The 57,671-nt window shown below is 39.7% G+C and carries 44 protein-coding genes and 1 pseudogene (1 of these 45 cut by a window edge); 34 read left to right on the top strand and 11 right to left on the bottom strand.

The genetic code is table 11. The features are described from left to right. Nucleotides 1–161: 161 nt before the first annotated feature. A complete protein-coding gene (locus HT720_RS04080; RefSeq protein ID WP_173274798.1) occupies nucleotides 162–1,244 on the bottom strand; it encodes a DEAD/DEAH box helicase in 1,083 nt (360 codons plus the stop codon). Then, a complete protein-coding gene (locus HT720_RS04085) occupies nucleotides 1,241–2,218 on the bottom strand; it encodes a Gfo/Idh/MocA family oxidoreductase (RefSeq protein ID WP_173274799.1) in 978 nt (325 codons plus the stop codon). Before HT720_RS04085 ends, HT720_RS04080 begins: the two co-directional genes overlap by 4 nt. Nucleotides 2,219–2,415: 197 nt before the next feature. Between HT720_RS04085 and HT720_RS04090 the strand changes: the two genes are divergently transcribed. From HT720_RS04090 to HT720_RS04145, 11 genes and pseudogenes are all read left to right on the top strand, one after another. Further along, complete coding sequence (locus tag HT720_RS04090; RefSeq protein ID WP_173274800.1) at nucleotides 2,416–3,390, top strand: Rpn family recombination-promoting nuclease/putative transposase; 975 nt, start codon at nucleotides 2,416–2,418, stop codon at nucleotides 3,388–3,390. A 1,239-nt stretch (nucleotides 3,391–4,629) separates the two neighbouring features. After that, nucleotides 4,630–16,164, top strand: a complete 11,535-nt coding sequence (locus HT720_RS04095) for a Rib/alpha-like domain-containing protein (protein WP_173274801.1) — start codon at nucleotides 4,630–4,632, stop codon at nucleotides 16,162–16,164. Nucleotides 16,165–16,180: 16 nt separating this feature from the next. Continuing rightward, nucleotides 16,181–17,248, top strand: a pseudogene (locus tag HT720_RS10185) (hypothetical protein); the annotation flags it as partial. 365 nt (nucleotides 17,249–17,613) lie between these two features. After that, nucleotides 17,614–18,516, top strand: a complete 903-nt coding sequence (locus HT720_RS10190) for a hypothetical protein (protein WP_225904826.1) — start codon at nucleotides 17,614–17,616, stop codon at nucleotides 18,514–18,516. 106 nt (nucleotides 18,517–18,622) lie between these two features. Then, complete coding sequence (locus HT720_RS04115) at nucleotides 18,623–19,315, top strand: DUF6088 family protein (RefSeq protein WP_240149579.1); 693 nt, start codon at nucleotides 18,623–18,625, stop codon at nucleotides 19,313–19,315. A gap of 141 nt (nucleotides 19,316–19,456) precedes the next feature. After that, the gene (gene pgdA, locus HT720_RS04120; RefSeq protein WP_173274802.1) at nucleotides 19,457–20,848 is read left to right on the top strand and encodes a peptidoglycan-N-acetylglucosamine deacetylase PgdA; all 1,392 of its coding nucleotides are present in this window, start codon (nucleotides 19,457–19,459) and stop codon (nucleotides 20,846–20,848) included. A 115-nt stretch (nucleotides 20,849–20,963) separates the two neighbouring features. After that, complete coding sequence (locus HT720_RS04125; RefSeq protein ID WP_173213613.1) at nucleotides 20,964–21,806, top strand: aldo/keto reductase; 843 nt, start codon at nucleotides 20,964–20,966, stop codon at nucleotides 21,804–21,806. 272 nt (nucleotides 21,807–22,078) lie between these two features. After that, nucleotides 22,079–22,840 (top strand): elongation factor Tu, encoded by a 762-nt coding sequence (locus HT720_RS04130; RefSeq protein WP_173213615.1) that lies wholly within the window; start codon nucleotides 22,079–22,081, stop codon nucleotides 22,838–22,840. Between the two features lie 192 nt (nucleotides 22,841–23,032). Beyond that, on the top strand, nucleotides 23,033–23,950 hold the full coding sequence (gene glyQ / locus HT720_RS04135) for a glycine--tRNA ligase subunit alpha (protein WP_000038733.1): 918 nt from the start codon (nucleotides 23,033–23,035) through the stop codon (nucleotides 23,948–23,950). Nucleotides 23,951–24,161: 211 nt separating this feature from the next. Next, nucleotides 24,162–26,198, top strand: a complete 2,037-nt coding sequence (gene glyS / locus HT720_RS04140; protein WP_173274803.1) for a glycine--tRNA ligase subunit beta — start codon at nucleotides 24,162–24,164, stop codon at nucleotides 26,196–26,198. Nucleotides 26,199–26,241: 43 nt separating this feature from the next. Further along, a complete protein-coding gene (locus HT720_RS04145) occupies nucleotides 26,242–26,499 on the top strand; it encodes a DUF896 family protein (RefSeq protein WP_173274804.1) in 258 nt (85 codons plus the stop codon). Between the two features lie 115 nt (nucleotides 26,500–26,614). Here HT720_RS04145 and HT720_RS04150 read toward each other — a convergent pair whose 3' ends face one another. From HT720_RS04150 to HT720_RS04160, 3 genes are read right to left on the bottom strand one after another with little or no spacing between them, the layout of a single operon-like run. Next, nucleotides 26,615–27,853, bottom strand: coding sequence for an NAD(P)H-dependent oxidoreductase (locus HT720_RS04150; protein ID WP_164226729.1), 1,239 nt, complete (start codon nucleotides 27,851–27,853; stop codon nucleotides 26,615–26,617). Between the two features lie 18 nt (nucleotides 27,854–27,871). Next, complete coding sequence (locus HT720_RS04155) at nucleotides 27,872–28,477, bottom strand: NADPH-dependent FMN reductase (protein ID WP_033677008.1); 606 nt, start codon at nucleotides 28,475–28,477, stop codon at nucleotides 27,872–27,874. A 59-nt stretch (nucleotides 28,478–28,536) separates the two neighbouring features. Further along, nucleotides 28,537–29,460 (bottom strand): FAD:protein FMN transferase, encoded by a 924-nt coding sequence (locus tag HT720_RS04160; RefSeq protein ID WP_173274805.1) that lies wholly within the window; start codon nucleotides 29,458–29,460, stop codon nucleotides 28,537–28,539. A gap of 295 nt (nucleotides 29,461–29,755) precedes the next feature. Between HT720_RS04160 and HT720_RS04165 the strand changes: the two genes are divergently transcribed. The 3 genes from HT720_RS04165 to pdxT all read left to right on the top strand — a co-directional run bounded on the left by HT720_RS04165 (nucleotide 29,756) and on the right by pdxT (nucleotide 32,746). Then, complete coding sequence (locus HT720_RS04165; protein ID WP_173274806.1) at nucleotides 29,756–31,135, top strand: FAD-dependent oxidoreductase; 1,380 nt, start codon at nucleotides 29,756–29,758, stop codon at nucleotides 31,133–31,135. A 153-nt stretch (nucleotides 31,136–31,288) separates the two neighbouring features. Then, nucleotides 31,289–32,164, top strand: coding sequence for a pyridoxal 5'-phosphate synthase lyase subunit PdxS (pdxS, locus tag HT720_RS04170; protein WP_000138526.1), 876 nt, complete (start codon nucleotides 31,289–31,291; stop codon nucleotides 32,162–32,164). Then, entirely contained in the window at nucleotides 32,165–32,746 is a 582-nt protein-coding gene (pdxT, locus tag HT720_RS04175) for a pyridoxal 5'-phosphate synthase glutaminase subunit PdxT (RefSeq protein ID WP_173274807.1), read from the top strand. 20 nt (nucleotides 32,747–32,766) lie between these two features. On the opposite strand, the gene HT720_RS04180 is transcribed toward pdxT, so the two are convergent. Both HT720_RS04180 and HT720_RS04185 read right to left on the bottom strand, forming a co-directional pair. Beyond that, a complete protein-coding gene (locus HT720_RS04180) occupies nucleotides 32,767–33,414 on the bottom strand; it encodes a hemolysin III family protein (RefSeq protein ID WP_173261918.1) in 648 nt (215 codons plus the stop codon). Continuing rightward, nucleotides 33,411–33,857: a DUF1836 domain-containing protein gene (locus HT720_RS04185; RefSeq protein WP_173274808.1), complete on the bottom strand. Its 447-nt coding sequence runs from the start codon at nucleotides 33,855–33,857 to the stop codon at nucleotides 33,411–33,413. The genes HT720_RS04180 and HT720_RS04185 overlap by 4 nt, the downstream gene beginning before the upstream one ends. A 134-nt stretch (nucleotides 33,858–33,991) precedes the next feature. On the opposite strand from HT720_RS04185, the gene HT720_RS04190 reads away from it, so the two are divergent. From HT720_RS04190 to trxB, 7 genes are all read left to right on the top strand, one after another. After that, nucleotides 33,992–34,486, top strand: coding sequence for a GNAT family N-acetyltransferase (locus HT720_RS04190; protein ID WP_084889303.1), 495 nt, complete (start codon nucleotides 33,992–33,994; stop codon nucleotides 34,484–34,486). Further along, nucleotides 34,486–35,004, top strand: coding sequence for a methylated-DNA--[protein]-cysteine S-methyltransferase (locus HT720_RS04195; protein WP_173274809.1), 519 nt, complete (start codon nucleotides 34,486–34,488; stop codon nucleotides 35,002–35,004). Before HT720_RS04190 ends, HT720_RS04195 begins: the two co-directional genes overlap by 1 nt. A gap of 5 nt (nucleotides 35,005–35,009) precedes the next feature. After that, on the top strand, nucleotides 35,010–35,366 hold the full coding sequence (locus HT720_RS04200; protein ID WP_173274810.1) for an arsenate reductase family protein: 357 nt from the start codon (nucleotides 35,010–35,012) through the stop codon (nucleotides 35,364–35,366). A 157-nt stretch (nucleotides 35,367–35,523) separates the two neighbouring features. Next, nucleotides 35,524–36,324 carry an amino acid ABC transporter permease gene (locus HT720_RS04205; protein ID WP_001103449.1) on the top strand — a complete coding sequence of 267 codons (801 nt, stop codon included), beginning with the start codon at nucleotides 35,524–35,526 and terminating at the stop codon, nucleotides 36,322–36,324. Further along, complete coding sequence (locus tag HT720_RS04210) at nucleotides 36,324–37,067, top strand: amino acid ABC transporter ATP-binding protein (RefSeq protein WP_000590965.1); 744 nt, start codon at nucleotides 36,324–36,326, stop codon at nucleotides 37,065–37,067. The genes HT720_RS04205 and HT720_RS04210 overlap by 1 nt, the downstream gene beginning before the upstream one ends. A gap of 77 nt (nucleotides 37,068–37,144) precedes the next feature. Further along, complete coding sequence (locus HT720_RS04215; protein WP_000926599.1) at nucleotides 37,145–37,369, top strand: DUF4059 family protein; 225 nt, start codon at nucleotides 37,145–37,147, stop codon at nucleotides 37,367–37,369. Between the two features lie 65 nt (nucleotides 37,370–37,434). Beyond that, nucleotides 37,435–38,346, top strand: coding sequence for a thioredoxin-disulfide reductase (trxB, locus tag HT720_RS04220; protein WP_173274811.1), 912 nt, complete (start codon nucleotides 37,435–37,437; stop codon nucleotides 38,344–38,346). A 38-nt stretch (nucleotides 38,347–38,384) separates the two neighbouring features. Here the strand turns inward: trxB and rlmB are convergent, their stop codons facing one another. Further along, the gene (rlmB, locus tag HT720_RS04225) at nucleotides 38,385–39,113 is read right to left on the bottom strand and encodes a 23S rRNA (guanosine(2251)-2'-O)-methyltransferase RlmB (RefSeq protein ID WP_000855758.1); all 729 of its coding nucleotides are present in this window, start codon (nucleotides 39,111–39,113) and stop codon (nucleotides 38,385–38,387) included. Nucleotides 39,114–39,157: 44 nt separating this feature from the next. After that, nucleotides 39,158–39,769, bottom strand: coding sequence for a peptide deformylase (gene def, locus HT720_RS04230; RefSeq protein ID WP_112444173.1), 612 nt, complete (start codon nucleotides 39,767–39,769; stop codon nucleotides 39,158–39,160). A gap of 174 nt (nucleotides 39,770–39,943) precedes the next feature. Here def and HT720_RS04235 point away from each other — a divergent pair, with 174 nt between their 5' ends. The 6 genes from HT720_RS04235 (at nucleotide 39,944) to HT720_RS04260 (ending at nucleotide 45,395) form a co-directional block, all read left to right on the top strand. After that, nucleotides 39,944–41,263: a CapA family protein gene (locus HT720_RS04235; protein WP_173274812.1), complete on the top strand. Its 1,320-nt coding sequence runs from the start codon at nucleotides 39,944–39,946 to the stop codon at nucleotides 41,261–41,263. Between the two features lie 21 nt (nucleotides 41,264–41,284). After that, entirely contained in the window at nucleotides 41,285–42,112 is an 828-nt protein-coding gene (locus HT720_RS04240; protein ID WP_173235040.1) for an HAD family hydrolase, read from the top strand. Between the two features lies 1 nt (nucleotide 42,113). Continuing rightward, nucleotides 42,114–42,749 carry an SGNH/GDSL hydrolase family protein gene (locus HT720_RS04245; protein ID WP_173235038.1) on the top strand — a complete coding sequence of 212 codons (636 nt, stop codon included), beginning with the start codon at nucleotides 42,114–42,116 and terminating at the stop codon, nucleotides 42,747–42,749. Between the two features lie 83 nt (nucleotides 42,750–42,832). After that, complete coding sequence (locus HT720_RS04250) at nucleotides 42,833–43,558, top strand: CppA family protein (protein WP_173274813.1); 726 nt, start codon at nucleotides 42,833–42,835, stop codon at nucleotides 43,556–43,558. Next, entirely contained in the window at nucleotides 43,555–44,490 is a 936-nt protein-coding gene (locus HT720_RS04255; protein WP_173274814.1) for a serine hydrolase domain-containing protein, read from the top strand. The genes HT720_RS04250 and HT720_RS04255 overlap by 4 nt, the downstream gene beginning before the upstream one ends. Nucleotides 44,491–44,498: 8 nt before the next feature. Next, nucleotides 44,499–45,395: a DMT family transporter gene (locus HT720_RS04260; RefSeq protein ID WP_173274815.1), complete on the top strand. Its 897-nt coding sequence runs from the start codon at nucleotides 44,499–44,501 to the stop codon at nucleotides 45,393–45,395. A 42-nt stretch (nucleotides 45,396–45,437) separates the two neighbouring features. Here HT720_RS04260 and HT720_RS04265 read toward each other — a convergent pair whose 3' ends face one another. Next, nucleotides 45,438–46,136 (bottom strand): GntR family transcriptional regulator, encoded by a 699-nt coding sequence (locus HT720_RS04265; protein ID WP_033683857.1) that lies wholly within the window; start codon nucleotides 46,134–46,136, stop codon nucleotides 45,438–45,440. Between the two features lie 141 nt (nucleotides 46,137–46,277). Here HT720_RS04265 and guaA point away from each other — a divergent pair, with 141 nt between their 5' ends. Next, nucleotides 46,278–47,840, top strand: coding sequence for a glutamine-hydrolyzing GMP synthase (gene guaA / locus HT720_RS04270; protein ID WP_012972538.1), 1,563 nt, complete (start codon nucleotides 46,278–46,280; stop codon nucleotides 47,838–47,840). A gap of 91 nt (nucleotides 47,841–47,931) precedes the next feature. Continuing rightward, on the top strand, nucleotides 47,932–48,762 hold the full coding sequence (locus HT720_RS04275; protein ID WP_173213653.1) for a type II restriction endonuclease: 831 nt from the start codon (nucleotides 47,932–47,934) through the stop codon (nucleotides 48,760–48,762). 18 nt (nucleotides 48,763–48,780) lie between these two features. On the opposite strand, the gene HT720_RS04280 is transcribed toward HT720_RS04275, so the two are convergent. Beyond that, nucleotides 48,781–49,695: a Dam family site-specific DNA-(adenine-N6)-methyltransferase gene (locus HT720_RS04280; protein WP_050242102.1), complete on the bottom strand. Its 915-nt coding sequence runs from the start codon at nucleotides 49,693–49,695 to the stop codon at nucleotides 48,781–48,783. Between the two features lie 1,097 nt (nucleotides 49,696–50,792). On the opposite strand from HT720_RS04280, the gene HT720_RS04285 reads away from it, so the two are divergent. The 5 genes from HT720_RS04285 to HT720_RS04305 form a co-directional block, all read left to right on the top strand. Next, entirely contained in the window at nucleotides 50,793–52,079 is a 1,287-nt protein-coding gene (locus HT720_RS04285) for a U32 family peptidase (RefSeq protein WP_050389893.1), read from the top strand. Nucleotides 52,080–52,344: 265 nt separating this feature from the next. Then, entirely contained in the window at nucleotides 52,345–53,805 is a 1,461-nt protein-coding gene (locus HT720_RS04290; protein ID WP_173274816.1) for a nicotinate phosphoribosyltransferase, read from the top strand. Further along, nucleotides 53,802–54,626, top strand: coding sequence for an ammonia-dependent NAD(+) synthetase (gene nadE, locus HT720_RS04295; RefSeq protein WP_173274817.1), 825 nt, complete (start codon nucleotides 53,802–53,804; stop codon nucleotides 54,624–54,626). The genes HT720_RS04290 and nadE overlap by 4 nt, the downstream gene beginning before the upstream one ends. Before the next feature lie 157 nt (nucleotides 54,627–54,783). Next, complete coding sequence (locus HT720_RS04300; protein WP_173274818.1) at nucleotides 54,784–55,335, top strand: GNAT family N-acetyltransferase; 552 nt, start codon at nucleotides 54,784–54,786, stop codon at nucleotides 55,333–55,335. A 598-nt stretch (nucleotides 55,336–55,933) separates the two neighbouring features. Further along, nucleotides 55,934–57,671, top strand: partial view of a PspC-related protein choline-binding protein 1 gene (locus tag HT720_RS04305; protein ID WP_173274819.1) — the 5' portion only. Its footprint extends 113 nt past the window's final position; the window shows 1,738 of its 1,851 coding nt (coding positions 1–1,738); its start codon is at nucleotides 55,934–55,936; the stop codon falls past the right edge of the window.

The following is a 57,671-nucleotide window of genomic DNA, read 5'->3' on the forward strand; positions in this document are numbered from 1 at the left end:
AAAACACCGTTTTGAGGTTATAGATAGAACTGACGAAGTCAGTATCATATACATACAGCAAGGCGAAGCTGACGCGGTTTGAAGAGATTTTCGAAGAGTATAAAATTGAATTGCTTATAAAAAAGCTCCATACACTTGATGTGTATAGAGCAATGGGGGCTTTATTTAATATAGAGTTCTTGATTTTTCAAGACAATTTCACGTACGCTCGCAAATTTCTTGAGTTTTTTAAGTTCTTCTGGATGAGTGACGAGAGTGATAACATAACCTTCCTTACCCATGCGGCCAGTACGGCCAGCACGGTGTGTGTAGGTTTCGCTATCTCTAGGAATATCAAAGTTTACGACACATTCGAGGCTATCGATATCAATTCCACGTGCAAGAAGGTCAGTTGCAAGGAGTAGGGTTAGTTGCTTATCTTTAAACTTTTCTAAGATGACTTTTCTAAATTTGACATTGACATCACTAGCGAGGGAAACAGCCAATATATCACGATATTGTAATTTTTCTTCTGCGCTTCCAAGGTCTGATAGGCTGTTAAAGAAGACTAGACCGCGGAAATCCTCAACATGAGCCAGTTTTCGTAGCATATCCACTTGGTGACGTTGGTCTACCTGCATGTAGAAATGCTGGATATTATCCAGTTTTTGATCAGAGAGATCAATGGTACGTGTGTTAGGCGCAATCTTTTCTTGGTCAAACTTGGTCGTCGCACTCATATAGACGAGTTGGTGGTCACGCGGTGCGTAGTGAGTGATTTTCTCAACAAAGTGAATCTGAGAATCATCTAGTAATTGGTCGAATTCATCCAGGATGATGGTTTCCATATTCATCATCTTGATTTTTTTCAATTTAATCAACTCAAAGATACGGCCAGGAGTTCCAATCAGAATTTCTGGTCCTTTTTTTAGGCGTTCAATCTGGCGTTTCTGGCTCGAACCTGATAAGAAGAGTTGGGGAGTCAAGCCGATAGTCTCAGCCCACGTTTTACATACATCAAAAATCTGTCCAGCAAGTTCTGTATTTGGTGCTAGAATCAAGAGTTGTTGGGCTTTTTTCTTTTGTAGTCTGAGAAGACTTGGTAGGAGGTAAGCTAGGGTCTTACCAGTTCCTGTTGGGCTCACTCCTAGAAGATTTTCTCCCGCAAGAAGGGGCTCAAATAGTTGAGTTTGAATGGGGGTAAATTCCTGGAAACCGAGTTGGTTGCTCAATTCCTGCCATTCAGTCGGTAGTTTGTTTTTCATTTTTCTGCCTCAAATCTAATGCCAGCAGTCTGGCGCATGGTATATAGTAGCTCATGAACAGAGCCTGCATCATCCAGCAAAGTTTGGTAGAGATTCAGATTTGGTTGCTGAATCATCTGTGCAAATGCAGCGACTTCCTCAGTCATCGTATGAGGAGCCTGTTGGATAGGGAGCTGGACTTGATTGCCTTGGTGGTCGGTAAAAATAGCCGAGCGAACATGCTCAATCGTGTTGAGAGTCAAGGTTCCATCTGTTGTGTAAATTTCGCAAGGAAGATTGGAAGTGATGTTTTTCCCAGACTTGATGTGAACTTGAAAGTCTGGGTAGAAGAGAATTCCGTCACCATTTAGGTCAATGCTATTGTCAAGCTGTTGAGCCTGGTAAGTCGCGTCATTAGCTTTTCCAAAAAGGCGAACGGCAGCGTAGAGAGGATAAATCCCCAAATCCATAAGAGCTCCACCAGCAAAACGGGCTGAAAAGACATTTGGTGTCTGTCCAGCTAACAAGTTAGGCATCTTGGAAGAATACTTGGCATAGTTGAAATCTGCTCCCAAAATCTGTTTGTCTGCTAAAAAGTTTTTGATGATAGTGAGAGCTTTTTCATGGTAATTACGAGCTGCTTCAAAGATAAAACAGTGATTTTTTTCAGCTGTTTGAACCAAATCCAGCCATTCTTGTGGTTGAGTGACAGCTGGCTTTTCAAGAATAACATGTTTACCAGCAGACAAGGCAGTTTTTGCCTGAGCAAAATGCAAGGAGTTTGGACTGGCAATATAGACCACATCAAAGGAGCTCTTGAAGAAGTCTTCTAATTGATCGAATAGTTGGATATTCTCATAGTGAGAAGTAAAGGTTGCTGCGGTTTCAAGTTTCCTAGAATAGACTGCGACCAGCTGGTATTTTCCACTAGCATGGGCTGCTTCTATGAAGTGATGGCTGATAGCGCCAGTGCCGATGACACCTAATTTTAGCATAGATACTCCTTTTCCGATTTTAAATCCTTCTTTCATTATAACATAGATAGACGGGACTATCCAACAGAGGGTAAAAATTTTCAAATAAGCGATTAGCTTTCTTCTGAAGAAAAGCTTTCTTTTACGAATAAATAGATAGAAGCATCAAATCTAGTAAATTAGATTAAAAAATGTGCTATAATAGAAGGAGGAAAAGGATGATTCTAAGACATCCGGGCATCAGCCCAACTAATGACTTGGTTGCTAAGAAAATTTTTAGCAACCCAGAAATCACTTGTCAATTTATTCGCGATATGCTGGATTTACCAGCAAAAAATGTGACCATTTTGGAGGGAAGCAATATTCATGTCTTGCCATCTCTGCCCTACTCGGCTCAGGATTTTTACACTAGTATAGACGTCTTGGCGGAGTTGGATAATGGGACACAGGTTATTATTGAAATCCAAGTCCATCATCAGAATTTTTTCATCAATCGTTTGTGGGCTTACCTATGCAGCCAGGTCAATCAAAATCTTGAAAAAATTCGCCAACGTGAAGGTGATACCCACCAGAGCTATAAACACATCGCACCTGTTTACGCAATTGCAATTGTGGATAGTAATTATTTCCAAGATGACTTAGCTTTCCATAGTTTTAGCATGCGAGAGGATACGACAGGTGAGGTTTTAACCATTACCAATAACGGACAAGAAAACCATCTAGTCAAGATGGCGTTCTTGGAATTAAAAAAATACAGAGAAACCAGCAAAGACGAGGTTCGCAAGCCGTGGTTGGAGTTTTTTGGGAATAAACCCTTTACCCAGCGCCCCGAGCGAGCCATCAGCCAAGCAGACCAACTGCTAGACTATAAGAGCTGGTCCGAGGAGGACAGGAAAATGTTTAGCCAACTACGTATGCGAGAAGAACAAGCCTTACTCGCTCATGACTATGCCTTGGAACAAGCTGAAGAAAAAGGGTTGGAGAGAGGTCGTGCAGAAGGTATTGAACAAGGTTTAGAGCGTGGTCTTGAACGTGGACGAGCTGAAGGGATTGAACAAGGTCTAGAGCGTGGAAAACTTTTTGCCTTCCTAGATATGGTCCGTCAAGGACTTCTGACTTCCGAGGTTGCCAGTCAGCAATTAGGCGTGACTGTCTCTGAGTTTGAAGAATTATTGAAAGACCATTATAAATAAGAATTGAAAAATACAGAGAAACCAGCAAAGACGAGGTTCGTAAACCATGGTTGGAGTTTTTCGGGAACAAACCCTTTACCCAGCACCCCGAGCGAGCCATCAGTCAGGCAGACCAACTGCTGGATTAAAAATTAGGAAATATCGTGTAGAAAATAGTAACAGATTTTATCTCTTTGTGGGATGAAGTCTGTTTTTTTGTATGATGGGCAGGTCCTACATCTGAGTGGCAAGTTCTCCGTAGGTATCCGCTATCGGTTAATGCATAGCATATATGAATGAAATAAGAACTGAACAAATCAGTCAGGAAAGTCAAAGTAATTTCTATTAATGTTTTAGAAGTACTAGTGAACTATTCCAAATTCAATATCCTATAAACAAAAATCAAAAAGCAAGCTAGGAGACTTATGTAGGATAGCTAAAAATACTAATCTTAGATTGAGGATAAGAGTAGAATGATAATCGATGGATTTAGAACAAATATAATGAGCTGAAGCTGGGATAGTACAAGGGGCTTTTAAAATATTGTTAGAAATTATTTTAAAATCCCCTTATCAATTTGTTCATATTCTATTTCAATCTATTATATTTCCAAGCTTGATTATCATGAAGTAAGGGCTGAAAGCGGTCTAGGGATAGGAGTGATTTTGGAGATGAGAATCGTCAAAGGAAGGAATAAGGAGATTGTGGCTCTAGGAATAGGGGATAGTGAGATGAAATAAAAGCTGAACAATTCAATTTCTAACCAGCTAACCATTTAATCTTGCTGCAAATAGGTATCGAACAAGTCTAGTATAAGTCTGAGACATTTTTTAGAAACTGATGATAAGCTCTTCCAATAAAAAATAGGGAGGTTTTTCAAACTAAAATCCGGATTCATACTTGGTTTCTAAATTCGATTCAATATATTCATACTGTTAAAAATCAGCCGATTATAACTATTATTATACTAAAAATTTCATAAATAAAGATATAGAAAAGTTATTAGTTTCTAGGAAATAAATCAAAAAAGTGTATACCTATAATCAATATAATAAACACATACTAAAAAATTCTCTAAAAATCAAGATTTTTGGATGATTAGATGGTAAATTCGGGGGGGTATGGTATAATTATTACTAGACTGTACACTGGGTGCAGTGGGTTAAATAGTGCTATCAATACTATTTAATATCATGTGAGTTTGAAGATGATAAGGCTATTTTGTTTTCAAAACAACTTACAAAAAAGGAGAAAGATTTCATGGACTTTGGAAAATATAACAAAGAAAAGGTTTTCCGATATTCGATTCGAAAATACCACTTTGGTGCTGCCAGTGTCGCGGTTGCGGCATTGATGTTCTTTGCTAACGGGGCAGTAGCAGCGCATGAACCCATCACTCAAGCTACGGCAAGTGATGTCGTTACGGCAGGTTCTGATGGCAATGCAGATGGAAATCCGGCGTCCTCGGATGAGGGAGACTCGAACAAGGTTCTAACTGACCAGCCAGCTGAACTCAAAGCACCTGATGAGGTGAAAACGCAAGAAGCTCCAGCTGAGGGAACCAATCAAGGGCAAGCAGGAGCTGAGTCTAACTCTGCTCAGTCCGAGACAAATTCAGCTAACCAAGAACCTTCTCAAGCAGGAGAAGTAAAAGAGCAAGAACAGCCGACCGTCGCTGATACGACAGCAGCCAAATCGACTCAAGGGAATCTGCAAGCTTTGTTGGCAAAACTAACGCTTAGCTCAATGAAGGCTCTCCACGATGAAGTGGAAGCTGGTCTAGCAGCAGCTAATGCAGTTTTGAGCGACCCTAAAGCGACACAAGCGCAGGTTGATGAGCAAGCAAGACTGATGGCTGAGCTTACGAGCCGTGTCAATCAAGCCTTGACACCTAGCTTAGAAACTCCAACAATCTTGGAAAAAGCAGGTCTGACATCTACTGGACTCGCTACTCCAGAGGGAGCTACGACTGCGCAAACAAGTGGAGGAAAAGGTCGTAGAAGAGCTTTGAGCGAGCCTACACCAGATGAAAATCAAGTTACGCCATCTGCTGGAGGAGACTCAACAGGTTCTGGAGCTAGCACTCAAGCTACTCCACAGACGCTCCCAACCTACACAAATACAGAAGGTGAAAATGGTGTTTATGGACTAAAAGATGAGTTAGAGTTTATCACTAATCAACTCCGAGCTAACGGAGCATCGGCAGATAAAATCCAAGCAGCCAAGGCAGCTGCTGATAAGTTCAACGAAGCCTTCTCTAAAGGTGACACTATTAGCCAAGAAGACTTTAGTGCTGCCTTAGCAGACCTGAAAAAATCACGTGAACTGATCGAAGGAGTCCTCTCTGAAAAAGAGGCTAATAGAGGAAAGGTAACAGGACCTGTAAATCCAGCAGAGTCTGCAACTCCAAGTGAAAACAATGTAACCATCCAACCGCGTACCAACGCTACAGGATGGTCAGGTTTCCGCTCGATGCCAGCAGGTGCACAAACACGTACGAGACGTGCACTAAATGAAAATCGTGCAAGTGGTCGAGGTGTAGAAAATGCAGACTATGCTTCTAAGACAGGCTACTTCTTTGAAAGTGGTCAGAATGGTTCGCCTTATCCTAAGTATAGCTATGTATTCTACTCAAAAGGTGGAGTAGGGAATCTTTACTATGAAGGCGGAGAAATAACAGAGGCATATCAGGCATTTCATATTGATGTCAGACCTACTAAAACTGGATTGTCTTGGCAAATTGTGGTCAATAACAATCATAAAACATTAGGAACCAATAAGGTTTACTTCACGCTTCCGCAAGGTCAGCAATTTAAAAGTGGTTCAGCTTCTGTGCAAGCCATTAACAAAAATGGTGGTAGTATTTTAGAACGTCCATCGACAAGTGGTTCTTCAGACGAACTTAGAACTGTTTTAGATACGGCATTTAAAAATCTTTCGGAAGGTCACCCATTCCGTGGGGCTGGATTGATAAATGTAGCTAAAGGGACAAAAGATCAAACAAATGCAGTGTCTTTAGCTCGTCCAGGGAATTCAGCTGCCAAACAGTTTAAAATTGGGACTCTTGAAGAGCTTGCGAGAGAGCATACCTCGGGAACTGGTTATTTAAATAGGGGATTCTATAACAGGGATTCCGTAATTGAAACGGACAAGAATATACAAAGATACTCTGATGAGAAAATCAAAGTTATTAAAAATGATGTTCGTGATGTCTATACTTTTGAATTGAATTCAGGGGACGACAATGCTTATGTTATATCATTTGAGACAACTGGTTCAAATGATATGAAGAATTTAACTTTTGCAGGTGGTCTTAAGCGAGTAGAAGATGCTACTAGGAAACTAATTAACCATTGGTATGCTAGAACTAGCTTAGAGACAGATAATGCGGAAAAAATCAGAGTACAAGCCTATGGAAATGGCTATATGCTTGTAGAACAAGATCGTTATTCTACAGTTAACTATGGTGATCAAGCAGGGATATATGGTGGAAATACGTATGCCCAAGGTTCTGCAGTTAATAACCCCGAAAAAGCTAAAGGTGTTATTACAACAGGAATCTATACGAATTATATTATAGATACGACATCTTACCTGCACTTTTTAGATTATCCTAATACTGAGGATGGTAAAGGTGCTGCTAACAATTTAGCAAAAAATGGTTCAGAGGGTGTTGTCTATACTTGGATTCTTGATGGTAAAGAGTATACTAAAGAACAGGCAGCTAAACTAATTGCCAACCGCCCGGGTGTAACTCGTTATCTTATCAAATCTTGGTATAAGTCAGATGATTCATCCTCTACAACACCGATAAATTTTGTTGTTAAACCTAAAACACCTACTATTAAAACTGATTTAACGAGAGCAGCTGGAGTTGCGACAAATGTAGAAGTTACTAATGGTACAGAAGGATATAAAGTATATCTGTATAAAAAAGATGGTGAAACCTTAACGGCTGTGAGAGGTAGTGATCAACAACCTATTAGTGCTACGGCAGGGGCAAATGGAGTTGCTACATTTAATGCTCTTAAACTGGAACCTGGAACATATGTTGCAAAAACTGTTGTAGACGGTGACTGGATTGATTACAATGGCAAACACCAAGATGAGATATCTTCTGATGGTTCGAATGAAAGAAGGGCAACAGATGGTGTGCCACCTAAAGTTAGAATCGTAAATGGAAGTGAACTTCCTGAAGCGAGAAATGATGCAGATCCGGCTTTATATGAAGTAGTGCAGGGACAACCGTTTAGACCGCGAATTGAAGCATTTGACAATATAGGGAATCTTACTAAATTTCAGATTACTAACCTTCCACCAGGAGTAACGGCTACTAATGCAAATACTGCTTTTAGAGCGAATAATAATGCAACTGTGTCTAATACATTTGAAGCTACCTTTAGTGGGAATGTTCCTAATGATAGGACTCCTGGAACGTATACATCAACGATAACGGTTAGTGATGGTTCAACTGGTGATAAACAATACTTCTTCAAATATCGTGTGATTGCTAGAGATAACGAAGCACCAACAGTAACGATGAATGGTAAGGCATTGACTGAAAATGCTGCTGATAATCGTTTTGTGCTTTATCGTGGAGCAACATTCAATCCTACATTTACTGTTAGCGATAATTCTGGTACAGTATCGTCATTCAAGATGAGTGGAGGACCTGCTGGAGTATGGTTTAATAAAAACGGAAGTAATGATGATGATAAGACAAATCTTACAAGCGGAACATCTTATCAATTAACAGCTAATAATTTGGTTGACACGAACGCAGCTCTTGGGACAAGTGAGGCAAGTGTTGTTGTAAGTGATGCCAACAATAATGCAAAAACATACAAATTCCAATATACAGTTGTAGATATTCAACCAAAAAATTCTCCTAAAGATGTTGCGGTTAATTCAACACTAGGAAAACCACAAGATTACTTAAAAGTGGTTGATAATAGCTCAGGAACTGAAGCGTCTAAGTATCTTCCGGATAATGTTACCTATTCTTGGAAAGAGGGAACAACAACTAAAGCGAATGATACAAAATTAGACACAGTAGGCACTGTTACTAAATACAAAGCAACAGTGAATATACCTAACAGTACGACTCCTGTTAAAAAGACAATTGATGGCAAAGCATATACGATTTATGCCCCAACAAGTGTGGGAACAGCTATTACATTTAATGTTCAAGACACGGTTGCACCGACAGTTAAATTAACAAATAAAGCAAACAACAATACTGAAGTTACATTAACGACTGATTCAGCGGCTACAACAATTGATGTATATCGTGGGGCGACTATTGAATTACCATTGAAGTATTATGATAATGCAAATACTGGTAAAGTTAATATTGGTTACAAAGAAGGACTTCCAAAAGGTGTCTTGTTTAATAGTAATGAAAGTGCAACTACTTCTACGACAATTAACGAAAGTGGCAAAACAGAAACGACACCTGGTACTTATACTGTGAGAGGTAGAGTGGCAACAGATGCAACTCTTGGAGTACATACAGTTACATTAAAAGTATCTGATGCCGCAAGTAGGAATGTTGACCAAGGAAACAAAAAAGAAGTTAAATTTAATATTCGTGTTTTAGATATTGATTTTGAAAGTGGATATTCTCAAGCTACTGGTACTACGAAAATTACGAAAGAAGTAGCTTTAAATCAGCAAACTCCAGATCCGAATGAATATTTAACTGCTACAACAGGAACAGGATTGGGAACAGGGATAAATAGAAATGATAATTTATTCCCTCGAGACATGACATTCCGCTATATTACTGGAGCAAATAATAATGAATTTAGAACAAATTTAACATTCACTGCACCTGGGAAATATCTTGTAAAAGCGGGAGCCTTCTACCCAACAACTTATGTACCGACAAATGGTTTATCAACAACTCCATCTAATGCGATAGGAGATAGAATTGATGAAATTAGAAATCGTACATATACAACTCGTGAAATTGAATTTGACGTTAAACCAACAGCGCCGATTGTTACTGCTGAGGCTAATGGGGATGTAGTAGTATCACATACTAACCAAACAAATGTCAACACCTTAAGCTTTACCTATACAGATAAAGATAATAACCAACGAACAGTAACAGCTACTAAGACTGGTAATACATGGGCATTAACGAATGCTCCTGCAGATGGAGTGACAATAGAAGCAATATCTGGTGCTGTCACAATTAAAGACCGTCAAGTAAGAGATACTACAGCAGTTACAGCTAAGGTAGTAGCCCAAAATGTGGAGAGTACGGTTTCTACTGGGACTTCTTTAGCAGGTGAGAAGACTGCACCGACCTTTACTTTTAGTGATAAATATACATCACTTGAAAATGGAGAGCGTGTTGTTTATGTAACTCCGACAGAGGACTTATCGAATAGTTCTATAATTTTAGGAACTGTGAGGGATGATTCTAACAAGTTAAGAGAGGTTGTGTTATATCACGGTGATGGACGTAATACTAATCTGGACTTTGGTTTAGATTACAACAAAAAAGCTAGTGAAAATAATGTTGAGTTTAGTGCGCCATTTAACATTGAGATTACAGGAAAACTTCCAAGAGAAAATCGTAATACAAGACGTATATGGAGTAACGGTGATAATATTGTAACTCGTTATGTTTATGCCAAAGATGCTGCAGATAATGAGTTTAAAAATGTTACGGACAATAAACAAAATCCGAATCGTGTAGTCATCAAAGTATTGACGCAAGCAGCTAAATATGAACCTACTATCAATACACAAACGCTTAAAAAAGATTTTACGGCAAACGATGTTCGCGTAACTGCTGAAGAATTTAATAAGATGAAACCAAACTTAACATTCTCTACAAATAAAGGAGATGTTAAAGTAGCATACAATTCTCCAGATATGAATATCGCTATGAAAGATGGTGGTGCTATTAAGAGTGAGAATGGTGCATATTACGTAGGAGCAACTATTACATATCCAGATGGTTCAACTAAGGACATTCGAATACCAGTTGAAAATGCAGATAAGGTAGCCCCAACAGTTAAATTAACGAATCGAACAGATGCTGATAGAGTCGTAACATTAAATGATAAAGAGTCTACTTCTCCAGTGGTGACTGTCTATCGTGGAGCTAATCTAAATCTGCCATTAACATTCTTTGATAATGACTCAGATGGTAGAGTAAACCTTAAGTATGTAAGTGGTTTACCAAGTGGAATTCAGTTTAATGGAACTAGTGATACATTAACAGAGACTGGAAAAACACAAGATTCAGTCGGAACGCATACTATCACAGGAAGAATTCCATCGAATGCACAATTAGGACTGACAACTGTAACACTTAAGGTGTCTGATGGAAGCAATGGAGTTGATTCAGGAAACCAAGCAGAAGTTAAATTCCGTCTAAAAGTAGTAGATTTAGATTTTGAGCCATCTCGTTCAGCTCAAGCAAATCAATCCTCAATTACCGTACCGGCAACTGCAGGACAAAGACTGGAAGATGCCAATAACTACTTAACGGTTAACGATGGGACAAATCGTCAAGATGCTGGTAATTTCCCTAGTGGTATGACCTTCCGTATGGTCAATGAAGCTGGAACAGTTATTACAAACTTGCCAGATGCACCAGGACGTCATGTAGTGAAAGCAAGAGCCTACTTCCCAGTTGGATATGCAGGAACTGACGGCATTGGAACTGAAGTGACAGGAAATGCCGATAGAGAGCTTAATGGACGTCGTTACATTGAGAAAACCATTAACTTTGAAGTGAAACCACAAACACCAGTGGTAAGTCCACAAGATAATGGTGATGTGCTTATTACACAAGCAAACGAAACCAATGTCAATCGTCTAAAAGTGACTTACACTACACAGGAAAATCCACGAGAAGTAACCTATACTGCATCTAAAAATGGAGATACATGGTCATTTGGCTCAGGAACTCCAATTACAATTGATGGAGCAACAGGTACTGTTAAAATTAAAGACCGTTTAGTTCAAGATGGTTCAACAGTAAAAGCTATAGCTTTCATGACTACAAGTGGTAGTCTTGAAAGTAGCGAAGCAATTGGAGTTGCTAAAGATGGAGACCCTGACTTCCCTACAGTTGATTTCCAAAATACGGAAACAGATGCTGAAGGAAATCGTGTAGTATACATCACACCAACAGAAACAACGAATTTACCAGTCGCAACGTTTAAAGACAATTCTGGGAAATTATCGCAAGTAGGATTTGTTGAATATAATGGAAACTTTGCTGATTTAGGTGGTGTGGGTATTGATTATGAACGATATCCAGTGAGTGGTGATACGACATATCCAGCACCGAAGACAGTAACAGTAACAGGAACGTTAAATAAATATAGAACAGGTTCAACATTATGGAATAATGATGAAATAATTGTAACTCGTTACGCAAGCGCAATTGATGCAGCAGGAAATGATTTACACACAGTTGATGGAAATAAACGTAATGATAAAACTAGTCCAACACGTGTGTTATTCAAGGTAAGAACACAAGCAAATAAGTATACACCGACGATAACAGCTCAACGTCTTGAAAGAGATATTGCTTTGAGTAATGCTGCAGTGACTCAAACAGAGTTTGATGCTATGAAACAAAACCTTACATTCACTACTACAAAAGGGGATGTAAAAGTAGCCTATAACACTCAAGATATGAGTATCAATCTGAAGGATAATGGAGCGATTACACGTAATTCTACTGACAATACTTATAGTATTGGCGCAAGTATTACATATCCAGATGGTTCTACTGAAGATATTCAAATCCCAGTAACTGCACCTACACAAAAAGAAATTTACGAACCAACAGCAGTAGAGAAAACTGTAGACAAGGGAAGCCAACCAGCAGCTGAAGATAGCATAGCAAATGCGACAAGCTTACCAACAAACACAAGGTTTACATGGAAAGCAGGGACTTTAGACACATCAACACCAGGAGTCAAACAAGCGACAATAACGGTAGCATATCCAGATGGTTCAAGTGAAGATGTAGAGCGTGTTACAGTAAACGTTAAACCAAGTCAACCGACAGTAACTCCTGCGGGTAACGGTGATGTTACAGTAACTCCAGTGACTGAAGCAACTGTCGATAAACTAGAAGTAACTTACACTCCTGCAGATAACAATCAACTACAAGTTAGTGGAGAAGTAAGAAAAACTGCTCAAGCTGCTACAACCATTGTAGCTACTAAGGGTGCTGATAATCAATGGTCGATTACAAGTGGTCAAAAAGACGGCATTAGTATTGATGCAACTACTGGTGCAATCACATTGAAAGACCAAGTTGTCAAAGACCAAGCAGATGTTACAGCAAAAGTCGTAGCTCAAAGTATCGAAAGTAACAAAGCGACGGCTCAAGCTGGAACTGGAGATCAAACAGCGCCTGTTATCGGAGCTTCTTCGAAAATTATAGAAGCAGAAAAAATGGTTGATATCCCTCTTGGATTATCAGATTCTGGGGTTGGTATTGATGAAGGGAATATTATTGTTTCTAGTTTACCATCTGGTCTAATCTACGATGACGATACTCAATCAATTAAAGGAACGTTACGCTCAGTTTCTCAAAATGATATTAAGGTAACTGTCTTAGACAAGAACGGTAATAAAGCAGACAAGACGATTACGATTACTGCTGTTAAACCTAAAGCTGTTTACGCTATCAAAGATGCTACTATTGATAATGTTGCGAATGCAGCTAACTTTGTAGAAGTGCCTGAAGGGGTTACTTTAACTTCTGCAACATGGAAAAATGGCGAGCAACCAACAACAGCGACAGTAGGAACTACAACTAAAACTGTAGAAGTTAGTCTAAATGGTGTGAATACTGAATTGACTATCCCAGTAACAGTATATCCAGGGGTAACGCTTCGTAAGGTTAATAATCAAGAAGTGAATACCTACTATGAGGTTGTTAGTCAACCATTGACCTCAGCTTTATGGGGAACTAAAGGTAGAACACAACCTCCTACAGCAGACTTCTATGTAGCCTTTGAAGGAAACAGACCAGCAGGAACTACGGTTGCATTTGAGAATGGGGTACCTATAAGCACAGTAGCAGGAGAAATAAGACACAAAATAATTGTTACTTATCCAAATGGGGCTGGAACTGTAGAAAAAACAGTTACTTTCAGAACTTATGGAAATAAAGCCAAATTAGAAAATGGTAAAGATTATTCAGCAGAGACCACTGTAGGGAAAGCATTTGCAAAAACAAATGTCAGAGACTATGTTGAGCTAAGTAATCCGAGTGTGCCAAATCCAGGAGGAACAGCGATAGGTTGGGGGAATGGTTATAGTTCACCTAATCCAACAGATAAAGCACAGACAACTATCGGAGTACGAGAAGAAAATGTTAATGTTTGGTATGGTTCTGCTGTGAAAAATGCTCGTGGAGATGATACGGATAATTACAATGATCAAAACATCAAAGTAACGTTAGCGGTTAAACCAAAAGCACCAACACTTCAAGGTCAAGCAGGTACTAAACCAGCTGTTACGGTATCAAACTTACCAGAAACTTCGCAGTTAGCGACAGGATCAACTGTAAAAGTCCAACTTAAAGACGCTCAAGGCACTGTTGTAGCAGAAAAAGACGTTCCAGCTGGAACAACAACAGTAACATTCGCGACAACTGACTACAATAAAGAATTGGCATTAGGAGAACAACTAAACGCTAACGTCCTTGTCGCTGGAACATACAAGAAAACAATTAGAAAAAATACAACAGAAGACACTGCTTATGAAGTATCTTCTGCTAAGAGTGATTCGGTAACTGTTAAAACGTATGCTGACTTCTACAGAAATCAAGTCACTTATCCAACGAATGCTGAAAAAGTGACTTATGGTAATACAGCAATCACCGATGGTAACTTTACAGATGCAGCGAAAGACAGCTTTGCAGCTAAAATTAAAGAAGCGAATGCAAATAATAGTAATTTACCTGCAGATGTAACTTATACTAAGGGAACTACGGACGATAAGGCGAAAGTAGCTGCGATTAACTTCCCAGATGGCTCTACTATTGACATATCTCATTCGCAAGTAGCCAAACCAACAGCGCCGACATTTACTAAGACGGCAGGAACTGAAGAAAATCCGAAATTAAGTGATGTTGATCGTACGATTTCTGGTACAGCTCTTGAAAGTGCTACGAAGGTTGTATTGACCTTACAAACAGGTAAAACTGTTGAAATTGACGCTAATAACGGAAAAGACCCAGCTACTCTTCAACCAGGTGAAGGTGCACTGAAAAATGGTGTCTGGACCTATAAACTTCCAGATAATACCTACTTACGTCAGACAGACCAAACAGCTGAAATTGGCTCGTCAGACCAACCTGTTAAAGTAAAACAGACTGTCTTTACTGCTGATAGTGATGAAAGCACGATTTATGTAGCCAAAGAGCGTAATTTCGCAGGGAAAACCATTACAGCAGCTAAGGGAAGTCAAACTCTGACAGACTTGAGAGCAGATGCTCGAAAAGGTATTAGCTATACTGAAAAGGGAGCTGAAAAAGCCTTCCCAGGTGACTTTACAGCTACATGGAAAGAACAACCTGATGTTGACACAGTTGGAACAAGAACATATAAGGTTCAATTAAGTGAGACTTCTGCAACTGGCACAAATAAAGTCGGCGAATATGATGTAACGATTACAGTGACAAATCCAGCACCAGCAGCGTTGACTTATGAGAATAAACAAAATGGTGAAACTGTTGTAACTATTCCAGAAGATGCAGACGAAGTAGTATTTACTGTTCCTACAACTGATACAAATGTAAATACAATAACTGTAAGTAAAGCGAATGGCTGGACAGCAGATGGTATTGAAAAACGTGGAAATACTTGGGTCTTCCCAGCGAACTCAGTACAAGGAAATCGTCAAGTAACAGCAGTTGCGACAGCAGGAAGTGGTGATACCAAGAGTGCGCAAACACCAACGTCAATTTCAGCTCCTGCACATACAGTGACTACTAACACGATTACAAAAGTGGTCGGTGAAAATCCTACAAATGAAGAGTTACTTGCTGCGGTAAATGTAGATAACAAAGCATCAGCTGCACTGAAAGAAGGAACACAATATCCAACTACAGTAGGTAGTCATAATCTTGACGTTGTTATTACTTATGCAGATCAAAGTACAGAAAAAGTAACAGTTCCGTATGTGGTGAAACCAGCAGACAAGACAGCTCTGACGAATGCGAATAATGCCTTAGGAAGCGAAATCACAAGTGTACCAACAACAGCTGACAAGCCAGCAAGCAAAGTGACTGCCTATAACGACGCTAAGACAAAAGCAGAAGCAGCTAAGCAAGCAGCGGAAGCTGTAATAGCGGACGATAATGCGACACCAGAAGCTGTTCAAGCAGAGCTAGCGAAAGTAAACGCAGCCAAAGACGCGTTGAAGAAAGCAGAAGATGCAGTAACCGCAGCAGCTACAGAAACAGCGAAAGCTAAATTAGCAGAAGACAACGCGAAGTTAGATGAAGCCGTAAGTACAGAAGGTAAGACACCAGAAAGTATTAAAGCTTACGAAGCCGCTAAGAAAGAAGCAGAAGCCGAAGTTACAGCAGCTAAGCAAGCAGCAGAAGCCGCAAAAGCTAAAGGTGCCGATGCGACAGCAGCAGAAGTTCAAGCAGCGCAAGAAAAAGTAACCGCAGCTCAAGGTAAGTTAGACAAAGCGAAAGAGAAGTTAGTCGATAAAGCAGACAAGACAGCTCTGACGAATGCGAATAATGCCTTAGGAAGCAGCCCTTACTCCAGGAGCATCAACATCTGGTAAGACAGAAGCAAGTAAGAAAGCTTATGAAGACGCGAAGGCAAAAGCTCAAGAAGCTGTAACCGAAGCTGAAAAAGTGATTGCGAACGCGAACGCAACGGAACAAGACGTAGCGGATGCGAAAGCGAAAGTGGATGAAGCGAAGAAAGAACTTGATAAAGCCAAAGAAGGCTTGGTAGATAAACCAACTTCTGTACCAAGTAATGATGGTAACACTAACAATAGTGCTAACACCAACAACGGTGATAATACCGACAATAGTAGTAACAGCAATACTAGTGGCGACACTAATAACAGTGCTAACACTAACAACGGCGCTACTACCACCCCTGCTGACAGCAATAGCAACAGTGCGACACCAGGTAACAGTGGCAACACTCCAGCCTCTGGTGTGACGACAGACGATAGTAGTAATAGCAATCCTGCTACTCCATCGTCTACTGTTGGACAGGCTCAAGCAAGTACTCCAGTTCAGGAGACTCCAGTTTCTACATCGACTCCAAACAATTCAGGCGATACAACAACTCCTAGCGAGACTCGTCCTGTTGACAAGTCTGAACTTGCTCGATTGGTTGAAGAACTGGAAACTCGTTTGAAAGACTTGGATGGTATTGATCAATCTGTCATCGACGCTGCGAAGGTCATTCTCGGTGAGGGTCAAGAAGCCCTTAGAAATGCTGACTTGACAGAGGCAGGCTTGAAAGAGATGACTGCCAAGGTCAAAGAAACACTCGAATCCTTGAAGGGCAAGCAAGCGACTAAGGATGAAGAAGAAACGAAAGAAACAAGCAAAGAACAAGCTCATCTTCCGTACGGTACGATGATTGGCAGCCTGCTCGCCCTTCTTGGTCTCCTTCTCTTCCTCATCGCGCGTCGTAAGAAAGAGTCAGAACTCAAGAAATTGACCAAGGAATTAACTAAGGTTCTGCAAGATGGCGACCTTACAAGTGTAGATGCGAAAGTCCTTGACCAAGCACGAGAAGCTCTCGCTCAAGCAGTTGCCTTCCTAGCCAATGAGAAAGAGTCTGAGCACACAGAAGATGAGTTGATTGAGAAACTCAAAGCTATTCTTGCTCAGTTAAGATAAGCGACATGTGAAATATCGCAGGCGACCATAGAAGTTACTACATTGCTGGATAATAACGATAGGAAAAGTTAGTAGCAAACCTGTAGTGGGAATATACCAGTTTCTAGCGGGGAAATGGTTCTGGGGACAGGACACCGTCTTTTGGATGGGAATGCTTCCTCCTTAGTATCAGTAGAAGTCTTCGATGGCAGAGTAAGATAAAGAAGAAACACGAGACAAGTAAGATAGTTCATGAAATGGAACTGAGAATTGCTGGTGTGGACTCTTGAAGGAAGTAATGGATAGAAAGAAGTTGAAAAGCGTCTTTCTATCCATCTTTCTTTAGGAGTATATGTAAACGCTTTAAAAAGAGAAAGGGTAATGGAATGGGAAAACATGAAAGCAGAAAAAATAAACCTATTTTATTAGTAGGGAATGGTATCAATAGATTATTTGCGAGCGAGCCAGAAAATGATGATTTCTTTAATGTCGACAAGTTTAGAGGTGAAAAAGAGGCGGAGAAACGTTCATTACATGCTGAGATAAGCGATTCTTTAAGTTTTCCGATGAGGATTTCAGTAAACTATGAGGGGAAAGAAGAAACTGTCGCAGAGGAACTAACTGATTTTTTGAAGGATAAGATGACAATTTCAAAAAGAAAGAAAGAGTTTCTTGAGGACTTATTAACGTTAGAAGTAGAGAATATTTTGACGACGAATTACAGCTTTGAATTTGAAAAAACAATCTGTACTAATCCATCTATTGGAAAAATCTTAAATCTATATGGATATGGGAAGGAGGGTGAAATCAGTAAAAAGGAAAAGGAGCTAGGAATTTATCAGTATATAAAATTAGGTGATCGAAAAAAACTATGGCATATACATGGAATAGCAACGAGAAAAAAGTCTATTATACTAGGACAATACTATTATGGCTATTTGCTTTCGCAGGTGATAGGATATACGTCTGAATTATTAAGGAGATGGAATTCTCAAAATGATTTTTATCATCATTCATGGATTGATTGTTTTGTAAGCAATGATGTTCATATCCTTGGTTTTGCTTTAGATTTAGCTGAAATCGATTTGTGGTGGCTACTCGCATACAAGAAGAAACATTTTGAATTTACAAAGGTGTATTTTTACTCTAAAGGTGGAGATTTAGATGATAATGTGAGAATACTCTTGTGTACATATGGCGTTATTATAAAAGAAATAAATACGGCTGACTATCATGATTTTTATAATCAAGTTATTACTGAAATAAGAAATGGGATAAAAAATGGATAGAGATTCTACATAAGAAGAGGTATGCTATCTCTTTGATAAAAATGACTCTCATTTGACTTTTTGCACCAAAAATAGCATCATATTCGGTGCAAAGGAGGCGTGATAGATGAACTATAAGCAGGAAATAGTAAAGAGGATAGAAAATTTTGAATCAAATCAAGTTTTTATAGCAAATGATTTCTTTGATATTGCAGGATATGAAACTGTTCGTAGTACATTAAATCGTCTTGTAAAAGACAAAGAGATTACTCGCATTTTGAAAGGTATTTATTATAAACCAAAATATATAGAATTGATTGGAGAGTATGCAATGGCGTCTGTGGATGAAGTTGCTGATGCTATTGCTAGAAAATATAATTGGACCATTGCTCCATCGGGAAACACAGCCCTGAATTTACTTGGTTTATCTACGCAGGTACCAGCAAAATGGACCTATATATCAGATGGAAGATATGCTAGTTTTAATGTTGGTAAGGCAAGGATAGAATTTAAGCAGAGAAATAATGGAGATATTTCAAATATGTCAACCTTAACTGCAATAGTGATACAATCTGTCAAGGCAATGGGGAAAGAGAACATTACTTCTCAGCAGATTGACTACTTACGGAAAAAATTATCTGAAGAAGAAAAGTCAACATTACTAGCTGAAGGTAAAACTACAAGTGTCTGGGTATATAGTATTATCAAGAAAATATCAGAGGTGCAGGGATGTTTGAGGATAAATCGATTGGGAAAAATAAATCAATTTCTCAGAATGTTTTTAGAAGTCACGGTGTCTATTCTAGCTTCAATCCACTAGAAATTCCATAGATAGAAAACTAGATGGTTCCTACAGATAGGGCTGATCGAGTTGATGTGAGATGCTTTGGCTTGCTGGAGGAATTCTGGATTGCCAAACTGTATCATTGAAATTATTGCTCAAATTTGTTATGATATAAATATGAATAAAAGTAGACTGGGACGTGGCAGACACGGGAAAAAGAGACATGTATTATTGGCTTTGATTGGTATTTTAGCAATTTCTATTTGCTTATTAGGCGGATTTATTGCTTTTAAAATGTACCAGCAAAAAAGTTTTGAACAAAAGATTGAAACGCTCAAAAAAGAGAAAGATGATCAACTGAGTGAGGGAAATCAGAAGGAGCATTTTCGTAAGGGGCAAACCGAAGTGATTGCCTATTATCCTCTCCAAGGGGAGCAAGTTATTTCATCTGTTAAGGAACTGATAAATAAAGATATTAAGGACAAGCTGGAAAGTAAGGAAAATCTTGTTTTCTACTATACGGAGCAAGAAGAGTCAGGTTTAAAGGGAGTCGTCAATCGTAATGTAACCAAACAAATCTATGATTTAGTTGCTTTTAAGGTTGAAGAGACTGAAAAGACCAGTCTTGGAAAGGTTCACTTAACAGAAGATGGGAAACCTTTTACACTTGACCAACTGTTTTCAGATGCTAGTAAGGCTAAGGAACAGCTGATAAAAGAAATGACCTCTTTCTTACAGGATAAGAAATTAGAGCAAGAAAAGATTGATCAGATTGTTAAAGGTTTCTCTGACCAAGATTTATCTGCATGGAATTTTGATTATAAGGATAGCCAAATCATCCTTTATCCAAGTCCTGCGGTTGAAAATTTAGAAGAGATAGCCTTGCCAGTATCTGCTTTCTTTGATTTTATCCAATCCTCATACTTACTTGAAAAAGATGCAGCATTGTACCAGTCTTATTTTGATAAGAAACATCAAAAAGTTGTCGCTCTAACCTTTGATGATGGTCCAAATCCAGCAACGACTCCGCAGGCGTTAGAGACTCTAGCTAAATATGGTGTTAAAGCCACTTTCTTTGTGCTTGGGAAAAACGTTTCTGGAAATGAGGACTTGGTGAAAAGAATAAAAGCTGAAGGTCATGTTGTTGGAAACCATAGTTGGAGTCATCCGATTCTCTCGCAACTCCCTCTTGATGAAGCTAAAAAACAAATTACAGATACCGAAGAGATTTTGACAAAAGTTTTGGGAACGAGTTCTAAACTCATGCGTCCGCCTTATGGAGCCATTACAGACGACATTCGCAATAGCCTCGATTTGAGCTTTATTATGTGGGATGTGGATAGTCTGGATTGGAAGAGTAAAAATGAAGCGGCTATTTTGACGGAAATTCAGCATCAAGTAGCTAATGGCTCTATCGTTCTGATGCATGATATTCACAGTCCGACAGTCAATGCCTTGCCGAAGGTCATTGAATATTTGAAAAATCAAGGGTACACCTTTGTGACCATACCAGAAATGCTCAATACTCGCCTAAAAGCTCATGAGCTGTATTATAGTCGTGATGAATAAGCAACAAAAATGGGTCTGTCAGATATTTGATAGACTTATTTTTTACAGAAGATAGTACTAATTAGCAAAAAATGGTTTATACTATAATTGATAAATAAAATAGAAGGAGAAGTATATGAATACTTATCAATTAAATAATGGGGTAGAAATTCCAGTTCTGGGATTTGGAACCTGGAAAGCTGAAAATGGAGAGATTGCCTACCAAGCAGTTTTAGAGGCTTTAAAGGCAGGCTATCGTCATATCGATACGGCAGCGATTTATAAAAATGAAGAAAGCGTTGGTCGTGCTATTCAAGATAGTGGCATTCCGAGGGAGGAAATTTTTGTAACCAGTAAACTCTGGAATACAAATCACAACTATGAGCAAGCTCGTCAAGCTTTTGAAGAGTCTTTAGAAAAGCTGGGCTTGGATTATTTGGATTTGTATTTGATTCATTGGCCAAATCCAAAACCTTTAAGAGAAAATGAGGCATGGAAAACTCGCAATGCTGAGGTCTGGAGAGCGATGGAGGATCTTTACCTAGAAGGTAAAATCCGTGCTATCGGAGTTAGTAATTTCCTTCCCCATCATTTGGATGCCTTGCTTGAAACAGCAAATATCGTTCCAGCGGTCAATCAAGTTCGTTTGGCGCCAGGTGTGTATCAAGAGGAAGTGGTAGATTATTGTCGAGAAAAAGGAATTTTATTGGAAGCTTGGGGGCCTTTTGGTCAGGGAGAACTGTTTGATAGCAAGCAAGTGCAAGAAATTGCGGTAAATTACGGAAAGTCTGTTGCTCAGATAGCCTTGACCTGGAGCTTGGCAGAAGGATTTCTACCACTTCCAAAATCTGTCACAGCCTCTCGTATTCAGGCTAATCTTGATTGCTTTGGAATTGAACTGAATCATGAGGAGCGAGAAATCTTGAAAACGATAGCTGTTCAGTCGGGTGCTCCACGAGTTGATGATATGGATTTCTAGAAAATCATAAAAAGAATTGTACATTGTTCTAATTTTTGATATAATAGTCTGCAGGAAAGAAAGTCTTATGGCGTTCTTCAAGCGAGCTTGGGATAGTGGGAGCCAAGTAGGGCAAAATAAAGAACTGGCGCTTTCTGTCTTATCTTTACAAACAATGAAGTAATAAATTAGGGTGGAACCGCGTTTTTGACGCCCCTAGGTTAAATCAACCTAGGATTGTCGGATGCGGTTCTTTTGTTTATTCAGTCTATTGTGTGAAAGAAAGGAGAGCCGTGGATAACCTTTATCTTGTAAAAGATGATAGCCAACTAGTTGCATTTCGTGATTTTGTATTAAGAAATACTGAGAAGCTGGAGGCTTATCAATCTTTTTTAAAGAATGAACTGGCAGTCTATGATTTCCCCCAAGCCGTCATTTGGTCAGATTTTAATGCTGCTACACAGATTATTAGGGAAAGTCCTGTTCCTGCCTATACAAATAATAGACGAATGGTTATGACGCCTGATTTAGCTGTTTGGAAAGAGCTGTATTTGTATCAGTTGATGGACTACGAATGTTCTCGGCAAACTCAAGCAATAGAAAGTCACTATCATTCTTTATCTGAAAATTTCCTCTTACAGATTGTAGGACATGAGTTAGCTCATTGGTCGGAGCATTTTTTAGATGATTTTGATGGTTACGACTTTTATATCTGGTTCGAAGAGGGGATGGTTGAATATATTAGTCGCAAGTATTTCTTGACAGAAGAAGAATTTCAAGCGGAAAAAAATTGTAATCAATCTCTCGTAGAACTTTATCAGAAGAAGTATGGTTGGCATTCATTGAATGATTTTGGTTCCTCAACTTATGATAAGAACTATGCAAGTATTTTTTACGAATACTGGCGTAGTTTTTTGACAGTGGATAAGTTGGTAGAAAATCTAGGTAGTGTAGAAGCAGTCTTCGATTCTTATCATCTATGGGCAAATACAGATAAAACTCTTCCCTTGTTAAATTGGTTTGTTCAGCAGAAATTAATTGAAAAAGAAATATAAAAATTAAAGGAGTAAACAATGTCTAAGAAATTAACATTTCCACTGCGTCAGTGGCAGAGACCTCCTTACAGTCGGACTGCCCCACGCTCAGCACTAGAGTGCTGAGCTAGACGCAGTACTAACTCGTCTTGCCTCGTATAATCGACGAGGCAGACTCGTGTCGCAAGTAATTTAGAGAAAAAGGAGAAAACAATGTCTAAAAAATTGACTTTTCAGGAAATCATCCTCACTTTGCAACAATTTTGGAATGACCAAGGTTGTATGCTTATGCAGGCTTATGACAACGAAAAAGGTGCGGGAACAATGAGTCCTTACACTTTCCTTCGTGCTATCGGACCTGAGCCATGGAATGCAGCGTATGTAGAGCCATCACGTCGTCCTGCTGACGGTCGTTACGGAGAAAATCCTAACCGTCTTTACCAACACCACCAATTCCAGGTGGTCATGAAGCCATCTCCATCAAACATCCAAGAACTTTACCTTGAGTCTTTGGAAAAATTGGGAATCAATCCTTTGGAACACGATATTCGTTTCGTTGAGGACAACTGGGAAAACCCATCAACTGGTTCAGCTGGTCTTGGTTGGGAAGTTTGGCTTGATGGGATGGAAATTACTCAGTTCACTTATTTCCAACAAGTCGGTGGATTGGCAACTGGCCCTGTGACTGCGGAAGTTACCTATGGTTTGGAGCGCTTGGCTTCTTATATTCAGGAAGTGGATTCTGTCTATGATATCGAATGGGCTGATGGTGTAAAATACGGAGAAATTTTCATCCAGCCTGAGTACGAGCATTCAAAATATTCATTTGAAATTTCGGATCAAGAAATGTTGCTTGAAAACTTTGATAAGTTTGAAAAAGAAGCTGGTCGCGCCTTGGAAGAAGGATTGGTGCACCCTGCCTATGACTATGTTCTCAAATGTTCACACACCTTTAACCTGCTTGATGCGCGTGGTGCCGTATCTGTAACAGAGCGCGCAGGTTATATCGCACGTATCCGTAACCTAGCCCGTGTCGTAGCTAAAACCTTTGTCGCAGAACGAAAACGCCTAGGCTACCCACTTTTAGATGAAGCAACAAGAGCTAAACTCCTAGCAGAAGACGCAGAATAAAGAGAGTGACAAATTACGAAAATGGGCGAACAGAGTGAGCCCTGAGCCAGTTGCCGCAGTGATGAAGGTATCCTTAGTGAAACTAAGGATACTAGGCAAAATTGGAGACTTTTGGCTCCAATTTTAGCAATGAAACAACGAAGTTGGTTGCTTGCGTGCCAATCACATAAGGCAGACTGGAAAATAAAAAGATACTTTTCGGAGAAAAAACATGACAAAAAACTTATTAGTAGAACTCGGTCTTGAAGAATTACCAGCCTATGTTGTTACACCAAGTGAAAAACAACTAGGTGAAAAAATGGCAGCCTTCCTCAAGGAAAACCGCCTGTCTTTTGAAGCTATTCAGACCTTCTCAACACCACGTCGTTTGGCTGTTCGTGTAACTGGTTTAGCAGACAAACAGTCTGATTTGACAGAAGATTTTAAGGGGCCAGCAAAGAAAATTGCCTTGGATAGTGATGGCAACTTCACCAAAGCAGCTCAAGGATTTGTCCGTGGAAAAGGCTTGACTGTTGAAGATATCGAATTCCGTGAAATTAAGGGTGAAGAATATGTCTATGTTACCAAGGAAGAAATTGGTCAAGCAGTTGAAGCCATTGTTCCTGGTGTTGTAGATGTTTTGAAGTCATTGACTTTCCCTGTCAGCATGCATTGGGCTGGAAATAGCTTTGAATACATTCGTCCTGTTCACACTTTAACCGTTCTTTTAGATGAAGAAGAGTTTGATTTGGATTTCCTTGATATCAAGGGAGGTCGTGTGAGCCGTGGTCATCGTTTCTTGGGGAAAGAAACCAAAATTCAGTCAGCATTGAGCTATGAAGAAGACCTTCGTAAGCAGTATGTAATCGCAGATCCACGTGAACGCGAGCAAATGATTGTTGACCAAATTAAGGCAATCGAAGCTGAACACAGTGTACGTATCGAAATTGATGCTGATTTGCTTAATGAAGTCTTGAACTTGGTTGAATACCCAACTGCCTTTATGGGAAGTTTTGATGCCAAATACCTTGAAGTTCCGGAAGAAGTCTTGGTGACTTCGATGAAGGAACACCAACGTTACTTTGTTGTTCGTGATCAAGATGGAAAACTATTGCCAAACTTCATTTCTGTTCGTAATGGAAATGCAGAGCATTTGGAAAATGTTATCAAAGGAAATGAAAAAGTCTTGGTAGCCCGTTTGGAAGACGGAGAATTCTTCTGGCGTGAAGACCAAAAATTAGTTATTTCTGACCTTGTTGAAAAATTAAACAATGTGACCTTCCATGAGAAAATTGGTTCCCTTCGTGAACACATGATTCGTACTGGTCAAATTGCTATTCTCTTGGCAGAAAAAGCAGGCTTGTCAGCGGATGAAACGATTGACCTAGCCCGTGCAGCAGCCATTTACAAGTTTGACTTGTTGACAGGTATGGTTGGCGAATTTGACGAGCTTCAAGGAATTATGGGTGAAAAATATGCCCTTCTTGCTGGGGAAACTCCAGCGGTAGCAGCTGCTATTCGTGAACACTACATGCCTACATCAGCCGAAGGAGAACTTCCAGAGAGCAAGGTCGGCGCAGTGCTTGCCATTGCAGATAAATTGGATACGATTTTGAGTTTCTTCTCAGTAGGCTTGATTCCATCAGGTTCTAATGACCCGTATGCCCTTCGTCGTGCGACCCAAGGTGTGGTTCGTATCTTGGATGCTTTTGGTTGGCACATTGCTATGGACGAGCTGATTGATAGCCTTTATGCTCTAACATTTGACAGCTTGACTTATGAAAATAAGGCAGAGGTTATGGACTTTATCAAGGCTCGTGTTGATAAGATGATGGGATCTACTCCAAAAGACATCAAGGAAGCCGTTCTTGCAGGTTCAAACTTTGTTGTGGCGGATATGTTGGAAGCAGCAAGTGCTCTCGTAGAAGCAAGCAAGGAAGAAGACTTTAAACCATCTGTTGAATCACTTTCTCGTGCCTTTAACTTGGCTGAGAAGGCAGAAGTAGTAGCTACAGTTGATTCAGCTCTCTTTGAAAATGAAGAAGAGAAAGCCTTGGCAGAAGAAGTAGAATCACTCGTTTTGTCAGGGACTGCAAGTCAACAATTGAAACAACTCTTTGCTCTTAGCCCTGTCATCGATGCCTTCTTTGAGAATACTATGGTTATGGCTGAAGATCAGACTGTTCGACAAAATCGTTTGGCAATCTTGTCGCAATTAACCAAGAAAGCAGCTAAACTTGCACGTTTTAACCAAATCAATACTAAATAAAATTTGATAAACAGACTTTATCTTATCACAAAGGAGAATATAAATGGATCAGAAAAAAATTGATCGTATCAACGAGCTTGCTAAAAAGAAAAAAACAGAAGGCTTGACCCCAGAAGAAAAAGTAGAACAAGCCAAACTACGTGAGGAGTACATCGAAGGTTACCGTCGCACTGTTCGTCACCACATCGAAGGGATCAAAATTGTGGACGAAGAAGGAAACGATGTTACACCAGAGAAACTACGTCAAGTCCAACGTGAAAAAGGGTTACATGGCCGTAGTCTCGATGATCCAAATTCATAATAAGTATTCTTTCTTTTAACAAGGATAGGTGAAATAATAATCAAAAGACTAGCAGACACAAACTGCTAGTCTTTTTTAACTAAAAAAGGAACCAAAATGGTTCCTAAAACTATCATTAGTAACTTGCACCAGCTGTAGCGTCTGCGCCACCACCGTGACCTCCAGCATCACTTGAATCAGAAGCTCCAGATGTAGCATCTGCTCCGCCATGTCCTCCAGCAGGAGCTGCAGCATTTCCACCAACTAGACGTTGACCAGTTGTTTCCAAGTACCAATCGAGCCATGGTTGGAAATTGAAGATGATTTCATTGATTCCAGCATATGAACCATCTGGATAGTACATTGCCTTGTAGTTATGTGTATTGATAACACCTTCAGGTGTTCCCGGCACAATTGTACGGACATATTCTTGATCTCCGTTACGTAGTACACCGACAACCCATTCAACGTTTTTCATTCTTTCAGGTGGTAGGGAAGCATGTACTGTTCCTAGTCGGCTACCTGCTTGAACGCGCACACGTTTACCATACATTGTATTTGGATCTTGATGGGCGTTATTATAGTACAAGAATTGGTTATTATCATCCGCATATGTCAACTCAAATGGCATTGCTTTCAAGAACATATCAATTTGGTTAACTGTCAAGATACCGTGGTCTAATTTAACGTAAGTATCTCCTGAAACAGCTCCAACAAGCTCAGCTGCTTTTTCTACCCATTCAGGATCATCAGGGTCAACACCTTGAATTGTAGTTGCGATTGGTTTTGTACAATATAAATCTTCTGGTGCGATTGGTTTTGGTTTTTTCAATTTTGAAACGACTCCCACATATTTTACAAAGTTGTCTAAACATGTTTCAAGGAAATTAACAGTTCCTTCATTTGTTATATTCCCATCAACATCAAAAGCTTCTTTGGCTTTACCAAGAAGGAATTCATTTCCTGGAAGAGTGTAGGCATTGACACCTGGAGCGTCAAGAATCTTACGAAGGTGAACTTGGGCACGAGAAGTACCTTGGTCGTAGTAAGAAGCTCCCACAATCATAACTGGTTTGTTTTCAAATGGATGAACTTCGTATGAAAGCCATTCAAGAACCGATTTTAGAGAAGCTGAGATTGTGTGGTTGTGCTCAGGAGTAGCAATAATGACACCATCAGCACGAGTAATTTTGTTATATAAATAACGTAATTGGAAACTTTCATCCCATTTTTCGTCTTGGTTAAACATTGGAACTTCATCAATTTCGAGAACTTCTAATTCAAATTTGAGTTTGAAGTGACGACGGATGAATTCCAAGAGTTTACGGTTATATGATTGATCGTAGTTTGATCCTACAAGTCCAACAAATTTCATTCTTTTTGGTCTCCTATCTTACAAATTTTCCCAGTCAAAGTCTTCAGCATCTTTGCGAAGTAGGGCTTGTGCGTTGCGCAATTTTTCTGTGATTTTTACAAAGATACGGAAGTCGTCAAAAGTGGCATCCAGTTTTTTAATAACATCAAGATCTACTAGATCTCCACTTGGATTAAAGGCTTGAAGAGAATGTGAAAGCAAGAATTCATCAGGAAGGACACTTGCTTTGATTTCTGGTGCGTTTAAGATTTGGCGAAGTTGCATTTGAGCACGTGATGAACCGAGTGTACCGTAAGAAGCACCTGTAATCATGATTGGTTTATTCAAGAGTGGGTAAATACCATAAGACAACCAAGCAAGAGCGCTCATCAAAACAGCTGGAATAGAGTGGTCGTACTCAGGAGTACCGATAATAACGCCATCTGCTTCTTCAATTTTAGCAGCAATTTCCAATATTTCAGCAGGTACTTGCTTGTCAGCTGGCTTGTTGAAGACAGGAATGTCTTTAATTTCAACAAGTTCAATTTCAGCTTTGTCAGCAAAGTGTTTTTGCATGTATTGAAGCAATTGACGGTTTGTAGAACGTTTTGAATTTGTTCCAACAATAGCAATAAGTTTTAACATGAGATTTCCTTTCTCTTTTTACATAATACAATTTTAAAACTCCATTGAAACAGTTGTCTCTATAGAGTAGGAATTCCTGAAGAACAGCTTAGGTGGCCTTCTTTATCGATGAGGATGGCTTCGATGCCCTCCAAACTTTCGACTTGCCAGAGGATAGAAGCAGGTCTTTCTCCAAAGAGTCGAGTTGTCCAGATTTCGCCATCAACTGATTTATCAGAGATGATTGTGAGACTAGCGAGTTCCGTTTCAACAGGATATCCTGTTTGGCTGTCAAAAATATGATGGTAATCTTTTCCATCGACGGTCAGGTGACGTTCATAAATGCCTGAAGTCACGACAGATTGATTGACAACAGGGATGGTCATTAAGTGATTTCCCCTCGGATTGGCTGGATCTTGAATCCCGATTTGCCAAGGCTGATTTCCTCTTGCCTGATTTTTTCCAATAGTCAGGATATTCCCTCCCAGATTGATTAAGGCAGATGTCACTCCCTCTTCTCTCAGAAATTGGGCAACCTTATCCGCACTGTATCCTTTGGCTAAACAACCAAGATCGATCTTCATTCCTTTCTGTTTTAAAAACACAGTAGAAGTAGAAGAATCTAACTCGATAAAATGAGGATTGATTAGAGGCAGAACCGATTCAATTTCTTGAGGTTGGGCGACTTTGGCATCTGAAAAACCGATGCGCCAGGTTTGAATTAGGGGACCAATGCTGATATTGAGATAGCTAGAGGGTGCTAGGCTATGCTCTAACCCAAGTGAAATCAATTTAAACAGGTCTGGATGAACTTTGACTGGAGCTATTCCAGCTTGATGATTGATTTCCATCAACTCCGATTTCTGACTATTGGCATTGAAGCGGTATTCTAGCTCTCTGAGTAAATCAAAGGATTTTTGGAGCAAGCCATCGGCTCGCTCATCTACTAATGAAATAGTGATAGTAGTCCCCATTAGCCGTTCGGAATGTGAACTTAGAGGCAAGCTACCAACTCCTTTCTCTTATAGAAAATAAGTTGTAATATCAAGTAATTATCTAAATTGAAGCCCTTACATTTTATTTTCATGTTATTAGAATACCATAAAGTTAGACTTTTCACAAATAAAATTTGGAAAAAGTCAAGAAATATGCTCATAAAATTCATGAGGCTTGAAAACAGGATAAATGGAGAATTATTTTTGATAAAAAATCCTGAAATAATAGTAAACCACTTGTAAACGCTAACAGTAAATGTTATACTAGTAGAGTAAATTTAAAATTGAAGGTAGGAAATTTTTTATGAGTAAAATCGTTGTAGTTGGTGCTAACCACGCTGGTACAGCATGTATTAATACTATGTTGGATAATTTTGGAAGTGAGAACGAAATTGTTGTATTTGACCAAAACTCTAACATCTCTTTCCTAGGATGTGGAATGGCTCTTTGGATTGGTGAACAAATTGACGGTGCTGAAGGCTTGTTCTATTCTGATAAAGAAAAATTGGAAGCTAAAGGTGCTAAAGTATACATGAAATCACCAGTTCTTTCAATCGATTATGATAACAAAGTAGTTACAGCAGAAGTTGAAGGAAAAGAGCACAAAGAATCATACGAAAAATTGATTTTCGCTACAGGTTCTACACCAATCTTGCCACCAATCGAAGGTGTTGAAATTGTTAAAGGAAACCGCGAATTCAAAGCGACTCTTGAAAATGTTCAATTTGTTAAGTTGTACCAAAACGCAGAAGAAGTTATCAATAAACTTGCTGACAAGAGCAAACACCTTGACCGTATCGCCGTTGTTGGTGGTGGTTACATCGGTGTTGAACTTGCTGAAGCCTTTGAACGTCTTGGAAAAGAAGTTGTCCTTGTTGACATCGTTGATACTGTCTTGAACGGTTACTATGACAAAGACTTCACACAAATGATGGCGAAGAACTTGGAAGACCACAATATCCGCTTGGCACTTGGTCAAACTGTTAAAGCAATCGAAGGTGACGGTAAAGTTGAACGCTTGATTACTGACAAAGAAAGCTTTGATGTGGATATGGTTGTTCTTGCGGTTGGTTTCCGTCCAAACACAGCACTTGCTGATGGTAAGATTGAACTCTTCCGCAACGGTGCCTTCCTTGTAGACAAGAAACAAGAAACATCTATCCCAGGTGTATTTGCCGTTGGTGACTGTGCAACTGTTTATGACAATGCTCGTAAAGATACTAGCTATATTGCTCTTGCTTCAAACGCTGTACGTACTGGTATTGTTGGTGCCTACAATGCTTGTGGCCATGAATTGGAAGGTATCGGTGTTCAAGGTTCAAACGGTATCTCTATCTACGGTCTTCACATGGTTTCAACTGGTTTGACTCTTGAAAAAGCGAAAGCTGCTGGTTACAATGCGACTGAAACAGGCTTTAACGATCTTCAAAAACCAGAATTCATGAAACATGACAACCATGAAGTAGCAATCAAGATTGTCTTTGACAAAGATAGCCGTGAAATTCTTGGTGCCCAGATGGTTTCACACGATTCTGCAATCAGCATGGGAATCCACATGTTCTCACTTGCTATCCAAGAGCATGTGACAATTGATAAATTGGCATTGACAGATCTATTCTTCTTGCCACACTTCAACAAACCATACAACTACATCACAATGGCTGCCCTTACAGCTGAAAAATAAAAATGAATGAGCTATCTGGCCTTAAGTTAAGGTCAGATAGTTTTTTTAGTCAATGTGTACCCATACAATTATCCATTTTTTATCTTGTGATTCCTTCTGTTCTGACTTAAAATGAAAAGGTAGCTACCAATACAAATGATGAGGATAAAACAAATGACTGAAAATCGTTATGAATTAAATAAAAACTTGGCACAGATGCTCAAAGGTGGGGTTATCATGGATGTTCAGAATCCTGAACAGGCTCGTATTGCAGAGGCTGCTGGCGCGGCAGCCGTTATGGCCTTAGAGCGGATTCCGGCTGATATTCGTGCGGCTGGTGGAGTTTCCCGCATGAGTGATCCAAAGATGATTAAGGAAATCCAAGAAGCGGTTAGTATTCCAGTAATGGCTAAGGTCAGAATCGGGCATTTTGTGGAAGCTCAGATTTTAGAGGCTATTGAAATTGACTATATCGACGAGAGTGAAGTTCTATCTCCAGCTGACGACCGTTTCCATGTGGACAAGAAAGAATTCCAAGTTCCTTTTGTCTGTGGGGCTAAGGATTTGGGAGAAGCCTTGCGTCGTATCGCTGAAGGTGCTTCTATGATTCGTACCAAAGGAGAACCGGGTACAGGGGATATCGTCCAAGCTGTTCGTCATATGCGTATGATGAATCAGGAAATTCGCCGCATTCAAAACCTACGTGAGGACGAGCTTTATGTTGCTGCCAAGGAATTGCAAGTCCCTGTAGAATTGGTTCAATATGTCCATGAACATGGGAAATTGCCAGTTGTAAACTTCGCAGCTGGAGGCGTTGCAACGCCAGCAGATGCTGCACTGATGATGCAATTAGGGGCAGAGGGTGTCTTTGTCGGTTCAGGTATTTTTAAGTCAGGAGATCCTGTTAAACGAGCAAGTGCCATTGTCAAAGCGGTGACTAACTTCCGTAATCCTCAAATCCTAGCTCAAATCTCTGAAGATTTAGGAGAAGCCATGGTTGGTATTAATGAAAATGAAATCCAAATTCTCATGGCTGAGCGAGGAAAATAGATGAAAATCGGAATATTGGCCTTGCAAGGGGCCTTTGCAGAACATGCAAAAGTGCTAGATCAATTAGGTGTCGAGAGTGTAGAACTCAGAAATTTAGAAGATTTTCAGAAATCTCGGAGTGATTTGTCGGGTTTGATTTTGCCTGGTGGGGAATCTACAACCATGGGCAAGCTCTTACGTGAGCAGGACATGCTGATTCCCATTCGAGAAGCAATTCTATCTGGCTTACCGGTGTTTGGGACCTGTGCGGGTTTAATTTTGCTGGCTAAGGAAATTACTTCTCAGGAAGAGAGTCATCTAGGAACTATGGATATGGTAGTCGAGCGCAATGCCTATGGGCGCCAACTAGGAAGTTTCTACACGGAAGCAGAATGTAAGGGAGTCGGTCAGATTCCAATGACCTTTATCCGTGGTCCAATTATCAGCAGTGTTGGAGAAGATGTAGAAATTCTAGCAACAGTTGATAATCAAATCGTTGCAGCCCAAGAAAAAAATATGTTGGTAACTTCTTTTCATCCAGAATTGACTGATGATGTGCGCTTGCACCAGTACTTTATCAATATGTGTAAAGAAAAAAGTTGAGATTGAATTTCTCAACTTTTTTACATGTAATAAACAATGGCAATGTATTGGAGTGCGGATGCAGCTAGGATAAAGAGATGCCAAATCATGTGGAAATAAGGTTTTTTCTTGGCGTAAAATCCAGCCCCAACTGTATAACAAAGTCCTCCAGTTACCATGAGACTCCAGAAAATTGGCGTTGTTTGACTGATAATGGCAGGAATGATAGCTAGAACCAACCAGCCCATAATCAGGTAAAGAGCAAGGCTAAATTTCTCATTGACTTTTTTAGCAAAGATTTTATAGAGAATACCAAAGATGGTCGTTCCCCACTGGATGGCAATAATCAGATAGCCAAACCAGTTATTCATCAAGGTCAATACGACCGGCGTGTATGAGCCTGCAATAGCAACATAAATCATAGAATGGTCGATGATTCGCAAGACATATTTGTGGGTCGAACCATAGGCCATAGAGTGGTAAATGGTGGATGAGAGGAACATGAGAAAGAGACTAATAACGAAAATAGAGACACCGATAGAGGATAAAAATCCGTGTATCTCATAACTATAGGTGGATGAAATAGGCAGTAAGATGAGCATGATGACTGCACCCACAGCATGGGTCACACTATTAGCAATTTCTTCTCCAAAACTGAGTTGTTTGCTGAGTTTAAGACTAGTGTTCATTGGATTACCTCCTCTTCAGTATGATGGATTAAGTCTAGGGTTTGATGATAGAGTTTAACGGTTTGGCAGCTGGTTTGGATAATGGGGTTAGCTGGATCCATTCCTTGGTTCATGTAGTCCACAAAAGCATCGTAGAGTTGGTCTGAACTTGCTTGAGTTTGTAGAGTATTCAGTGTCTGGGCGATTTCTTGAATAGAAAAGACAGATTTGAGGGTTGTGATAGCAATCAAACGGGCAATCTGTTGGCGTTGGTATTTTTTCTTATCAGGTTTTGTCAGGTAACCATGTTTGACATAATTATTGACCATAGATGCTGTTAGGCCTTTGTCTTTATCAGGAGAGATAGGGGCGCAGACCTGATTGACATAGAGTAAAACCTGGTCCAGATAGAGGTCAATATTTGGGATTTCTGCCCATTTGGGGTAGGAAAAGGTAGTTTTCATTTTCAACTCCTTTTTATCTAGTTTTAATAACTAGATTATAAAATAATAAAAACATAAAGTCAAGTTTTAACTGCTTGTAGAAAGACTTAAATTATGCTATGATGGGAGAAACTAGTCAGAAATGAGGAGAAAAGATGGAGATTCGTTTAGCTTTTCCAAATGAAGTAGATGCCATCATGCAGGTGATGGAGGATGCTAAAAAATGTTTAGCGTATGCTGGTAGTGACCAGTGGCAAAATGGTTATCCAAATGCTGATATTATTATTGAAGATATTATCTCAGGTCAAGCCTACGTAGCCTTGGAAGAGGGAGAACTACTAGCTTATGCAGCTGTGACCAAGAGTCCAGAGGCAGCCTATGAAGCCATTTATGAAGGCAACTGGCAAGCTGGGGAGTCAGAGTACCTAGTCTTTCACCGTATTGCTGTGGCAGCAGATGTCCAGGGACAGGGGGTTGCTCAGACTTTCCTAGAAGGCTTAATTGAAGGATTTGATTACCTAGATTTTCGCTTAGATACGCATGTTGCAAACAAGGTCATGCAGCATATCTTTGAAAAACTCGGTTTTAAACAGGTTGGTAAGGTTCCAGTTGATGGCGAACGCTTGGCCTATCAAAAATTGAAGAAATAATGCAAAAGAAGTACGTAAAAATACTCTACTTTTCGCCAATTGGTATTCTATCACTAGTAGCTGATGACCATTATCTGTATGGCATTTGGGTGCAGGACCAGAAGTATTTTGAGAGGGGACTAGGAGATGAAACGATAGAAGAAGTTGTTAGTCATCCCATTTTAGACCCAGTTATTGCTTGCTTAGATGCTTACTTTAAAGGCAAGTATCAGGATTTATCCAACTTGCCCTTGGCTCCAATCGGAACGGATTTTGAAAAGCGGGTCTGGGTCTACTTACAGGGAATTCCTTATGGTCAGACAGTGACCTATGGACAAATAGCCCAAGACCTACAAGTGGCTTCTGCTCAAGCAATTGGTGGAGCAGTGGGGCGAAATCCTTGGTCTATCCTAGTACCCTGTCATCGTGTGCTGGGAGCAGGCAAGCGTCTGACAGGTTATGCTGCAGGAGTGGAAAAGAAAGCTTGGCTCTTGGAGCATGAAGGTGCAGATTTTAAAGATAGAAACAATAGAAAGTGAAATATATGTTAGAATTTATCGAATATCCAAAATGTTCAACTTGTAAAAAAGCAAAACAAGAATTAAACCAACTCGGTGTGGACTACAAAGCTGTTCACATCGTGGAAGAAACACCCAGCCAAGAAGTCGTTTTGAACTGGCTAAAAACCTCAGGATTTGAATTGAAACAATTTTTCAACACCAGTGGAATTAAATACCGTGAATTAGGGCTAAAAGATAAGGTAGGAAGTTTATCAAATCAAGAAGCAGCTCAGTTGCTAGCAAGCGACGGTATGTTATTAAAACGACCGATTTTAGTAGAAAATGGAACTGTTAAGCAAATCGGCTATCGAAAAGCTTATGAAGAATTGGGACTGAAATAGTTTTTACTTATCTCTTTGATAGATAAAATATATAACCTCCCTGTTTCAAAGTATGATAAACTAGTAGGTAGACAAAGTCTGTATCTGACCGTAGCAAATAATTTCATTGACGGCAGAAGTATGGTAGAATGAATCATTATCAGGAGAGGATATTTTTATGAATGTTACAACAATTTTAGCATCAGATTGGTACCAAAACTTGATGCAATTGATTCCGGATGGCAAGCTTTTTAGCCTGCGTTCGGTCTTTGATGGGATTCCAAGAATTGTTCAACAACTTCCAACAACGATTATGTTGACCATTGGTGGTGCTCTTTTTGGCTTGGTTTTGGCGCTTCTTTTTGCCATTGTGAAAATCAATCGTGTCAAGATTTTATATCCCTTGCAGGCCTTCTTTGTTAGTTTCTTAAAAGGGACACCGATTTTAGTGCAGCTCATGTTGACCTACTACGGAATTCCTTTGGCTTTGAAAGCCCTCAATCAGCAATGGGGAACTGGTCTCAATATCAATGCTATTCCAGCTGCAGCTTTTGCGATTGTTGCCTTTGCTTTTAATGAGGCTGCTTATGCGAGTGAAACCATTCGTGCAGCCATTCTCTCAGTCAATCCTGGTGAGATTGAGGCGGCACGCAGTCTGGGGATGACCCGAGCGCAAGTTTATCGTCGCGTGATTATTCCAAATGCAGCAGTTGTGGCAACTCCAACCTTGATTAACTCCCTCATCGGCTTGACCAAGGGAACTTCCCTAGCCTTTAGTGCGGGTGTTGTGGAAGTCTTTGCTCAAGCTCAGATTCTAGGTGGAGCTGATTATCGTTACTTTGAGAGATTCATCTCTGTAGCCCTTGTTTATTGGGTAGTCAATATTGGAATTGAAAGCCTCGGTCGTTTCATCGAGAGAAAAATGGCTATTTCTGCACCCGATACAGTGCAAACAGATGTGAAAGGAGATCTTCGTTAATGATTAAGATTTCGAATTTAAGCAAATCCTTTTCAGGACAGACTGTCTTGGATCATCTGGACTTGGATATTCAAAAAGGGGAAGTTGTAGCCTTGATTGGTTCCTCAGGAGCTGGAAAATCAACCTTCCTTCGCAGTCTCAATTATCTTGAAACACCTGACAGTGGCTCGATTCAGATTGATGATTTCTCAGTTGATTTTTCTAAGATCACTCAAGAAGAAATCCTTGCCCTACGTCGCAAGTTATCTATGGTATTTCAACAGTTTAATTTATTTGAACGCCGCACGGCACTTGATAATGTGAAAGAAGGTTTGGTTGTTGTTAAGAAATTATCTGACCAAGAAGCAACCAAGATTGCCAAGGAAGAGTTGGCTAAGGTTGGGCTTTCTGACCGTGAAAACCATTATCCTCGCCATTTATCAGGTGGACAGAAGCAACGGGTTGCCCTAGCGCGTGCGCTTGCTATGAAACCAGATGTATTGCTCTTAGACGAACCAACTTCAGCCCTTGACCCAGAATTGGTCGGAGAAGTAGAAAAGTCTATTGCAGATGCTGCTAAGTCAGGTCAGACCATGATTTTAGTTAGTCACGATATGTCCTTTGTAGCCCAAGTGGCTGATAAGATTCTCTTCTTAGATAAGGGGAAAATTATCGAGTCTGGAACACCGGATGAGATTATCCACCATCCTAAAGAAGAGCGGACAAAAGAATTCTTCGCTAGTTACAAACGGACTTATATTTGATATAATAGATAAAGAAAAACTCAGTTAGCTGGACTAGCTGAGTTTACTCTTTAAAAAAGATAGAAATGAGAGAAATCATGCTACTGCAACTATTTTCTTTATATTTCGAGAGTTTGATCTTGACCACCATCCTCGTCCTGATTTTTTTAGGGATTTGGATTGGACTGAGAGCCATGTCGGGAGTTGATAAGACAGCTAAGGCTCGCCAAGCCCATCTCTATGATATGATTATGATTGGGGTCTTGGTTGTTCCAGTATTATCCTTTGCGGTTATGAGTTTAATTCTTGTTTTCAAGGCATAATCCTTGCTTGATTGACAAGAAAGAGTTAGAATAAAGATAGTTACAACAAGAAAGAAGGAATCTATATGTACGATACTATTATTATAGGTGCTGGACCTGCAGGTATGACTGCAGCCTTGTATGCTGCTCGAAGCAATCTGAAAGTAGCCTTGATTGAAGGTGGTCTGCCAGGTGGTCAGATGAATAATACATCTGATATTGAAAATTATCCAGGATATGCTAATATTAGTGGGCCTGAATTGGCTGAAAAGATGTTTGAACCACTTGAAAATCTTGGTGTTGAGCACATTTATGGTTATGTTGGAAATGTCGAAGACCATGGTGATTTTAAGAAAGTGATTACTGATGACCAAACATATGAAACACGTACAGTTATCGTAGCGACTGGTTCTAAACACCGTCCTTTGGGAGTACCTGGAGAAGAAGAACTGAACAGTCGTGGTGTTTCTTACTGTGCCGTGTGTGATGGTGCTTTCTTCCGTGACCAAGATTTGTTGGTAGTCGGTGGTGGAGATTCAGCTGTTGAAGAAGCCCTCTTCTTGACTCGTTTTGCAAAGACTGTTACCATTGTTCACCGTCGTGATCAACTTCGCGCCCAAAAAGTTTTACAAGACCGCGCCTTTGCGAATGAGAAAATCAGCTTTATCTGGGATTCTGTAGTGAAGGAAATCAAAGGTGAAAACCGAGTAGAATCTGTCGTATTTGAAAATGTGAAAACAGGTCAAGTGACAGAGAAAGCCTTCGGTGGTGTCTTTATCTATGTTGGCTTGGACCCTCTTAGCGATTTTGTTAAAGGATTGAATATCCAAGATCAGGCAGGATGGATTGTGACAGATAACCACATGAAAACTGCAGTTGACGGTATCTTTGCAGTTGGAGATGTTCGTTTGAAAGACCTTCGCCAAGTAACAACAGCAGTTGGAGATGGGGCTATTGCTGGTCAAGAAGCCTATAAATTTATCACAGAACATAGTTAATCATAAAAAAGTTTCCAATCGTATGACTGGAAACTTTTTTATAGTCTATTTCGGAAAACTTCGTACATGAGAATGGCTGCAGCAACACTGGCATTGAGACTTTGAACATGTCCATTCATAGGAATGGTAATCATTTCATCGACCTGTTTTTTGATGTTGCTAGAAATGCCTTTTCCTTCATTTCCGATGATGAGGGCGATTTTTCCTTTTGTATTCCACTTGTGGCAAGGAGTACCGTTCATATCCGTTCCAAAGGTCCAGAAGCCTTCATCCTTGAGTTTGTCTAGAGTTTGGCTTAGGTTGGTCACTCGGGCAATGGGAACGTGTTCAATAGCACCTGTGGCCGTTTTGGCAACGACAGGAGTAACTCCGACAGCACGGTGCTTGGGAATGATGACACCTGAAACATTGGTTGCATCGGCCGTTCTCAGGATGGAGCCTAGGTTGTGAGGGTCAGTTAAGCCATCCAGAATCAATAGAAGTGGATTTTCTTCTTGGCGTGTTTTTGCTAGGATGTGTTCTAATTCGCTATAGGCAAATTCAGATACTCGTAGAACAAAACCTTGGTGGACAGCACCTTCAGTCATCTCAGAGAGAGATTTTTTTGAAGTCCAAGAAATGGACACCTTCTTTTCTGTAGCCAGTTCTTTGACTTTCTCAACATTCTTACCTCGGAGATCTTCTTGGAGGTAAAGTTTGTTTCCTGTGTTTGCAAGGAGGGCTTCGGTAACGGCGTGGACGCCATAGACAATATCATTTGTTTTCATGCCTCTATTATAACACAAAACCCCGTCTTGCAACGGGATTTTCTTTATTCCAAAATCAGTAAACCATCTTTAACTTCAAATGGGTCTTTTTCATTGATACGGTCGTAAAACATGATTCCGTTGATGTGGTCAATTTCATGCTGAACAACGATGGAGTTGTAGCCTTTGAGTTTGATACGGTGTTTTTCTCCATCCTTGTCAAAGTAGTCAACAGTAACGCGGGCATGGCGAATAACATAGCCAGGCACGTTGCGGTCAACAGATAGGCAACCTTCTCCTTCACCAAGAGCAGCGTCTTGAACAGAGTGAGAGACGATTTTTGGATTGTACATAATGGCTTGCAAATCGTAGGCTTCCTCTGGAGTTTCACCTTCTTCAACAATATTAGGCACCAAAACAGCGATAATGCGTTTTGAGATATCTAACTGGGGAGCAGCCAGTCCAACCCCCCCGCGTAACCCCATCTTTTCAGCCATGACAGGATCTTGGGAATGTTTGAGGAATTGCATCATCTTTTCGCCAAGGATGATTTCCTGGTCAGACAAGGGAAAAGTGACTTCCTCAGCAACCGCGCGTAGAGTAGGATTCCCTTCGCGGATAATATCGTTCATATCAATTAAGTGAGCAGCTTTTGTAATACGTTCTATAGCAGACATTTTCTCTCCTTTCATTACCTCTACATGATAACACAAAATGACAAGGATTGAAAGTATTATAGCCTTTAGGATTTATAGAAAATAGATAGGATGTTCAATTCAATTGTGAAAGAAATACTTATCTGTGATATAATAAAAAGAAAAGGCTTGCATAAGAAAGTAGGGAGAATGAAGATGCAAAGAAGACAAGATAGAAATCAGGGTGGTTTAGCTTTTCGTTTTATGAAGGGCTTGGTAAACTTTTTTAGGAGTTATCGCAAGTGGAGCAATAAAGGATTTGTGGCGGTACTCTTGCTAGCAGTTGCTTTATCAATGGGCTTGGTCTTGTTGTTTGAAAGTTTCCAAGGCATGCCTCTGACCAGTCAAAAACGAGATACTATTTCTCAAGAGGGGACTAAGCAAAAGTCTCAGGAGCAGGAAGAGGAAAAAACTGCCAGAATTATGGCCAACGGAGATTTGCTCTACCACGATGGACTTTTCTTTTCAGCTAAAAAAGAAGACGGTACCTATGACTTTCATGAGAATTTTGAGTATGTGACGCCTTGGCTCAAGCAAGCAGATTTAGCTATTGGTGATTTTGAAGGAACCATCAATAAGGATCATTATTTAGCGGGTTATCCTCTCTTTAATGCTCCTGCTGAAGTTATGGATGCCATTAAGGATGCAGGTTATCATGTGCTGGATTTAGCTCATAATCATATTTTGGATTCGCAAATTGAGGGAGTTATTTCAACGGCCGATATTATTGAGAAAGCTGGAATCACTCCAATCGGAGTTTATACGCATGAACCACGTGATCAGGCTCCGCTGGTCATTAAGGAAGTGAATGGTATCAAGGTTGCTCTTTTGGCCTATTCCTATGGTTTCAATGGAATTGAGCAGTATATTTCTCAGGAAGACTATAATCGTTATCTTTCAGATTTAAACGAAGATAAGATGAAGGATGAAATTGAACGGGCAGAGAAGGAAGCAGATATCACCATTATCATGCCTCAGATGGGTGTTGAGTATCGATTGGAACCAACTGAGGAACAAAAAGCTCTTTATCACAAGATGATTGATTGGGGAGCGGATATCATCTTTGGAGGGCATCCTCACGTTGTTGAACCATCTGAAACGGTTGAAAAAGATGGGGATAAGAAACTCATTATTTATTCAATGGGGAACTTCATTTCCAATCAACGGATTGAATCTATGGGAGATGAAGAAAATGCTAAGTGGACTGAACGGGGTGTTCTTATGGACGTGACCATTAAGAAGAAGGATAGAAAAACAACTATCGGAACAGCTAAAGCTCATCCTACTTGGGTCAATCGAACACCAAAGGGAACCTTTTCACCAGAAGGCTATCCTTTATATCATTACCAAACCTATATCTTAGAAGATTTTATCGAGGGTGGCAGTCATCGTGATCAATTAGATGAAGCGACTAAGGAACGAATTGATACAGCCTATAAAGAAATGAACGAACATGTGGGATTGAAGTGGGATTAGTTTGAATCCAGAGGAAAGTAAATGACGATTAAAGTAATTGCGACAGATATGGATGGAACCTTGCTGGATGCTAGAGGCCAGCTGGATCTCCCACGATTGGAAAAGATTTTAGATCAGTTGGATAAAAGGGGCATTCGTTTTGTTATCGCGACGGGCAATGAAATTCACCGCATGAGGCAACTACTGAGGTACTTGGTGAATCGAGTGGTTCTGGTTGTTGCTAACGGTGCTCGTATTTTTGAAAACAATGAACTGATTCAGGCTCAGACATGGGATGACGCCATTGTCGATAAGGCTTTGGCTCATTTCAAGGGTCGAGCGTGTCAGGACCAGTTTGTGGTAACGGGGATGAAGGGTGGTTTTGTCAAAGAAGGTACTATTTTTACAGACCTTGAAAGTTTTATGACTCCAGAAATGATTGAAAAATTCTACCAACGGATGCAATTTGTGGATGAGTTAATATCTGACCTCTTTGGTGGTGTTCTCAAGATGAGTATGGTTGTTGGTGAGGAACGTTTGAGTTCGGTTTTGGAAGAAATCAATGACCTCTTTGATGGCCGTGTTCGTGCTGTATCGAGTGGCTATGGTTGCATTGATATCCTTCAAGCTGGGATTCATAAAGCATGGGGCTTGGAAGAATTACTCAAGCGTTGGGACTTGAACCCCCAACAAATTATGGCTTTTGGTGACAGTGAAAATGATGTTGAAATGCTTGAAATGGCTGGAATTGCCTATGCGATGGAAAATGCTGATGATAAGGCCAAAGCTGTGGCGACTGCTCTAGCACCAGCCAACAGCCAAGGAGGAGTTTACCAAGTCTTGGAAAACTGGTTAGAAAAAGGAGAATGAAGTGGCAGTACAGTTATTAGAAAATTGGCTCCTAAAGGAACAAGGTAAAATTCAAACCAAGTATCGTCACCTAAATCAAGTTTCTGTTATAGAGCCAGATGTTCTTTTTATTGGGGATTCCATTGTTGAATATTATCCTCTGCAGGAACTATTCGGGACTTCGAAGACAATTGTCAATCGAGGAATTCGTGGCTATCAGACAGGACTGTTATTAGAGAATCTAGATGCGCATCTGTACGGTGGGGCAGTAGATAAAATTGTCCTTTTGATTGGGACAAATGATGTCGGAAAAGATGTGCCTGTGAATGAGACTCTCAATAATCTCGAAGCTATCATACAGTCTATTGCTTGCGATTATCCATTAACTGAGATTAAATTGCTTTCTATTTTGCCAGTCAATGAGGGAGAGGAGTACAAGCAGACAGTCTATATCCGCACGAATGAAAAAATTCAGAATTGGAATCAAGCCTATCAAGAACTTGCCTCTGCCTATATGCAGGTGGACTTTGTGCCAGTTTTTGATAGTTTGACAGACCAAGCAGGCCAACTCAAAAAAGACTATACAACTGATGGGCTGCACCTCAGTGTTGCCGGTTATCAGGTTTTGACCAAAGCTTTGAAAGACTATCTTTACTAAATAGCTAAATAATGTTAAATTTGAGCATAATATCTTGTAAAAAATTCTAAAATCCTTTAAAATAAAAAGTGACGGAGGAATTTATGAATGTAAATCAGATTGTACGGATTATTCCTACTTTAAAAGTTAATAATAGAAAATTAAATGAAACATTTTATATTGAAACCCTTGGTATGAAGGTCTTGTTAGAGGAGTCAGCCTTTCTGTCACTAGGTGATCAAACAGGTCTTGAGAAGCTGGTTTTGGAAGAAGCTCCCAGTATGCGTACTCGTAAGGTAGAGGGAAGAAAAAAACTGGCCAGATTGATTATCAAGGTGGAAAATCCCTTGGAAATCGAAGGACTCTTATCTAAGACAGATTCGATTCATCGATTATATAAGGGGCAAAATGGCTACGCTTTTGAAATTTTTTCACCAGAAGATGATTTGATTTTGATTCATGCGGAAGATGACAGAGCAAGTCTAGTAGAAGTAGGAGAAAAGCCAGAATTTCAAACAGATCTGGAGTCAATTTCTTTAAGTAAATTTGAGATTTCTATGGAATTACATCTCCCAACTGATGTCGATAGTTTCTTGGAGTCATCTGAAGTTGGAGAATCACTTGATTTTATCCCAGCTCAGGGTCAAGATTTGACTGTGAACAATACGGTTACTTGGGACTTATCTATGCTCAAGTTCTTGGTCAATGAACTAGATATAGCAAGTCTTCGCCAGAAATTTGAGTCTACCGAATATTTTATTCCTAAGTCTGAAAAATTCTTCCTTGGAAAAGATAGAAATAATGTTGAATTGTGGTTTGAAGAAGTATGAAGCGGACCAAGATTATTAAAAAAATAGAAGAACAAATCGAGGCAGGGATTTATCCCGGAGCCTCTTTTGCATATTTTAAGGACAATCAATGGACGGAGGTCTATTTAGGCCAGAGGGACCCAGAGCATGGCTTGCAGACAGAGGCAGGACTTGTTTATGACCTAGCTAGTGTCAGCAAGGTTGTTGGGGTTGGTACTGTTTTTACCTTCTTGTGGGAAAAAGGTCAATTGGATATTGACAGACCGGTAATAGATTTTTTACCTGAGAGTGATTATCCAGACATCACTATTCGCCAGCTCTTAACCCATGCTACGGATCTTGATCCGTTTATTCTCAATCGTGATCTTTTAACAGCTTCTGAATTAAAGGAAGCGATGTTTCATCTCAATAGACGAAATCAGCCAGCCTTTCTTTATTCGGATGTCCATTTTTTGCTTTTGGGCTTTATTTTGGAAAGAATCTTTAATCAAGACTTGGATGTGATTTTACAAGAACAAGTCTGGAATCTTTGGGGAATGAATGAAACCCAGTTTGGGCCGGTTGAGCTTGCTGTTCCAACAGTCAGAGGTGTAGAGGCAGGTCTGGTACATGATCCCAAGGCTCGCCTCCTGGGCAGACATGCAGGTAGTGCTGGTTTGTTTTCGACTGTAAAGGATTTACAAATCTTTTTAGAACACTATTTAGCAGATGATTTTGCAAGAGATTTGAGTCAAAATTTTTCTCCTTTGGATGATAAGGAACGTTCTTTGGCATGGAATTTGGAGGGAGATTGGCTAGACCATACGGGCTATACGGGTACCTTTATCATGTGGAATCGTCAGAAGCAAGAAGCGGCCATTTTCCTATCGAATCGTACCTATGAAAAGGATGAGAGGGCTCAGTGGATTATAGACCGCAATCAAGTGATGGACTTGATTCGTAAAGAAGAGTAAGGAGAGACATGTCAAACAGTTTAAAAGGGACTTTATTAACAGTTGTGGCTGGGATTGCTTGGGGCTTGTCAGGAACGAGTGGCCAATACCTGATGGCACACGGAATTTCGGCTTTGGTCTTGACCAACTTGCGTCTTTTAATCGCCGGTGGGATTCTTATGCTCTTGGCTTATGCTACTGCAAAGGATAAAATGCTGACCTTTTTAAAGGATAGAAAGAGTTTGCTGCCTCTTCTTCTTTTTGCTCTAATTGGTCTATTTCTCAACCAATTTGCCTATCTAACCGCTATTCAGGAGACCAATGCAGGAACCGCAACAGTGCTTCAGTATGTTTGTCCTGTCGGGATTTTGATTTATAGCTGTATCAAGGATAAGGTGGCGCCAACACTGGGAGAGATTGTTTCTATCATATTAGCCATTGGAGGAACCTTCCTGATCGCCACTCATGGGCAGTTAGACCAGTTATCTATGACACCTGCAGGTCTGTTCTGGGGGCTCTTTTCTGCTCTGACTTACGCCATGTATATCATTTTGCCCATAGCCTTGATTAAGAAGTGGGGGAGCAGTTTGGTCATTGGTGTGGGAATGGTCATAGCAGGTTTGGTCGCCCTTCCTTTTACAGGGGTTCTACAGGCCGCTATCCCGACTAGTCTTGATTTTCTCCTTGCTTTTGCGGGTATTATTCTTATCGGAACTGTCTTTGCCTATACAGCTTTCCTTAAAGGAGCCAGTCTGATAGGACCGGTCAAGTCAAGCTTGTTGGCTTCAATTGAGCCAATATCGGCGGTTTTCTTTGCCTTCTTAATCATGAATGAACAATTTTATCCCATTGATTTTCTTGGTATGGCAATGATATTGTTTGCTGTAACTCTGATTTCGTTGAAAGATTTACTCTTAGAAAAATAAAAAAGACTCTTTGTCCGTGACAGAGAGTTTTTGCGTAGTAATCTAATTATTTTCAAGATAAAATTCAAAACGTTCGCCTACATATTGACTTTTTACGTATTCAAAAGCAGTACCATCTTCTAGGTAAGAAACCTGAGTTAAACCAAGAATAGCATGTCCTTTTTCAACTTCCAAATAGTGGGCAATTTTTTCTTTAGCAAGGCGAGCATAGATGGTCTGATGTGATTTACCGATACGGTAGCCGTGTTTTTGTAGAGTCTGGAAGAAATGGCTAGTGATTTCTTCTTTTTTAAAGTCCTTAATGAATTTCTCAGGAATAGAAGCAACTTCATAAACCAGAGGGACTTGGTCGGCATAGCGGACCCGTTCCATTCGGATAATATTTTCCGTTGGAGAAATGCCTAACTTGGCAACTTCCTGCTCATTGGGAATGGTTTTTCTGTAGGAAATGAGCTGGCTAGAGGGTACTTTACCTTGGGACTTAACAATTTCAGTAAAACTGGTTGTCCCTCGCATCTTTTCTTGTACACGTGTACTGGATACAAAGGTGCCGCTTCCTACACGGCGCTCTAAGACGCCTTCTTCGACTAATAGAGATACGGCTTGGCGGAGGGTCATGCGGCTGACCGCAAACTGCTCTGCTAAATCTCGTTCACTGGGAAGCCTCTCCCCAATAGCCCAACGATGTTCGTCAATATCCTTTTTAATCTGATCATGGATTTTCATATAAGCGGGTAGCATATTTTTCACTTCATTTCTATCTTTTCTCTATTGTACCCTAATAAACTAGAAAAAGTCAATCTTCGCCTTGTTTAGTTGGTAATTCACCCTTATTTGTGATAGAATATTGAAAAAAGATATTTCTTTTGAGAAAGGAAAAAGATGAGCAACATATCAACTGATTTGCAAGATGTAGAAAAAATCATCGTATTGGACTATGGTAGCCAATACAACCAGCTGATTTCACGCCGTATCCGTGAGATTGGTGTTTTTTCAGAACTAAAAAGCCATAAAATTTCAGCTGCTGAAGTTCGTGAAATCAATCCTGTAGGAATTATCCTATCAGGTGGTCCAAACTCTGTATACGAAGATGGTTCATTTGATATTGACCCAGAAATCTTCGAACTCGGAATTCCTATTTTGGGAATTTGTTATGGTATGCAGTTATTGACCCATAAACTTGGAGGAAAAGTTGTTCCTGCAGGTGACGCTGGGAATCGTGAATACGGTCAATCAACCCTAACTCACACACCATCAGCGCTTTTTGAATCAACACCTGATGAACAAACTGTATTGATGAGCCATGGTGATGCAGTTACTGAAATTCCTTCTGACTTTGTTCGTACAGGTACATCAGCTGACTGCCCATACGCAGCTATCGAAAACCCAGATAAACACATTTACGGTATCCAGTTCCACCCAGAAGTTCGTCATTCTGTATACGGAAATGATATCCTTCGTAACTTTGCCCTTAACATTTGTAAGGCTAAAGGCGACTGGTCAATGGATAACTTCATCGACATGCAGATTCAAAAAATTCGTGAGACTGTCGGCGATAAACGTGTCCTTCTTGGTCTATCAGGTGGAGTTGACTCATCTGTCGTTGGGGTTCTTCTCCAAAAAGCGATTGGCGATCAATTGATCTGTATCTTCGTAGACCATGGTCTTCTTCGTAAAGGAGAAGCTGATCAAGTTATGGATATGCTTGGTGGTAAGTTTGGTTTGAATATCGTCAAAGCAGACGCTGCTAAACGTTTCCTTGATAAACTTGCTGGCGTTTCTGACCCTGAACAAAAACGTAAAATCATCGGTAACGAGTTTGTCTATGTCTTTGATGACGAGGCAAGCAAGCTCAAAGATGTGAAATTCCTTGCTCAAGGTACTTTATATACAGATGTTATCGAGTCTGGTACGGATACAGCTCAAACTATCAAGTCACACCACAACGTGGGTGGTCTTCCAGAAGACATGCAATTTGAATTGATTGAACCACTCAACACTCTCTATAAAGACGAAGTTCGTGCCCTTGGTACAGAGCTTGGTATGCCAGACCATATCGTATGGCGCCAACCATTCCCAGGACCAGGACTTGCTATCCGTGTCATGGGTGAAATAACTGAGGAGAAACTGGAAACTGTTCGTGAGTCAGACGCTATCCTTCGTGAAGAAATTGCAAAGGCTGGTCTTGACCGCGATATCTGGCAATACTTCACTGTTAACACAGGTGTTCGTTCAGTTGGTGTTATGGGTGACGGTCGTACGTATGACTATACAATTGCAATCCGTGCCATCACCTCTATTGATGGTATGACTGCTGACTTTGCCAAAATTCCTTGGGATGTCCTTCAAAAAATCTCTGTTCGTATCGTAAATGAAGTAGATCACGTTAACCGTATCGTCTACGATATTACAAGTAAACCACCTGCAACTGTTGAGTGGGAGTAAGAAAAATTACAATAAAAAGGCTTTGAAATCAATGTTTCAGAGCCTTTAATTAAATAATCGCAAACAATTCGCAAACAAAGGAGCTGAGTAAATGACACCTTATACAGATAAAATAATTGATACTATTGCTAAGTATTTACCAAAAAATGAAAATGAATGGGAACTCGTTGGTTTTATAAACAAAAAGAAGGAAATCTACACGTTTGGGAGTGATTCAAAGATTATAGGTAGATTGTTTGAAGTTATAGCTTTCGAAGCATTGCAACGTTCAGCCAATGAATTGGGCTATACTTTACATGAATCTGAAAAACAAACTGTATACCCTGATTTTTATTTTAAAAAGCAAGATGGGCGAAAAATTGCCATCGATATAAAAACTACTTACAGAAGAAGCGAAAATACGAAATTTGGCTTTACTGGAGGTAGTTTTACAAGTTTTATGAGAAATGGAACAAAGAATATTGTAGGTCATTACTCTGATTATGACGGTCATTATATTTTAGGTGTTGTCTATACTCGAGAGACGAAACCAACTACTGGAAAAGTTAATTTTGAGAAATTAGATTCTATAATTCCTGCATATAAAAATATAGAAATGTTTGTTCAAGAAAAGTATAGAATATGTGGTGATAAGAAAGGTAGTGGAAATACCGATAATATTGGAACAATTACTTCAACATCCATTAAGCCTTTTGTTTATGGTGCAGGCCCTTTCTCCGTTTTAGGAGATGATGTGTTTAAAGATTATTGGAAACATTACCCAAGATATACTGATACCCAAAAGGTAAAACAATCTTTATATAATAATCTTGAAGGATATTTTGATTGGCTTTCTAAAACAGATGAACCTAAATCGCTAGAATTAAAACAATTATATTCAGATTATCTATCTCAGTACGAGGAAACATTTGATAAAAAATAGAGCAGTTCGCTCTATTTTTTATATTTCAAAAAGGCTAATTTGCTCTTGTTCAGGATGCACTTCATTTAGGTTTGAATTAGATTCACTTATTACTAGGGCTTCTATCATTTTATTTCGATTAGATTCCTTTGCTCCTAAGTGATAAAAATGTTCAGTAGTTAACAACTTTCCATCCGTCCATTTTTCCATGTGGGTATTTTTTCTATACTGATTTTCGTACCACATACTAAAGGCGTATCCTGCTTTTCCTTTTTGAGTAAGTTCTGCGAGTAATGTCGCGTATTCTTCACTCCAAGAATCATAATATCCATCATATCGATCAATGTACGGAGGGTCTAAATAAACAAAGTCATTTTCTCCCATCATCTCAAATGCTTTAGTGAAAGGAATACAGATAAATTCCCAATCTTTACCCTTCATTATTTTTTCAATCCATGAAACTTGATTTACAATTTTTGTAATCAATGCTTTTTGAAATCTCTCTGGTTTTCGTCCAAAAGGAACATTATAATTACCTTTATTATTAAAACGTATCATTCCATTAAAATTGGAACGTTGTAAAAATAAAAAATCTAAAGAGCTATGTTCTTTATTAAATCTATCTCTAACTTCATAGTAATAAGATGTCTTATCAGCCGGAGTACTAGATAATTTAGTTGCTTCATTTTCTAAAAAAGTTCTAACTGTTTGAGCAGTAATCTTCTTTGATTGAATATCTTTGTAAAATTGAATGATATAGGGATTGGTGTCACTAAAAATAGCCTTCTGTGGTTCTAAATTAAAACCTACTACACCAGATCCCATAAATGGTTCAAAGTATGTTCCTTTACCATCCCACTTTATTGATTCAGCAATAAATGGAACTAATTTAGTTTTTATTCCTTGGATTTTAATAGGTGGTACTTTAGGTGTGATAATTTTTTTAGGTAACAATTGTAATTCTCCTCCCCTACTATATGTATTCTATTATAGCATTTTTTATACTTTTTTCTTCAAAAACTGATTATAAACTTCTCCTCTTCCTAAAATGTAAAGTTAAACGCATAAAATATTTAACACTACAAAAAATAGTCAAATAAATGTATTCTGCATTAAAAATTGATCTAAGCATTGTTGAACCTTCTTTATATAATTTCAGTGTTGTAATTATTTCACGCCACTGTTATAAAATAAGTGTCGTGTTTTGTCGACACATAAAATTGAAATAAAAAAATAGGCTTGAAGCCTAAATTTTTCCGTGACGCACTAAAAGAGAACCCCTCACTATCATTCTGATAACAAAAGAAGTGGTTACATAATTTGTTTCTGTATATAGAGGTAAAATCTTTTTTAACTCAGCAATATCATCAATAGTAGTTTGATTTACTTGTAAATCAGTTCGAGTTTTTGGGGCACTTCGTTCTTCAACTTGAGACCCAAATTTTAATACTTTATCCCAGTTTTGTTCAGCAGTAATTTTTTTAGAATCTAAATAAGCTTGATTTACGACAAACCCATTAGTAAGATGAAGATTATCAAATTCTCCAGTTGCTTTTATTTCTTTTTTTAGAGCATCGATACTATTTCGTGTTTCTATTGCTAGTCTAACAGCTAATCTTACTATATCACCACCTTTTTATTACTAATACTATTATACAAAAAATGTTGTGTTTTTGTTACACATTAATTTCAACTCTGTAAACAATAGAAATTAATTCTAATAAATTCTTATAAAAATAACTAGTATAAATCCTTAATTTTAAACTATATCAAACCTTATCAATTTAGAAAACAATAGAATGGGAATAGTCATCTAAGGACTAATTTATGTAGTTTAATGAGCCAGTATCTTTGGGTACTGGTTCTTACTTTTCTAGACTTTTTGACTACCTGTTAAAACTGGGTTAATTTTCGACAGTTTAACAGTTATTATGCAAAGTTTAAAAGATTAGAATTGTCAAAACAATCTGTCTAGGCTTGATTTTATGGCTTATTTACTATAAAATGAGAAGGAAAAACGTCAAACTTTTATATTGCAAATAGGAGAAAACATGACAAAAACATTAAAACGTCCTGAGGTTTTATCACCTGCAGGGACTTTAGAGAAGCTAAAAGTAGCTGTTCAGTATGGAGCAGATGCTGTCTTTATTGGCGGTCAGGCCTATGGTCTTCGTAGCCGTGCCGGAAACTTTACCTTTGAACAGATGGAAGAAGGTGTCCAGTTTGCGGCCAAGTATGGTGCTAAGGTTTATGTGGCTGCCAACATGGTTATGCATGAAGGAAATGAAGCTGGTGCTGGTGAGTGGTTTCGTAAACTGCGTGATATTGGGATTGCAGCAGTTATCGTGTCTGACCCAGCCTTGATTATGATTGCAGCAACAGAAGCACCAGGTCTTGAAATCCACCTTTCCACTCAAGCCAGTGCGACTAACTATGAAACCCTTGAGTTCTGGAAAGAACTGGGCTTGACTCGTGTCGTTTTGGCGCGTGAGGTTTCAATGGAAGAATTGGCAGAAATCCGCAAACGTACAGATGTTGAGATTGAAGCCTTTGTCCATGGAGCTATGTGTATTTCATACTCTGGTCGTTGTACTCTTTCAAACCACATGAGTATGCGTGATGCTAACCGTGGTGGTTGCTCTCAATCTTGCCGTTGGAAATACGACCTTTACGATATGCCATTTGGGAAAGAACGCAAGAGTTTGAAGGGTGAGATTCCAGAAGAATTTTCAATGTCAGCCGTTGATATGTCTATGATTGACCATATCCCAGATATGATTGAAAATGGAGTGGACAGTCTTAAGATTGAAGGGCGTATGAAGTCTATTCACTACGTATCAACAGTAACCAACTGCTACAAGGCGGCTGTGGATGCCTATCTTGAAAGTCCTGAAAAGTTTGAATCTATCAAACAAGACTTGGTGGACGAGATGTGGAAGGTTGCCCAACGTGAATTGGCTACAGGATTTTACTATGGTACACCATCTGAAAATGAACAGTTATTTGGTGCTCGTCGTAAAATTCCTGAGTACAAGTTTGTCGCTGAAGTGGTTTCTTATGATGATGCGACACAAACAGCAACTATTCGTCAACGGAACGTTATTAACGAAGGCGACCAAGTTGAGTTTTATGGTCCAGGTTTCCGTCATTTTGAAACGTATATCGAAGATTTACATGATGCCAAAGGCAATAAAATCGACCGCGCTCCAAATCCAATGGAACTCTTGACTATTAAAGTCCCACAACCTGTTCAAGCTGGAGATATGGTTCGAGCTCTTAAAGAGGGTCTCATCAATCTTTATAAGGAAGATGGAACCAGCGTCACAGTTCGTGCTTAATGTAGTTGTTTAGTTTTAAAAAATTATGCAAAGCTCCATATAGAACACTTAAACGACATTAAAGAATGGCGAAATCCCTTGATGTGCAAGGGATTAGCTGTCCTTTTTTATTTTTAAGTGATAAAGTATGGAGTCGAGAGTGGAGAATAGCTTGTTACTCTTTTCTCAATCCAGATAAAATGTGATATAATAGTACTAATTTATTGGAATACATGAAAGTTCTTGAAAATCTTCATGTGTTTCTAGCTAAGGAAGTAGGAAAAGTATGTATCCAGATGATAGTTTGACATTGCACACGGACTTGTACCAGATCAACATGATGCAGGTTTACTTTGACCAAGGGATTCACAATAAAAAGGCGGTCTTTGAGGTGTATTTCCGCCAGCAGCCTTTTAAAAATGGCTATGCAGTTTTTGCAGGTTTGGAAAGAATTGTGAGTTATCTTGAAGACCTGCGTTTTTCAGATTGTGATATTGCCTATTTGGAGTCGCTGGGCTATCATGGGGCATTCTTGGACTATCTCCGCAATTTCAAGTTGGAGTTGACCGTTCGTTCTGCCCAAGAAGGGGACTTGGTCTTTGCTAATGAACCGATTGTGCAAGTGGAAGGCCCTCTAGCTCAATGTCAGTTGGTCGAAACGGCCCTTTTGAACATCGTCAACTACCAGACATTAGTGGCGACTAAGGCAGCTCGTATTCGTTCAGTCATTGAAGATGAACCTTTAATGGAGTTTGGAACACGTCGGGCTCAAGAAATGGATGCGGCTATCTGGGGAACACGCGCAGCGGTGATTGGTGGCGCCAATGGAACCAGCAATGTGCGTGCGGGTAAACTCTTTGACATTCCTGTTTTGGGTACTCATGCCCATTCTTTGGTACAGGTTTATGGTAACGACTATGAGGCTTTCAAGGCTTACGCTGCGACCCATAAAAATTGCGTCTTTCTTGTGGATACCTATGACACCCTTCGCATCGGTGTGCCAGCGGCCATTCAGGTGGCGCGTGAGCTGGGTGACCAGATTAACTTTATGGGTGTGCGGATTGACTCTGGGGATATTGCCTACATTTCTAAGAAAGTCCGTCAGCAACTGGACGAGGCTGGATTTACAGAGGCTAAGATTTATGCTTCTAATGATCTAGATGAAAATACCATCCTCAACCTCAAGATGCAAAAGGCCAAGATTGATGTCTGGGGCGTGGGAACCAAGCTGATTACAGCCTATGACCAGCCAGCTCTGGGAGCAGTTTACAAGATTGTTGCAATCGAAGATGAAAATGGGAACATGCGCAATACGATTAAGCTGTCTAATAATGCGGAAAAAGTGTCTACGCCAGGTAAGAAGCAGGTGTGGCGCATTACCAGTCGTGAAAAGGGCAAGTCAGAAGGCGATTATATCACTTATGATGGCGTAGATGTTGCCAGCATGACAGAAATCAAGATGTTCCATCCGACCTATACTTACATCAAGAAGACCGTTCGTAATTTTGATGCTGTTCCTCTATTGGTGGATATTTTCAAGGACGGAAAATTGATTTACAATCTGCCTAGCTTGACTGAGATTCAGGCTTATGCCCGTAAGGAATTCGACAAGCTTTGGGATGAGTACAAGCGCGTGCTCAATCCGCAACATTATCCAGTAGATTTGGCGCGTGATGTATGGCAAGATAAGATGGACTTGATTGATAAGATGCGCAAGGAAGCCCTTGGTGAAGGAGAAGAAGAATGAGTTTGCAAGAAACGATTATCCAAGAGCTGGGTGTCAAACCGGTGATTGATGCTCAGGCAGAAATCCGTCTTTCTATTGATTTCTTAAAAAGATACCTGAAAAAACATCCCTTCCTAAAGACTTTTGTACTAGGAATTTCTGGAGGACAAGACTCAACCTTAACAGGTCGATTGGCTCAATTAACTATGGAAGAACTGCGAGTAGAAACGGGAGACGACAGCTACAAATTTATCGCTGTCCGCCTGCCATATGGAGTGCAAGCTGATGAAGCAGATGCTCAAAAAGCACTAGCCTTTATCCAGCCTGATGTCAGTTTAGTCGTCAATATTAAGGAATCAGCTGACGCTATGACAGCTGCAGTTGAAGCGACAGGTAGTCCTGTTTCAGACTTCAACAAGGGCAATATCAAGGCTCGTTGCCGTATGATTGCTCAGTATGCCCTTGCTGGTGCCCATAGCGGAGCGGTCATTGGAACAGACCATGCTGCGGAAAATATCACAGGTTTCTTTACCAAGTTTGGTGACGGTGGTGCAGATATTTTACCACTGTTCCGTCTCAATAAACGTCAAGGAAAACAACTATTGAAGGAACTTGGTGCAGACCCAGCCCTTTATGAAAAAATCCCAACAGCAGACCTAGAAGAAGACAAACCAGGCCTAGCTGACGAAGTAGCCCTAGGAGTCACTTATGAAGAGATTGACGACTACCTAGAAGGCAAAACAATCAGCTCAGAAGCTCAAACAACTATCGAAAATTGGTGGCACAAAGGCCAACACAAACGCCATCTACCAATCACCTTATTTGATGACTTTTGGGAGTGAAAACCTCCAGTGGAGGTTTTCAGCCTCTCACCTTGAAATAAGAAAGTGAGAGAAGGTCCAGTGGGCCTTTTTAGCTTATTACCTTGAAATTCAAAAGCAAAACAAATTTCAATGGAGACTGGACAGAGAATCATCTATCAGAAAGTGAGGTAGTATCGTGAAATCTATCGGTACACAAATATTACAAACAGAACGTTTAATCTTGAGAAGATTTGTGGAGAGTGATGCAGAAGCTATGTTTCAAAATTGGGCTTCGTCTGCTGAGAATCTAACCTACGTCACTTGGGATCCCCATCCTGATGTCGAGGTCACTCGAAACTCCATTCGAAATTGGGTTGCCTCCTATACCAATCCTAACTATTACAAATGGGCCATTTGTCTCAAAGAAAACCCAGAACAAGTGATAGGAGATATCAGCATCGTTAAGATAGACGAGGCTGATTTAAGTTGTGAAATCGGCTATGTGCTAGGCAAGGCTTACTGGGGACATGGGATTATGACAGAGGCCTTGAAAGCTATCTTGGACTTTTGTTTTACTCAAGTAGGTTTTCAAAAGGTCAGAGCTCGATATGCCAGTCTCAACCCAGCTTCAGGTCGTGTCATGGAGAAAGCAGGGATGTCCTATCTACAAACCATTGTTAATGGTGTAGAGAGAAAAGGCTATCTTGCGGATCTTATTTATTATCAGATAAGTAGGGAAGAATGTTGAATTCTCTTTTCTGTTTTCATTGAAGTCAACTATTTATTGTAAATATAATAATTGGCATCCCAAGTTTATTTGCAACTTTAAAATAGCATATTGATTAGTACAAGACAGATGTTCTAGTTCCTTCTTTAATCTTGTAACTAAGAGGGAGCTAATCGACTAGATTCTCCAGCCAAACAGGTGGTACTATGCTTTTTATAGTGTAATTCTAGCTGTTGTTAAATTTACAATAGAATTCTCTATCGAGTTAGAGAATTAAATTCCACCAATTTTATTTATGTTTTTCTATCAAAATATCTAACATTAAAATATTCTCATTCTGATGAACAAACTATTCGATTGCTACTGCATCGTTGTATAAAGAATGATGAAAGATGAGTGAAAATTATCAAGTTGGAATGTTTGTATCTAAATATATTAGCATGTATTTAGATAAGATGTCTGCAATTTTCTATATATGAGATTGATTACGATATAGTTGAAGTGTTAGTTCAATAATCAATATATTATTCTAAATTTATTTGATATATTAAAAATATTATTTAACATTTGCCAGAAAAGATGCTATACTAGAAGTAGTAACTTTTAGAAGGAGGATGTAATGGAAAAATTTAATACCAATAAGCGCTATGCATTACGTAAACTCGGAAAGATTTTTGGTTCTGTGATGGTCGGGCTAACTTTATTTTTAGGAGGAATCCTGAATACAAGTTTTGTTCATGCTGCTGATGGGATTCAATATGTCAGAGATGATACTAGAGATAAAGAAGAGGGAATAGAGTATGATGACGCTGATAATGGGGATATTATTGTAAAAGTAGCGACTAAACCTAAGGTAGTAACCAAGAAAATTTCAAGTACTCGAATTCGTTTTGAAAAAGATGAAACAAAAGACCGTAGTGAAAATCCTGTTACAATTGACGGAGAGGATGGCTATGTAACCACGACAAGGACCTACGATGTTGATTCAGAGACTGGTAAGGTCACAGAAAAGATTACTATAGACAGAAAAGAACCGACAGACACAGTTATCAAAGTTCCAGCCAAAAGCAAGGTTGAGCATAAAGTCCTTCCTACAAGTGTCATCCGTTATGAAAAAGATGAGAGTAGAGACCGAGGAGCTTCTATTGAGATGGTTGATGGAGAGGATGGCTATGTAACCACGACAAGGACCTACGATGTTGATTCAGAGACTGGTAAGGTCACAGAAAAGGTTACTGTAGACAGAAAAGAACCGACAGACACAGTTATCAAAGTTCCAGCCAAAAGCAAGGTTGAGCGTAAAGTCCTTCCTACAAGTGTCATCCGTTATGAAAAAGATGAGAGTAGAGACCGAGGAGCTTCTATTGAGATGGTTGACGGAGAGGATGGCTATGTAACCACGACAAGAACCTATGATGTTAATCCAGAGACTGGTAAGGTCACAGAAAAGGTTACTGTAGACAGAAAAGAACCGACAGACACAGTTATCAAAGTTCCAGCCAAAAGCAAGGTTGAAGAAGTTCTTGTTCCATTTGCTACTAAATATGAAGCAGACAATGACCTTTCTGCAGGACAGGAGCAAGAGATTACTCTAGGAAAGAATGGGAAAACAGTTACAACGATAACTTATGATGTAGATGGAAAGAGTGGACAAGTAACTGAGAGTACTTTAAGTCAAAAAGAAGACTCTCAAACACGAGTTGTTAAAAAAGGAACCAAGCCCCAAGTTCTTGTCCAAGAAATTCCAATCGAAACAGAGTATCTCGATGACCCAACTCTTGATAAGGGTCAAGAAGTAGAAGAAGCAGGAGAAATTGGTGAAATTACGCTTACTACAATTTATACTGTAGATGAACATGATGGAACAATTGAAGAAACTACTTCTCGTCAAATTACTAAAGAAATGGTAAAAAGACGTATAAGGAGAGGGACGAGAGAACCTGAAAAAGTTGTTGTTCCTGAGCAGTCATCTATTCCTTCGTATCCTGTATCTGTTACATCTAACCAAGGAACGGATGCAGCAGTAGAACCAGCTAAACCAGTTGCGCCAACAGGCTGGAAACAAGAAAATGGTATGTGGTATTTTTATAATACTGATGGTTCCATGGCAACGGGTTGGGTACAAGTGAATGGTTCATGGTACTACCTCAACTCTAATGGTTCCATGGTAACGGGTTGGGTACAAGTGAATGGTTCATGGTACTATCTCAACTCTAACGGTTCCATGGCAACAGGTTGGGAGCAAGTTGATGGTTCATGGTACTATCTAAACGATAATGGTTCCATGGAGACAGGTTGGCTACAAAATAATGGTTCATGGTACTACCTCAACAGCAACGGTTCTATGAAAGCCACTC

The organism is Streptococcus sp. 68, assembly GCF_013277415.1.
GTDB lineage: Bacteria > Bacillota > Bacilli > Lactobacillales > Streptococcaceae > Streptococcus.

Coding starts and splice junctions, on each gene's coding strand:
- HT720_RS04115 (WP_240149579.1), top strand. CDS start 18,623: ATGAACTATAAGCAGGAAATAGTAAAGAGGATAGAAAATTTTGAATCA.
- HT720_RS04150 (WP_164226729.1), bottom strand. CDS start 27,853: ATGAAATTTGTTGGACTTGTAGGATCAAACTACGATCAATCATATAAC.
- HT720_RS04240 (WP_173235040.1), top strand. CDS start 41,285: ATGACGATTAAAGTAATTGCGACAGATATGGATGGAACCTTGCTGGAT.
- HT720_RS04265 (WP_033683857.1), bottom strand. CDS start 46,136: ATGCTACCCGCTTATATGAAAATCCATGATCAGATTAAAAAGGATATT.
- guaA (WP_012972538.1), top strand. CDS start 46,278: ATGAGCAACATATCAACTGATTTGCAAGATGTAGAAAAAATCATCGTA.
- HT720_RS04125 (WP_173213613.1), top strand. CDS start 20,964: ATGAATACTTATCAATTAAATAATGGGGTAGAAATTCCAGTTCTGGGA.
- pdxT (WP_173274807.1), top strand. CDS start 32,165: ATGAAAATCGGAATATTGGCCTTGCAAGGGGCCTTTGCAGAACATGCA.
- HT720_RS04080 (WP_173274798.1), bottom strand. CDS start 1,244: ATGAAAAACAAACTACCGACTGAATGGCAGGAATTGAGCAACCAACTC.
- rlmB (WP_000855758.1), bottom strand. CDS start 39,113: ATGAAAACAAATGATATTGTCTATGGCGTCCACGCCGTTACCGAAGCC.
- HT720_RS10190 (WP_225904826.1), top strand. CDS start 17,614: ATGGGAAAACATGAAAGCAGAAAAAATAAACCTATTTTATTAGTAGGG.
- HT720_RS04285 (WP_050389893.1), top strand. CDS start 50,793: ATGACAAAAACATTAAAACGTCCTGAGGTTTTATCACCTGCAGGGACT.
- HT720_RS04095 (WP_173274801.1), top strand. CDS start 4,630: ATGGACTTTGGAAAATATAACAAAGAAAAGGTTTTCCGATATTCGATT.
- HT720_RS04205 (WP_001103449.1), top strand. CDS start 35,524: ATGAATGTTACAACAATTTTAGCATCAGATTGGTACCAAAACTTGATG.
- glyS (WP_173274803.1), top strand. CDS start 24,162: ATGACAAAAAACTTATTAGTAGAACTCGGTCTTGAAGAATTACCAGCC.
- HT720_RS04190 (WP_084889303.1), top strand. CDS start 33,992: ATGGAGATTCGTTTAGCTTTTCCAAATGAAGTAGATGCCATCATGCAG.
- HT720_RS04255 (WP_173274814.1), top strand. CDS start 43,555: ATGAAGCGGACCAAGATTATTAAAAAAATAGAAGAACAAATCGAGGCA.
- HT720_RS04235 (WP_173274812.1), top strand. CDS start 39,944: ATGCAAAGAAGACAAGATAGAAATCAGGGTGGTTTAGCTTTTCGTTTT.
- nadE (WP_173274817.1), top strand. CDS start 53,802: ATGAGTTTGCAAGAAACGATTATCCAAGAGCTGGGTGTCAAACCGGTG.
- HT720_RS04085 (WP_173274799.1), bottom strand. CDS start 2,218: ATGCTAAAATTAGGTGTCATCGGCACTGGCGCTATCAGCCATCACTTC.
- pdxS (WP_000138526.1), top strand. CDS start 31,289: ATGACTGAAAATCGTTATGAATTAAATAAAAACTTGGCACAGATGCTC.
- HT720_RS04250 (WP_173274813.1), top strand. CDS start 42,833: ATGAATGTAAATCAGATTGTACGGATTATTCCTACTTTAAAAGTTAAT.
- HT720_RS04200 (WP_173274810.1), top strand. CDS start 35,010: ATGTTAGAATTTATCGAATATCCAAAATGTTCAACTTGTAAAAAAGCA.
- def (WP_112444173.1), bottom strand. CDS start 39,769: ATGTCTGCTATAGAACGTATTACAAAAGCTGCTCACTTAATTGATATG.
- glyQ (WP_000038733.1), top strand. CDS start 23,033: ATGTCTAAAAAATTGACTTTTCAGGAAATCATCCTCACTTTGCAACAA.
- HT720_RS04215 (WP_000926599.1), top strand. CDS start 37,145: ATGCTACTGCAACTATTTTCTTTATATTTCGAGAGTTTGATCTTGACC.
- pgdA (WP_173274802.1), top strand. CDS start 19,457: ATGAATAAAAGTAGACTGGGACGTGGCAGACACGGGAAAAAGAGACAT.
- HT720_RS04275 (WP_173213653.1), top strand. CDS start 47,932: ATGACACCTTATACAGATAAAATAATTGATACTATTGCTAAGTATTTA.
- HT720_RS04165 (WP_173274806.1), top strand. CDS start 29,756: ATGAGTAAAATCGTTGTAGTTGGTGCTAACCACGCTGGTACAGCATGT.
- HT720_RS04090 (WP_173274800.1), top strand. CDS start 2,416: ATGATTCTAAGACATCCGGGCATCAGCCCAACTAATGACTTGGTTGCT.
- HT720_RS04210 (WP_000590965.1), top strand. CDS start 36,324: ATGATTAAGATTTCGAATTTAAGCAAATCCTTTTCAGGACAGACTGTC.
- HT720_RS04260 (WP_173274815.1), top strand. CDS start 44,499: ATGTCAAACAGTTTAAAAGGGACTTTATTAACAGTTGTGGCTGGGATT.
- HT720_RS04180 (WP_173261918.1), bottom strand. CDS start 33,414: ATGAACACTAGTCTTAAACTCAGCAAACAACTCAGTTTTGGAGAAGAA.
- trxB (WP_173274811.1), top strand. CDS start 37,435: ATGTACGATACTATTATTATAGGTGCTGGACCTGCAGGTATGACTGCA.
- HT720_RS04290 (WP_173274816.1), top strand. CDS start 52,345: ATGTATCCAGATGATAGTTTGACATTGCACACGGACTTGTACCAGATC.
- HT720_RS04185 (WP_173274808.1), bottom strand. CDS start 33,857: ATGAAAACTACCTTTTCCTACCCCAAATGGGCAGAAATCCCAAATATT.
- HT720_RS04145 (WP_173274804.1), top strand. CDS start 26,242: ATGGATCAGAAAAAAATTGATCGTATCAACGAGCTTGCTAAAAAGAAA.
- HT720_RS04195 (WP_173274809.1), top strand. CDS start 34,486: ATGCAAAAGAAGTACGTAAAAATACTCTACTTTTCGCCAATTGGTATT.
- HT720_RS04155 (WP_033677008.1), bottom strand. CDS start 28,477: ATGTTAAAACTTATTGCTATTGTTGGAACAAATTCAAAACGTTCTACA.